A 57671-nucleotide genomic window follows, 5' to 3' on the forward strand; every position below is an offset into this window, starting at 1 on the left:
GCTCTTCCGATCTCACGGCCGGGCACGCTGTCTTTTCGGATCAATGGACGCTGAAATAGCTGTCCGGATTGGCCTGGACATCTTCCGAACTGGTGTTCACCAGCGTAACTGAATCGCCATGGCCGAGGTCGACGACGACATTTTCGCCGACCTGCGTGACGCGGGAAGCCAGATCATCCGGCGACTGAATGTCCTGGCCATTGATGCCACTGGAGATCTGGAGGATGTCCTCACCGGGCGTAAAATCGAGCACGACATCATTGCCGCCCCCTCCTGCGAAGATGAACACGTCGTCACCTGCGCCGCCAGATAGCTCGTCTGCTCCTGCGCCGCCGATCAGGACGTCGTTACCGTCGCCCCCTGACAGAACGTCCTTCCCGGCCCCGCCAAGAAGCACATCCTCACCGCCATCGCCGCTCAGGACATCGGCGCCGTGATTGCCAAGGAGAGTATCGGCACCGTTGCCACCGGTGAGGGCATCATTGCCCTTGTCGCCGAACAACAGGTCATTGCCGTCATCACCGAATATCGAGTCGTCGCCCTGACCGCCAAAAACGATATCATCCCCGCCATTGGCATGGATGAAATCGTCAAAACGCGAGCCGAACAAAACGTCGTCGTAAGCGCCGCCTTCTAGAGTAGCCATCTGCTTCTCCTTCTGTCTGCTTTCGAGTTTGTATCTGCCGGAATGATCCGGCGATCGATGCCTTGCAGCTGCGCAACGCACATAGGCAAGGCGTCCGTATGTAAGTATATAAATGTGGCATCCAGCAATAACGTTTTATTAAATCGTGTATTGTGTTGGCTAAATTTAAGGAAGTGACAGTATTATTATATGTAACTGGACATGCATTAGCGCAAATCTGTTTTGGATTTCAAAATATAATTCACATTGATGACGTATTCTACGCCAAGTCGCCGAAAGATGCTCCCGGATCAAGGGGGTGTATTCTGCGATCCCGATGCAAGGTGGTGGAAGAGGCTTTGCGCGGGAGGAGTGAGGTCTGCTTCCGAGCGAACGCAGACCGATAGCCGGCGTGTGGCCCAAGCGTCAGCGAGCCGGACTGATGCAATCTTCGCGACCCGGCCGCAGCGCCGCGCAGCCGCTTCAGGCATGATGGCAATGCCGACGCCGTCAGCGGCCATCTGGCAGATGCCCTCGAAGGCGCTCATCCGCACGCGTGACTTGAGCCGCGCACCCAGTCTCGCGACTTGAGCATCGATGTGATCCTGCAATGCGCCTGTCGAGCTGATGAAGGGCTGATCCAGAATCTCCGCAAACAGGAGATTCTTCCTTGCGGTCAATTCGTGATCACGCGCGGCGACGAGGACCAATCGGTCGATGGCAAACGGGCGCAGTTGAAGGCCGGTTGTGTCGACGGCGTCCGACAGAATTCCGATTTCCACCAGTCCGGCGGAGATCGCCCGTGCAATCTCGCCGCTCTGCCGCTCCTTCAATTCCACATCGATCTGCGGGTGGGCTGCCATCCAGGGGGAAAGCCGTCCGGGAAGCAGTTCCGTCAGGCTCGCCGTGTTCGTTGCAAGCCGGATGATCGCCCTCAACCCGCTCGCGTGCAGGCCGAGCTCGCCGCGCATCTGTGCGATCTGGCGATGGATAATGCGGGCATGATGCGCCAATGCCTCGCCGGCCGCTGTGGGCACGACGCCGCGGCGGCCACGGTCAAGCAGACTTACCTTTCCGGCAGCTTCCATGTCACGCAGGCGCTCGCTGGCAGCCGGTAGCGAGAGCCCGACAGCGGCGGCTCCTTTCGTGATGCTGCCCGCATCCACGACGGCGAGAAACAGGCGAAGATCGGTCAGGTCAAAGCGCATGGGCCCGAGCATATCCGACTTCCAGCCTTCGGACCAGCCGAAGCCTGAATGCGGATCATCCGCATTGTGCAGGTCATGGATTGCGTTACACCGAACAGCATGATTGACGATCCGATACTCCTCATCCTTGCGGGAACGGCGACATTCCTTGCCGCCGGCGCTGTCAAGGGCGTAACCGGCATGGGTCTGCCGACCGTAGCCATGGGATTGCTCGGTGCTCTGATCTCGCCGCTGGCCGCGGCGGGCCTGCTGATCGTTCCTTCGCTGGTGACCAATGTCTGGCAGCTTTTCTCAGGCAGGCAACCCGGCGCGCTCATGCGCCGGCTCTGGCCGATGATGCTGGCCGTCATCGCGGGTACGATAGCCGCCTCGCCGCTCCTCGCCAGCGGCGACACTGCGCTGACAACATGCGCGCTCGGCGCTGTCCTTATTGCCTACGGAGCCCTTACGCTCGTCGCCCGCCAGATCAACGTGCCGGCGACGCTTGAGCCGTTTCTGTCGCCGGCCATCGGCGCCGCCACTGGTCTTGTCACCGGAGCAACCGGCGTCTTCGTCATACCGGCCGTGCCGTACCTGCAGGCGCTTGGCCTGGGAAAGGACGATCTCGTTCAGGCACTCGGCCTGTCGTTCACCGTCTCAACCGTCGCGCTTGCAGCCGGTCTGGCATGGCGGGGCGCGTTTGAGGTGGACAATTTGCTCATGTCAGCCTTTGCCGTTATCCCCGCGCTCGCGGGCATGCGGGCCGGGCAGGCCATCCGCAACCGCGTCAGTGCGGAAACGTTCCGGCGCTGCTTCCTGATCTGTCTTGTGCTGCTAGGCACAGAGATGCTCGCGCGACCATTCCTTTAAGGTACGGCAACCCCAAAGCGGGCGTCCCCGCTCGGAGAATATCATCATACAACTGCAGAACGGGGGATTACCGTTGCCGCGCCGAACCCGTAGAAAGCGGCGCCTGGCTTGTCGGAAAAATTCCAAGACGTGATATGATCCCCGTCGGTTATGAGCAAATCCCGCGACAGGCCAAAATGTGATGGTGAATTCACAAAACAGTTGTCAGTCATCATACAACATGGTAATGAAACCCCAGGTGAGCTGATCCGCCAGGCGATCTGACAGGATGGCCGGTGCAGCGAGTCAGGCAGAGCATTGGGAGACGAGATCTTGAAAATCATCGATATCAGCGTGCGTCGTTTCAAGCACACGACGTACAGACACGCGGACAGCGCCGGCCATGCCCATCCCGGTCCTGCGCACAAGGTCGAACTTGCCCTGTTCACGATCACGGCCGATGACGGCAGTGAGGGCCATTGCTTTTCGCCCGTCGAGATCGTCCGACCGCATGTCGTCGACAAATTCGTCAGGAAAGTTCTGATCGGACAGGATCCGTTCGACCGGGAACGCCTGTGGCAAGACCTGGCCCATTGGCAGCGCGGCAGTGCGGCGCAATTGACCGACCGGACCCTTGCGATCGTCGACTGTGCATTGTGGGATCTGGCCGGCCGGAAGCTCGGCATTCCGGTTCACAAACTCATCGGCAGCTATCGCGACAAGGTTCCGGCCTACGGTTCCATCATGTGCGGCGATGAACTCGAAGGCGGGTTGGCGACACCGGAGGATTACGGCCGCTTCGCCGAGAAGCTGGTAAAGCGCGGTTACAAGGGCATCAAGTTGCACACATGGATGCCGCCGGTGTCATGGGCACCCGATGTGAAGATGGACATCAAGGCCTGCGCGGCAGTGCGCGAGGCGGTGGGACCGGATATCCATCTGATGCTGGATGCCTTCCACTGGTATTCCCGGACCGAAGCGCTCGAACTCGGCCGCGGACTCGAAAAGCTCGGCTTTGCCTGGATTGAGGAGGCGATGGACGAACAGAGCTCTGCTTCCTATACCTGGCTGGCCGAAAATCTCGACATTCCTGTCCTTGGTCCGGAAAGCGCCGGTGGCAAGCACTACAACCGTGCAGAATGGATCACCTCCAAGGCCTGCGACATCCTGCGAACCGGCGTTCACGATGTCGGCGGTATCTCGCCTGCACTGAAAACGATGCACCTTGCCGAGTCGTTCGGGATGAATTGCGAGGTCCACGGCAATGGCGCGCCCAACCTGATCGTCACGGCGGTGTCGAAGAATGTGCGCTGGTACGAGCGCGGCCTTCTGCACCCCTTCCTCGAATATGATGACGGCTTTGAATATCTCAATGCGCTCGTCGACCCGATGGATGAGGACGGCTTTGTGCATCTGTCGGACAAGCCAGGGCTTGGCGAAGATATCAACTTCGATTTCATCAATGACAACCTCGTCGATTGACAACGTCTGGATGGCGTTGCGAACGCTCATCCGAGAAAAGGGAACACCATGAACTATAATTCAAAGAGCCGGCTGGCATATGATCCGATGGCGCTCAAATCCGTTCTGTCGTCCGGCTTGATGTCCTTTCCCCTGACCGACTTCGATGACCAGGGCGAATTCGACGCCGTGGGCTACCGGTCACGACTGGAATGGCTGATGCCCTATGGTGCGACGGTGCTGTTTGCGGCCGGAGGAACGGGCGAAGGGTTCTCCTTGACCCTGCCCGAGCACGCACAGGTCATCCGTGAGGCGGTCAACACCTGCGGCTCGCATACACCGATCATTGCCGGCGCGGGATACAGCACGAGGCTGGCGATCGAGATGGCGCGCAATGCGCAGGCGGCGGGAGCTGCCGGGATCCTGCTTCTCCCCCATTACCTGACCGAGACCAATCAGAAGGGCCTTGCTGCCCATATCGAAGCCGTTTGCAAGTCGGTCGATATCGGCGTCATCGTCTACAATCGCAATGTCTGCCGCTTGAGCGCCGATACGCTGGAACAGCTTGCGGACCGCAATCCCAATCTGATTGGCTTCAAGGATGGTGTTGGAGAAATCGAGGCCGTCACGGAAATCCGCAGCAGACTGGGCGATCGCCTCAGCTACCTCGGCGGCCTTCCCACCGCTGAAGTCTATGCGGAAGCCTATAACGCAGCGGGCTTCCCGGTCTATTCCTCGGCCGTTTTCAATTTCATTCCGAAGACCGCGATGGAGTTCTACGCCGCAGTCCGCAGCGGCGACCGCACCGTAACCGAGCGGCTCCTGAAGGAGTTCTTCCTTCCCTACATCGCGATCCGCAATCGCGCCGGCGGCTATGCCGTAAGCATTGTCAAAGCCGGGGCACGTGTTGTCGGAAAGTCTGCTGGGCCGGTCCGGGCACCACTGACGGACTGCACGGACCAGGACCACAAGGACTTGCAGGTCCTGATCGAAAGGCTCGGCGCGCAATAGCACAATAGGGTGCAGGCAATTCAGTGTTGGTCAGACAGCTGATCTAGCCATTGGATTGCCGCTTCCTGCTGCGCGACCGGAAACTCATGACCGGAAGGCCAGATCCGGGTTTCGAGCTCGCGGCAAGCATTGGCAGCGCTCCAACTCTCGGTCAGCTCGCTGAAAGCCCCCGCTACTGCCTCGCGGGGGAAGTGGGGGTCACGATCACCCGCGAAGAAGAGCCCGGGCCTCGGGGCGATGAGGGCGGCAATATCCGGATAGTCCAGCTTCCCGGCAAGCGGCGGGTGCAGCATGTAATAGGCGGATTGGCCGCGAAGCAGATTCGCCCCGGGTTCCATCAACCCGGTCAACCGGCCCATCCAGCACACCGCGACCGAAGCAGAAATCGATTCGGTCAGTGCGGCAACCTGCCAGGCGCGGTATCCACCGAACGAGAATCCCATGCTCGCCACGTATCGATCATCGACTTCCGGCAATGCGCGCAAGAAGAGGGCTGCCTCCAGATCCTCCGCCGCCACGACGGCCGCAAGCGAGGTGCCGAATTGCATCAGGTTGGCGGCGAGTGCCTGTTGCGCCTGATATCCATTGCCTTCGCGGCTGCCCCAGCCGAGAGCATCGGCGCACAGCACAATATAGCCGCGCTTGACCAGGACCTCGCCAAGGTAACGATTGCCGTAGCAGCGGTGGATCCATTCATTTGCCGAAAGTGCCTTGGTGTCATCCCATGGCCGAACGAGCTTTTCCTTGCCAATGTCGAAACGCGAACCATGGTCGTGGAGCAGCAGGATGGCGGGGCGCCTCGCCTTGCCCGCCGGCACCAGCAGGAAAGCTTCCGTCGTCTCGCCGCTACTGAAGGTTAGTTGCAGCAGCCGTGTCTCGTGGGTTTGGTGATCTCGCTGGTCGATGATCCGCGCCTGTGCTGCGCGGCTTACCCGAATGCCGAGTGCTTCCGTAATAAAACCCCGCGTCGCCTCCTGCCAGTCACCGAACAGCAGACCTGAAGACTTGAACGCCCTGGTAAACTGGACTGTCTGGCGCAGGCGCCGCGACAGACCGGACATATTGTCCGGGTCTATCATTGCCCATCGTCGATCGACTGCTGGAGGCGGTCGCGGCTGCCGCTCAAATGCATCCGCATCGTCGCCCGTGCACCGTCCGTATCGCTCCGGCGGATGGCCACGAGAATCTGTTTGTGTTCGGAATTCACACGCGCCAGATATTCTGAAAGCGTGGATTCGTCATAGCGGTGCGTCTGCAACCGAGCGCGCGGAATCAGGACTTCACCGAGGTAGTTGAAGATCTTCAGGAAGTGGTCGTTCTGGCTGGCGCGGGCGATTGCGCGATGGAAATTCAGGTCCGCCTCGATGCTGTCTGTTCCGGTCCCGATGGCAACGGCCATCGATTCGCATGCGCTTTCGATGGCGCGAATGTCGTCATCGCTGCGGCGTTGGGCGGCGAGCGCGGCAGCTTCGGATTCAACAGCAATGCGCAGTTCGAGGCCCTTGACGACCTCCTCGATGACCGAAAGATCTTCCTCGGCGATGCGGAATGCCGGCAGTGCGGTGTTATGGACCACGAAGGCCCCGATACCCTGCTGCGTCGATACCATGCCATTGGCGCGCAGATTGGCAATGGCTTCCCGGACAACGGTTCTGCTGACGCCGAATTCGTCGATCATTTCCTTTTCGGTCGGGAGCTTGGCACCCCGAGGGAATTCACCCGACTTGATGCGGTCAGCAACTTGCCGGACCAATTGTGAGGTCAGTGTTTCTCGCCTTTTCGTATTCATGCGTTCCTCATTGGAGAACCTGCCTGAGAGCCATCGGATGCAGCAACTCCTGCGGGGACTGCATCTTCATGCGACGTGATCGTACTCGATGCTCGAGTCGATCAGCTGGCGTGCGTAGGGATGCTTGGCGCCGCCCTTGCACAGCTCCGTACGGTTCATGATCTCAACGATGCTTCCGGATTGCATGACAGCGAGACGCTCGCACATGTAATCGATGACAGCGAGGTCATGCGACACGAACAGGTAGGTCAACTTTCGCGTCTGCCTGATTTCGTTGAGAAGGTTCAGCACTTCCGCCTGGACCGACACGTCGAGAGCGGATGTCGGCTCATCCAGCAGCAACACGCTTGGCTCCAGGATCAACGCCCTCGCGATCGCCACGCGCTGACGTTGTCCGCCCGAGAGTTCGTGCGGATAGCGCGAGAGGAAGGAGGGGTTCAGGCCAACATCGACGAGGGCCCTTTCCATTCGCTCTTGCTGCCGGTCCAGCCGGTGAATGCGCAGCGGCTCCTGCAGCGCGGTCTTGATGGATTGACGCGGGTGCAGCGATCCATAGGGGTCCTGGAACACCATCTGCACCAGGCGGCAGTATTCGGCGGCGGGGATCTGGTCGATCGGCCTGCCGGCGATCGAAATCTCACCGGTCCAGAACGTCAGAAGGCGCGCAAAGCAGCGCAGGATGGTGGATTTGCCCGAACCGGATTCGCCTACGAGCCCAAAGGATTCACCGGAGGCGACTGAAAAACTTACCTCGTTGAGGATCTTCTTCTGGGCCGCACCGACGCCGAGCGAGATGGTGAGCCCCTGGATGGTTACATCGCTCATAGGCTTGTCTCCACTACTGGTTTGGCTAGGCCGGGATCACGGCCGAGGACGGGAAGCGGTCCTCTGTTGCCCCCGATATGCGGCTGGGCAGCCAACAATCCTCGCGTGTACGGATGAGAAGCATGGGTCAGGTCACGTGCAGGGCAGGATTCCACGATCTCGCCCGATCGCATGATCAGCACCCTGTCGCAGAAGTTGCGAACGAGATTGAGGTCGTGGCTGATCATGATCAGGCCCATGCCCTTGCGCGTAACAAGCTCGTTGAGAATGTTCAGCACCTGCATGCGGACCGTCACGTCCAGCGCCGATGTCGGTTCGTCGGCAATGATGAGCTGGGGCTCGGGTATCAGCATCATCGCGATCATTATGCGCTGGCCCATGCCCCCGGATACTTCGTGCGGGTAAAGGTCATAGACCCGCTCTGGATCGCGTATATGCACAGCTTCCAGCATCTCCAGCGTTTTCTGGCGTGCCTGCTGGCTGGAAGCGCGTGTATGCACGCGGTAGGCTTCCGATATCTGGCGTCCGACCCGGTGCACGGGGTTGAGCGAGAATTTGGGGTCCTGGAGGATCATGGAAATACGGCGGCCCCGGATGGTCAGCATTTCCCTTTCGCCAGCCTTGAGCAGGTCGGTATCCTGAAACTGAAGCCGGTCTGCACTGATGCGTGCGGTGGGAAGCAGCTTCAGCAGGGCCCGGCCTATCGTCGATTTGCCGGAGCCCGATTCACCCACGATGCCGAGGCGCTCGCGGCCAAGCGTGAAGGATACACCCCGCACAGCATCGGAATAGATCTTGTCCTTGCGGTAGCTGACGCGGAGGTTGGAAACGTCCAGCAGAGTGTCATGGTCATTCATGGGTCTCTCCTCAACGCTGTTTTGGATCGAGGGCATCGCGCAGACCGTCCCCGAGAAGGTTGAAAGCCAGGCTTACGAGCAGGATGGCGGCGCCCGGAAAAGCCACCAGCCACCAGCTGTCGAGCATGTAGCGGCGACCGGTCGCGATCATGGCACCCCATTCCGGCAGGGGCGGCTGCGCACCCAGGCCGAGAAAGCCCAGACCTGCTGCGGTCAGGATGACCGTCGCCATACTCAGCGTGATCCGCACCAGCACCGAGGGAAGGCACATCGGCATGATGGACTTGACGATGATGCGGAGCGATGAGGCGCCCTGCATGCGCGACGCCGAAATGTAGTCTGCGGAACGGAAGGTCAGTGTTTCGGCCCGGGCAAGGCGGGCGATCGGCGGCCATGAGGTCAATGCGATCGCGATGATCGCGTTTTCAAGTCCTGCACCCAGCGCTGCAACGAATGCCAGCGACAGGATCAGGCCCGGGAAAGACAGAAAGATATCGGTGATCCGCATCATGACCGTATCGCACCAGCCGCCGAAATATCCGGCGGTCGTGCCGACGAGAAGGCCAACCGGCCCGACCACGATCGAAACGAGGGCGATGATCGACAGTGTTATCCGGGTTCCATAGACGATGCGGCTGAAGATATCGCGGCCAAGCTCGTCCGTGCCGAACCAGTTGGCGGCATCCGGGGCACGGAGTGCGTTCGGCAGGTCCACAAGGTTGGGGTCATGCGTGGCGATCCATGGCGCTAGGATGGCGCAGAGCACGAGGATGACGACCACCACGAGGCCAAAGCACGATGACGGGTCGGCGGAAAGCCGTTTGAGAACGGCGCCCAATCCTTTCATCGGTCCGGCGAAGAATTGGGAGACACGTGCTTGCGGCATGGTTTCGGTACCGTACAGGCTCTTGATTGTCATCGCGTCCTCGGATCAAAAATCTTGTAAAGGACATCGGAAAGCAGGTTCAGGAAGATGAAAATGATTCCGACAAGGAGCACGCAGGTCATGACGGCATTCATGTCGCCGACCAGCATGTTGTTCGTCATGTACTGTCCAAATCCGGGCCAGGAGAAAACCGTCTCGATCAGCACGGCACCTTCCAGCAGGCTGCCATAGGCGAGCGCCACGATGGTCACGAGTTGGACCCGGATATTGGCGAAGGCGTGATGCCAGACCGTGCGGCTGTTAGAGAGCCCCTTGACGCGCGCCGTGACCACATATTCCTGGTTCAACTGGTCAAGCATGAAGCTGCGCGTCATGCGGGTGATATAGGCCATCGAAGAATAGCCGAGAATGCTGGCCGGCAGAACGAGGTGGTTGAGGGCGTCACGGAACACTTCCCAGTCACCCGCCATGGCGGCGTCGATGAGAAGAAAGCCGGTGGTTTCGGGAACAAGTCCGATATTGTAATCCGACATGCGCCCGCCACCGCCAACGAGGCCGAGCGCGGCATAGAAGACGATAAGGCCGATCATGCCGATCCAGAAGATGGGCATGGAATGACCAAGCAGGGTGACCACGCGGATAACATGGTCGATCACGGTGTTGCGGCGGACTGCGGCCAGGATGCCAAGCGGAATGCCAAGTCCAGCGCCGCAAATGATGGCAAATGTCGCAAGCTCGATCGTCGCCGGCATCACATGGGCAATATCGCTTATGACCGACTGTCCTGTGCGGATCGAGACGCCGAAGTTTCCGGTCAATATATCGCCGAGATAGCGCAGGAACTGTTCGTAGATCGGCCTGTCCATGCCGAGCCGTTCTGCGACCATATTGTAGGTGGCAGGATCTGCCTCCTCACCGATGATGGCGCGGACCGGATCGACCGGCATCAGCCGTCCTATGCAGAATGTGAGAACCAGAAGACCGAACAGCGTCACCAATATCGTGGCGGCTTGCCTTGCTCCTGCATATAAACGTTCGTGCGTCATTGGAACATCTCTTGCGGTTGCCTTGTTGCCGCCGCCACATCATATCCATGCGGCAGCGGCGGGTCAGGAGGTTCAGCGCGCCTTGGACACTGCACTCAGATCCGTCGACCAGGATGGATTGAGCGCCAGTCCCTTGATGTCCGCGCGGGTAGCCACGGAATCCACGACCTCGGAGAAGGGCTGGATCGATGGTACCATATCCGCATAATAGGTCTGGATCTCGCCATACTGGGTTGCCTGGCGCTTGGCATCGGACTCGACCAGGGCGTCGTCAATCATCTTGTTGAGCTTTTCATCGAAGAACGATGTTCTCCAGCCTTGGAAGTTGGTGAGCTTCGCGTCATCCGCATTGTTGGGATTGTAGGCAATGGCGCGCAGGTTGGAGTCCGGGTGAGGCAATTGCCCGCCGCCGCCACGGCCAACGATGAGTTCGAACTTCCGCTCGCGCATCGCGCCGTAGATCTGGTCACCCGAGCCGGTGATGACTTCAGCCTTGATGCCGCCCTGGGCAAGACTCGCCTGGATCGCCGTGGCAAGGTTGAGGAACGGAGCATCCGACAGGGCACGCAAGGTGGTCGAGAAACCATCCGGGTAGCCGGCTTCGGCGAGCAGTGCCTTGGCCTTCGCCACGTCCAGCTTGTAGCCGGCATCCGGCAAGGCGCCTGGCAGTCCGCTTTGGATAGGCCGGTCGTGCGGTTTGCCGAAGAATGGAAGCACGGTCCCGTTCAGGCCTTCATAGTCGATGAGATAACGCAGTGCCTCGCGCACCTTCGGCTTGTTGAATTTTTCGTCCTTCATCGACACGGCGAGGTAGTAGAAACCGCTGCCGCCGATTGTCTGGACCACAACGTCCTTGTTGGCCTGCAAGGCGGTCAAGTCGGCTGCGGACATTGAAAAGGCTATGTCGATGTCACCCTTTTCGAGCATGAGCCGCTGGCTCTGCGATTCAGGCAGGTGCCGCATGATGATGCGGCGCATGGCCGGCTCCTTGCCCCAGTGATTGTCGTTGCGGCTGAGCAGGACGCGTTCATTGGATTTCCACTCCTGCAGTACAAACGGGCCGGAGCCGGCGGAATGGGTGGTAAGCCAGGCACCGCCCATGTCGCCATTGGCTTCATTGGCCATGACGGTCTTGCTGTCGAGGATGGAGCCAGGCCCGACGATACCGAGGGTCAGGACAATGATCTGCGGATCGACGCGCTTGGGAAGGGTTACGACAACGGTCGAGGCGTCGGGAGCGGTGAAGCTGGCATCGGCATTGGCCGCGGAAAAGCCATGCGTTTTCAGGAAGGATGCCTGCGCCAGATTGAGTTTCAGGAGGCGCTTGAATGACCAGACTACGTCTTCCGAGGTCACTGGATTTCCGGAAGCGAACTTTGCGCCCGGACGCAGCTTGAACACGATCTTTGTATTATCCTCGCTGACTGTCCAGCTCTCTGCGAGCTGCGGATTGGCCTGCGAACGGTTCACCGGGTCGAGCGACACCAGGCCTTCATAGATATTGGCCAGGACCTGAACGGTCTCCTTGCCGGTGATGGCGGCCGGGTCGAGCGTCAGGATGTTCGACATCGAGAAACCGACGACAAGCTGGTTCGGCGGCGTCTCGGCAAACGATGTACTTGCAAATGGAAGGGTACTAAGCATTACGGCCGCTACGGCCTTTGCGAAAACATTCATAAGTAAGCTCCTCCTCGCGGACAATGGCTATTGGCGCGTCGTGAATGATTCAAAAGTTGCCTCCTGCAACTTGATTTCAAACATATGACATCTTACAACTTGTGTCAAACAGGTTAATGGCTTATGCTGAAATGAGAGGGCAATGGGCCGGAGCCGTCAGATATTATTCAAATGTATCAAATGCTTAATAAAAGCGTTGCGGCGGTGTCGAGTACCAGCTTATTAGTATACAAGGGTAGCAACGATCATTGCAGACGGGTTAAGAAGGTCGCATTTGTGGCCAAACATGGACGGGGTAGTATGACCTCTTGGAAAGGAAGATAGATGACTGGAACACATTTTACCTCGCGCTTTGCCATATCGCCTGCCGAGGCGGCGACATTCGGCACGAAGGATCTGCGCGCCAACTTTCTCGTGACGGGCCTGTTTGCCGCCGATCAGATCAACCTGACCTACTCGCACTATGACCGGATGATCATCGGTGGCGCCAGCCCGGTATCGGCCGAGCTGACGCTGGAGAGCATCAAGCCGACGGGGACACCGAATTTCCTCGATCGCCGCGAGCTCATCGCGGTCAATATCGGACAGGACGGCATGGTCAGCGTCGACGGCCAGCGCTTCGAACTCGGCCACCGTGACATGATCTATATCGGCATGGGGGCAAAGGATGTGCGTTTCGCATCGGCCTCGAAGCAGGAAGCGGCCAGCTTCTACCTGATCAGCGCGCCCGCGCATCAGAGCCATCCGACGAAATACATCAACATCAGTGACGCCAAGCGGATCGATCTCGGCTCGCAGGCGACCAGTAACGAGCGTTCGATTTTCCAGTTTGTGCATCCCGAAGGCGTCAAGACCTGCCAGCTTGTCGTCGGCATGACCACGCTGGCGCAGGGCTCGGTCTGGAACACCATGCCGGCCCATGTGCATGACCGCAGGTCGGAGGCATATCTTTACTTCAACCTGGCGGAAAATGCGCGCGTGGTGCATCTCATGGGTGAACCGGACGAGACCCGCCACCTTATTGTTGCCGACAGGCAGGCCGTTCTTTCGCCTGGCTGGTCGATCCATTCGGGATCGGGAACCTCGAACTACACCTTCATTTGGGCGATGGCCGGCGACAATGTCGACTATACGGATGTCGATCCCGTTGCGATCGGAGATCTGGCATGACCAACCCGTTCAGCCTCAAAGGCAAGCGCATCGTCGTGACCGGTGCCAACACCGGCATCGGCCAGGGTATCGCGGTGTCGATTGCCCGGGCGGGTGGCAGCGTCGTTGGGATCGGGCGATCGGAGATGACCGAAACAGCCCGGATCATCGAAGCGGATGGCGGTGCATTCACCGGCGTCCATGGCGATCTCGGGGATGTGCAGAAGGCTGTCGCGGTCATCGGCGACATATGGGACGGGATTGGCCCCGTTGATGGTCTCGTCAACAATGCCGGGATCATACGGCGCGCTGACGCGCTGGATTTCAGCGTTGAAGACTGGGACGAAGTCATGGATGTCAATTTGCGGTCAGTCTTTTTCATGGCCCAGGCCTTCGCCAGGAAACTGGTTGCCGAGGAAAGGCCGGGCAAGATCGTCAACATCGCATCAATGCTGAGCTTCCAGGGCGGCATTAGGGTGGCATCCTACACCGCATCGAAATCCGGCCTTGTCGGCATCACGCGCCTGCTCGCATGCGAATGGGCGCAGAAATCGATCAACGTCAATGCGATCGCGCCGGGTTATATCGTCAGCAACAATACGGAGGCCCTGCGCAACGATCCCGATCGCAACAGCGCCATCCTTTCCCGGATCCCGGCAGGACGATGGGGCGAGCCGCAGGATATCGGCGACGCGGCCGTGTTCCTGCTCGCCCCAGCCTCCAATTACATGCATGGCGCAGTCATTCCCGTCGATGGCGGCTGGCTGGCAAGATAGAAGGAAAAACCATGTCGGACGTAAAACTTTTCGCCCAGGCCGATGAAATTGCCTGGACCACTCTGGACAATGGCAATCGCCGCCGCGTCGTCGTCTATACCGATGAACTGATGCAGGTGGAGTTCGATTTCGATGAGGGTGGCGTGGGTGCGCTCCATTCGCACCCCCACGTCCAGGCGAGCTACGTTGCCGAAGGTCGCTTCGAGGTGACCATTGAAGGCAAGTCGGCCATCATCGGCAAGGGCGGCAGCTTCATCGTACCATCGGGTGCCGTGCATGGCGTCAAGGCGCTCGAGAAAGGCCGCCTGATCGACACCTTCACGCCGCATCGTGCCGATTTCGTTGCGGGGTGAGGGGCAACTAGAGCCGAACCTGCCGTCAGGCGCGCAATAGCCTCTCGACGGTGCTCGCCGTCGATTGCTCCCATGCCGGCGCCCGCCAGTTGAAAACCTCATGGAACCTTTCGCTGGACAGGCGGGAGTTCAACGGGCGCCGGGCCTTGGTCGGATATTCAGACGTCAGTATATCCTTGACCTCCGCGAAAGGCCCCTGCAGGTCCCTGCTGGCCGCGAAAATCGCGCGCGCAAACGTGCTCCAATTGGTGCTGCCCATGCCTGCCAGGTGGTAGACGCCGAAAGCATCGAACTGCGGTTCCGCCCGCAGCCGTTTCGCCGCAACAAGAATTCCGTCGGCAATATCGATGGCAGATGTCGGGTTGCCCCATTGATCGGCTACGACCGAAAGGCTGTCGCGATCTTGCGCAAGGCGAAGCATTGTCTTGACGAAATTCCTGCCGAACGGGCTGTAGACCCAGGCTGTACGAACAATCAGATGGCGGGGATTGGCAGCAGCAACGGCCAGTTCACCCTCAAGCTTGGTTCGGCCATAAACGCCATGGGGGCCCGTCGGATCGTTCTCGGTATAGGGCCTCTCGCCGTCACCCGAAAACACATAGTCCGTGGAAAGATGGATAACTGGCACGCCAATATCGGCGGCAGCCTGCGCAACCGCTCCAGCACCCGTGGCATTGATGCTGCGCGCAATGTCCGGCTCGTCCTCGGCCTGATCAACGGCGGTATATGCTGCGGCCGAAACCACGAGGTCGGGCCGCGCAGCGCTTATGGCTTCGTGAACGGTTTCCGGTTGTGCGAGGTCGAGTTCCGGGCGTCCGAGAGGCAATATCTCTACGGATGGATCAAGCCGCGCCCTTTCGACCAGGCTGCTGACAACCTGTCCTTCCCGTCCGGTAACGGCGATCCTCATGCCGATGTCCCGCCTGCCGGCGCAGCACCGAGCCGTTCGCCCGCATAGCGCTCGCCGCGGATCGGCTGCCACCACCATTTATTGTCGAGATACCACTGCACGGTCCGCTCCAGACCGGTCTCGAACGTCTCGGCTGGCGTCCAGCCAAGCTCACGTTCGATCTTGGTTGCGTCGATCGCATAGCGGCGGTCATGGCCCGGCCGATCAGTGACAAAGGTGATCAGGTCACGGTAGCGTGCGCCCCCCGACCTCGGCACCTTCCTGTCGAGAATATCACAGATTGTCTCGACAACATTGAGATTGGTGCGCTCGGCACGGCCGCCGATATTGTAGCTTTGGCCTGGCTTGCCCCTCGTGACGACGAGCTCGAGCGCCCGGGCATGATCTTCAACGAAGAGCCAATCCCGGACGTTCGCGCCCGCGCCATAGACTGGCAAAGGCTGTCCATCAAGGGCGTTGAGGATGACCAGCGGAATGAGCTTTTCAGGGAAATGGAATGGGCCGTAATTGTTGGAGCAGTTCGACAGGACCACGGGCAAACCATAGGTTTCGTGCCAGGCCCTTACCAGATGGTCGGATGAGGCCTTTGAAGCAGAATATGGCGAGGATGGCGCATAAGGCGTTTCTTCGGTGAAGATACCACTGTCGAAGGGCAGGTCGCCAAATACTTCATCCGTCGAAATGTGGTGAAAACGGAATGCCGATCTGGCAGGCTCGGGCAGTTCGCGCCAATAGGCGAGTGCCGCATTCAGCATGCGGAACGTACCGACAATGTTTGTTTCAATGAAAGCGGCCGGACCGTCGATGGAGCGATCAACATGGCTCTCGGCGGCAAGATGCATGATTGCGTCAATGTTCTCACTGCGAAGAATTGCCAGAATGGCCGCATCGTCACAAATGTCTGCCTGAACAAAGCTGTAATTGGGATGATTCTCGATCTGTCGCAGCGACGCGAGATTACCCGCATAGGTGAGCTTGTCGACATTGACGACGCGATTTTGCGGATTGGCGGCGAGGTGGCGGCAGACTGCAGAACCGATAAACCCGGCACCACCCGTTACGAGAATGTTCATCGGATAGCCGCTCCTTCAGGGGAAAATGTCTGCACCGTCGAGCAATGGTGCTTTTTGGTCTTTATCCGACAGCTGTATCGCCGAGGCATCGAACGGCCATTCGATATCGATCGACGGATCGTCGAAACGCAGCGAGCGGTCATGCTCGGGGGAATAGTAATCGGTGACCTTGTAAACGACTTCGGTGTTGTCTTCCAAAGTCACAAAGCCATGGGCAAAGCCTTTGGGCACCAGTATCTGGTTCCATTTCTTTGCCGAAACCTCGAGTGATATCCATTTCCGGAATGTGGGGGAGCTCTTCCGGATATCAACGACTACGTCCAATATGGAGCCCTTTACGACACGCACGAGCTTGTCCTGGGCACGCGGCGGCAACTGATAGTGCAACCCGCGCAAGACGCCCCTGGATGCCGATAGCGAATGATTGTCCTGGACAAATTGCAGCGAAATGCCGGCCGCGGCGAAGCTCTCCGCATTATAGGTTTCGGAGAAGAAGCCGCGATCATCGCCAAACTTGCGCGGGAAAATTTCGAGCACGCCCTCCAGCGCGAGAGGTCTGACTTCAATCATTTTCCACCTCTTCAGCACGACGAAGCAAGTAAGCTCCGTATTCGGTCTTGCCCATTTTTGACGCTCTTTCACGAACCTGTTCGGAACTCAACCAACCCCACTCCAGACCGATTTCTTCAGGGCACGCGATTTTGATCCCTTGCCGATGTTCTATCGTACGCACGAACGAAGACGCCTCATGCAGGCTGTCGTGGGTGCCCGTATCGAGCCATGCGTAACCGCGCCCCATTCGTTGGACGCGCAGATCGCCTCGCTCGAGATAAATATTGTTAACACTGGTGATTTCGAGTTCACCGCGAGCGGAGGGCTTGATGGTGCTGGCGATGTCAACGACGTCGTTGTCGTAGAAATACAGCCCGGTAACGGCCCAATTGGACTTGGGTTTTTCGGGCTTTTCCTCAATGGACCGGGCCCGGCCGGTGACCTTGTCAAAATCAACAACACCGTACCGCTGTGGATCGTCGACATGATAGGCGAAAACCGTACCGCCTTTCTCGCCCGACGAAGCGCTCTGGCAGAGCTTGGAGAGCCCGTCGCCAAAATAGATGTTGTCGCCAAGGATCATCGCAACGCTGTCATTACCGATGAAATCGCGCCCGATGATAAATGCTTCGGCCAGGCCGTTGGGCTGCGCCTGCTCGGCGTAGGAGAAATTGATGCCGAATTCGCTGCCATCGCCCAGTAGCTTCTGGAACAGCGGCAGATCGTGGGGCGTGGAGATTACCAGAATGTCGCGTATGCCGGCGAGCATGAGAACGCTCAACGGATAATAGATCATCGGCTTGTCATAGATGGGCAGAATCTGTTTCGACACCGCAATCGTCAATGGATAGAGACGCGTACCGCTTCCACCCGCCAGTATTATCCCCTTCATTTCGATTGTGTCCCTATGCAAACAATATGGGCAAACCAATTATTTAATGTATTAGACAACCGGAATTGCGTTCAACCAAAGTGCCAGCCGCACTTCACCCAGCATTGTGGCAGACATTTGGCGTCAACTGAAACACAAGTCAACCACTGAAGGCCAACGCACCACCCGGCTGCCCTCGCATGCTAGAGAATTCCACAGCACCATCTTCTCTGATAGCTACGGCGGACGATGCCACTAATATACGGATTTTTGAAATGCAGATTGAGAGCCAGTCGGAAGTCAGTGGAATTAGTGTCACCTACAATCCCGACCTGGCTAGCCGCAAGCGTCCGCTTGTGGCGGTAGGCAGGCAAATCGATCATGTCGTGATTGTGGACTATCCTATCGCCTCCTCTAGCCTGTGCCAGCGGGCTGTGCTCGACTTCGTTGGCGGTATGCAGGAGGAAGTGTTCCCAGGCTGCGTCGATATTGAGTGGGGTTTGCATGCCCGACACGCAAAGATGATGTCGCTCGGCGTTTTTGACGGACTCGTTGGCTGGATCGGGAAGAAGGCCGGCAATGATTGAACCGAACGGCATTGCAAGGGAAGCAGAGTGCGAAATTTCGATCTGCATCGTCATCTTCAAACCCGACAGGGTGGTGCTCGAGAGAACCCTTGTCAGTCTCCGGAATGCGCTCGCTCGTCTGTCGCCGCGACTGGCCAGGCTTTATATCGTCGACAACTCGGCGGAGCTTTCCGATCATGACTGGCTACGCGAAATGTTGCGGGGTTTGACATATGAGATAATAGCGGGGCACGGCAATGTCGGTTTCGGCTCGGCGAACAACATGGTTCTGGACCGTATTGGCAAATTCCATCTTGTGCTCAATCCGGATGTCGAAATGGAGCCAGAAGCACTGGAGCATGGACTGGCATTCATGCTGGACAATCCGGACTGCGGACTTTCTACGCCCGAGGCGTTCAACCCGGATGGCAGCAAGCAATACCTTTGCAAACGATATCCTGCGGTCTTCGACCTGCTCTTGCGCGGATTCGCCCCGAGCTGGGTCAGGGACTACTTTTGTGATCGCCTGCAAAGGTATGAGATGCGTGACCAGGCTGCCGACATTGTCGGTTGGGATCCGCCAATCGTCAGCGGATGTTTCATGCTGTTTCGCGGCGATGTGTTTCGAAAGTTGAACGGCTTTGATCCGCGCTATTTCCTCTATTTCGAAGATTTCGACGTTTCGCTTCGCACGGGCAAAGTATCACGCATCGCCTATGTGCCTGCGATCAGGATCGTCCATGGAGGCGGAAATGCGGCGCGCAAAGGCCCTTGGCACATCTGGCAATTTGCCCGGTCGGCGGCGATCTTCTATTCAACCTATCCGTTGAAATTCTTTTGATATGTGCCTGCGTTGTTGCCGCGGTCCTCAGACCGCGTTGATTTTTATGCGTTCGCGCCAATAGTCGAGCAAGTCAGCAAGCACTTCCTGTATCGAATAGTGCGGCTGCCAACCTGTCAAACCAATGAGTTTGGCATTCGCTCCACTTGCCATCGCAATATCTGACGGCCGGAGCCTGTCGCGCGCCACATGAATTTCAAATAAGGCCGTCGACAGGCGTTGCAGCTCGTCCAGCAGGTCGGACAGGCGATAGCTTTGCCCAGATGAAATATTCACGATCACCCGTTCACCCAGCCCGCTGCCAGCCTCTATTAATGACAGATAGGCAGAAACGACATCTCGAACGTGTAGAAAGTCGCGTCGCGCCGACAGGTCGCCAACGTCAATACGGGGCTGCTGGATACCGGCCTCAATGCGGGCAATCTGCGCCGCGAATGAGGGGAGGACAAAGCGCTCGTCCTGCCTTGGCCCCGTATGGTTGAATGGCCGTGCGATGATCAATTTGGAGGTGGCTGGCAAAATCTGTTCGAATGCCTGCTCTGCATCGCACTTGGACCGGCCGTAGGCACTTAGCGGCTCCAGGGCCGAGTCTTCATCCACGGTGCCGCTCTTGAAGCTGGCCCCGTAAACTTCTGAGCTGCTGGTAAACAAGACTGTGGCCCCAGGTACATGCCGCGAAAGGCTTCGTGCCAGATTTGCACTACCGTCAGCATTGACCCGAGTCGTCAGATCCTGATCACTGATGCTTGCGGCGACAGAAGCCTGAGCGGCCAGATGAACGACGAGGTCGGGTTGGCAAAGATCAACTGCCCTTTCAACTGCTTCCGTGTCCTGCAAATCTGCCTGCACGACATCCCAACCTACAGCGTTATGCTCACCTGAATTTTGTACCAGCAGCGCACGCTTGGCCTCCGGATAAGCTTTCGCCAATGCGGGAGCAAGATAACTCCCGACGAATCCGGTGCCACCCGTCAGAAGTATACGCTGGTATTCAGTCATGATTGGTCCGCAAGCTAATGTCTGGATCTTGAGGCAAAATTACTGACTCAGGCGGGCTAGGTCGGCGTCGACCATCTCCTTGATCATGTCTTCCAGGTTGGTTTCGGGCTCCCAGCCGAGTTTGGTCCTCGCCTTCCCGGGATTCCCCAACAGGACCTCTACTTCGGCCGGTCGATAGAACGCAGGATCTATAACAAGATGTTTCTCAATATCCAGCGCAACATGTTGAAATGCGATCCGGCACATGTCGCGGACCGTCGTTGTCACACCTGTGGCGACAACATAGTCGTCGGCGGTATCCTGTTGCAACATCAACCACATGGCACGAACGTAATCGCGCGCATGGCCCCAATCGCGCTTCGCGTCGATGTTTCCAAGACGTAGTTCATTCGCTAGGCCAAGCTTGATCCGGGCAACACCGTCCGTAACCTTGCGCGTCACGAATTCGACCCCGCGCAGCGGGCTCTCATGGTTGAAGAGGATGCCCGACGATGCGTGCATTCCGAAACTCTCGCGATAGTTGATCGTGATCCAGTGACCGTACAGCTTGGCGACGGCATAGGGAGAGCGGGGATGAAACGGCGTCGTCTCGCTCTGCTTTTCTTCCTGGATCTTGCCATACATTTCCGATGACGATGCTTGATAAAACCGTGCGTCGGTATCCGTCAGACGCATCGCTTCGAGCACATTGGTGACGCCAAGAGCGGTAATGTTTCCGGTGAGAATCGGTTGTTGCCAGGATGACGCGACAAAAGACTGGGCAGCGAGATTGTAGACTTCACCAGGTTTGACGTCTCGCATGATACGGACAAGGCTGGAAAGATCCGAGAGATTGCCGTCAATCAGCTGGACCTGGTCGGCAATGCCCAGCCAGCGCAGGCGATGGTCGGCGACGCCGAGATGGGAGGATCGCCGTACGACGCCATAAACCTCGTACCCCTCGTCGAGCAACAACTGCGAGAGATAGGCCCCGTCCTGGCCAGTGATTCCGGTAATCAGAGCGCGTTTTGTCATTTCAACTTCCCTACTCATCCTATGGTGACATTCGTTGCCCACACCGTTGGTCAACGACAATTTCACGGTGAGTACTGCCGTATGGCTTAGTGATGCAATCTAGTTAACTACAACAGCCCTTCATTTAATCAAGAGCGCTGATGCTACTTGTCGTCGATGCCCGGAATAACGCGGACAGGACGCGGCTCATCCCGCGGCGCGCGTTCAGATTGTCGATGAATCCTCCTTGCCACAGTGGCCAACATGAGTTAGCGGGCACAATCGGGGTTTTCACCGACCCCTGAAATCGAACTGAGCGGCGTGCAAATGTCATCATCCTTACCCGCACGACATATTGGCCTCGACCACATCAGGGCTCTTGCGGCGCTGATGGTCTTCAGCTGGCATTTCACACACTATGCGACCGGTTACCCGGTGCCCTTCGAGGGCGCACCATCGATCTTCTTCCTGTCTGTTTTTGACGAGGGTCACACTGGGGTCGCCCTGTTCATGACACTCAGCGGATACCTGTTTGCGAAAATATTGGCGGGCCAGCAAATCAACTATGGCGCATTCCTTCTGCGGCGATTTCTTCGCTTGATGCCGCTGTTGCTGGTGATGCTGTTGCTCGTGGGCGTTCAGCAATACCTGGCGGGCAATAGTGTAATGGATTATGGTCGCTCTCTTCCAATTGGATTGATAACGCCGACCTTGCCGAATGGTGGATGGTCGTTGACGGTGGAGTTCCATTTCTATCTGATATTGCCGTTGCTGCTGCTTCTATGCCGCAAATCGCCCTTTCTGCTGCTTGCAGTTCTTTTGGCTGCAGTGGTTTTCCGGGTCTATCTATATGGCCGGAACGGCACGATATTCTGGCCCGCCTATTGGACTATCGTTGGGCGAATAGACCAGTTTCTACTCGGTATTCTAGCTTATCATTATCGGAAAAAGTTCATCGGCAGGCACGTACTGGCCGGCGCGGCAATCGCCGGTTTTTGTCTGTTCTACTGGTATTTCGACCGGATTGGCGGATTTTACAGGATCGATGGATATCCGTCGCCAACACCGCTCTGGATCATCATTCCGACTATCGAGGGCGCTTTTTTTGGCTTGCTGATCGCCTATTACGATTATTCGTTCGACCATTCGGCGGGCTTATTCTCACGCTTTATCGCAAGGATCGGCGAATACTCCTACTCCATGTACTTGTTACATTTTTTTGTAGTGTTCGCGATGGCGGATTACGTCCACCGACACATTATGGATATTTCGTATTTTTACACTGGGCAGGTATGGGCAGTCATCTGTTTCCTCCTATTGGTTCCCTTCACCTATCTAAGCTACGTCTGGTTTGAAAGGCCGTTCATGAGGATACGCGTTCCATACACGCGGGCACGGGCTACAGCGCGGGAGGAGTACCAGATAGCTCCCTGTGGAGCCGGGGAACCGGCCTTGGAAAGTCCCGGGCTGCGGCAATAAGAGCCACTGGTTCTGGAGGCATCACGCCACAGATGTGACTGTTTTGTTGTATCTCCAGTTTAACTTGCTTATAGGCATAAGCTGGAAGGTCGTTAGAGGAGCCCACATGAAAGCGGTAATTTTGGCCGGTGGTTTGGGAACGCGGATCAGCGAAGAGACGAGTTCTCGCCCGAAGCCCATGATCGAAGTCGGGAATCGGCCTATTCTTTGGCATATCATGAAGATTTACTCTCACCATGGCATCAATGATTTCATCGTGTGCTGCGGCTATAAGGGCTATGTAATCAAGGAATATTTCGCCAATTACTTCCTTCACATGTCGGATGTCACATTCGACATGCAAAACAACAAGATGGAGGTTCTGCAAAACTCCGCCGAGCCTTGGCGCGTCAGCCTGGTTGATACAGGCGAAGCGACCATGACCGGCGGAAGGCTCAGGCGGGTCCGTGACTATCTTGGTGATGAGGACTTCTGCTTCACTTATGGTGATGGAGTAGGTGACATCGATATCACTGCCCTCGTTGCCTTTCACAGGGAACAGGGACGTCTGGCAACGCTCACTGCGACGCAGCCCCCCGGGCGGTTTGGCTCACTCGCGCTGGATGGCCATAAAATCCAAAGCTTCCAGGAAAAGCCGCAAGGCGACGGCGGATGGATCAATGGTGGTTTCTTTGTTCTGTCTCCCAAGGTGATTGACTACATCGATGGGGATACCAGCATATGGGAGCGTGAACCGCTGGAGACGCTGGCGAAGGAGCAACAGCTCAACGCCTGGTTCCATCATGGATTCTGGCAGCCGATGGATACGCTGCGGGACAAAAACCATCTCGAAGAACTATGGGCGTCTGGTCAGGCACCCTGGAAGAGCTGGTAGAGAGCATGTTCAATAATATCTATCGCGGCCGCCGGGTCCTTATAACCGGACATACCGGCTTCAAGGGAAGCTGGTTGACACTTTGGTTGCAGCAGCTGGGCGCCAACGTTACCGGCGTCGCGCTGGCTCCCGAGGCGGAGCCCAATCACTGGGCCTTGTTGAACCTCGAACACCAATCGCATTTCATCGACATTCGTGATGAGAACGCCCTGCGTCAGGTAGTGGTGCAGGCCAATCCGGAGATCGTGTTCCATCTCGCGGCGCAACCGCTTGTCCGCAGGTCCTATGCTCAACCGGTGGAAACGTTCGCAACGAACATCATGGGAACGGCCAATCTGCTGAACATATGCCGATCCCTCAACGATCTTGCTGCAATAGTCGTTGTTACTACCGACAAGTGCTACGAGAACAAGGAATGGGTCTGGGGTTACCGGGAGATTGATCCTCTGGGTGGCCACGATCCCTACAGCGCATCGAAAGCAGGCACGGAGATTGTTGCTGCGAGCTTCCGGCGCTCATTCTTCAATACGCCAGGTGGAACCTTACTGGCAACGGCGCGAGCGGGTAACGTGATAGGTGGAGGCGACTGGTCAGACGACCGGCTCATTCCCGACCTTGTGCGTGCCATTGCCGGGCAGCAAGCGCTCGAAATCAGATCACCGAAGTCGACGCGGCCGTGGCAACATGTTCTGGAATGTCTTTCAGGGTATCTTATGCTCGGTCAAACGCTTGTGGAGCGAGACGGTTCTGCCGCAGACGCATGGAATTTCGGCCCCGATCGGGAAGGCAACAGAACAGTCGAGGCTTTGTTGACTGCGCTTGCGCGAGATTGGCCCAACGTCAAATGGCGCCTGAGCGAGGACGTCCATCCTCACGAGGCACAGTTGTTGCAGCTGGATAGCAGCAAATCTCGCCAATTGCTCAAATGGCAGCCGGTGTGGACCTTTGAAGAGGGGGTGAACGTAACCGCTGAATGGTACCGGTCATGGCTGGAAGACCGCACGGTCGCGAGTGAGACCCAACTCAATGCCTACCAGGCCCTGGCAAAACAGCGGGAGCTGGCTTGGGCATAGCTGATTTCTATCCGCTTATAGTTTAAATCGAATTCTCTTGGATTGTTTAGGAAGAGCCATATGAGATGTCGTCACTGCGAAACTGAACTCGAACACGTATTTCTGGACTTGGGATTTGCACCACCATCCAATGCATATTTGACCGCAGCCAAACTGCGTGCACCCGAAACAACATATCCGCTCAAACTGTTTGTTTGTGATGAGTGCTGGCTTGTGCAGACGGAAGACTATGCCGAAGCCGGTGACCTTTTCTCAAGCGACTATGCCTATTTCTCATCGACATCGAAGAGCTGGCTGGATCATTCGGCGCGCTACGCGGACATGATTACTGAGCGTCTTGGTTTGACGAAGGGCAGTTTCGTTATCGAAATTGCTTCGAATGATGGATATCTGCTCAAGAATTTTGTCGCCAAGGAAATTCCTTGTCTTGGCATTGAGCCGACCCACAGCACCGCAGATGCCGCAGAGAAACTTGGCGTTCCGGTCCTGCGCGAATTTTTCGGCGTGACGACGGCTACTTCGCTTGTGAATCGGGGTCAGACCGCAGATCTCATTTGCGGCAACAATGTCTATGCCCATGTCCCTGATATCAACGATTTCACGCGAGGCCTGAAAACAGCGCTTAAAAAGGACGGGACGATAACACTCGAATTTCCGCATCTCATGCGACTCATCGAGCAAAACCAGTTTGACACCGTATACCATGAGCATTTCTCTTATCTGTCCCTTATGGCCGTCCAGCGCATATTCGAAGCTTCCGGGTTGCGCATTTGGGATGTGGAAGAGCTGCCGACGCACGGCGGCAGCCTTCGGATATATGGCTGCCACGCGGAAGATGAACGCCCGACCAATGCGCATGTCGGCGAAATTCTTGATCAGGAGGCTACCGCAGGACTTGGGAACCTTGCAATTTACAAGGACTTCCAGGCCAAGGCCGACAAGGTCAAGGACGATTTCGTCGCCTTTCTCATTGAGCAAAAACGCGCCGGGAAGACCGTGGCCGCCTACGGCGCTGCAGCAAAAGGTAATACCCTGCTCAACTATGGCGGTGTAAAGCACGATCTCATCGCATTCGTATGCGATGCTGCACCTTCCAAGCAGGACAAGTTCATGCCTGGAAGCCATCTCCCGATAATGACGCCGTCTGCATTGTCGGAGCAAAAACCTGATTATGTGGTGATTCTGCCGTGGAATATCGCGGCTGAAGTAAGACAGCAGCAAAAGCAGATCGCAGATTGGGGCGGTCAGTTTGTAACGGCCGTACCTCAGCTAACGGTTATATGACCTTAAGCGCGCTTCGCTGGTGATCGCAAAGTTTAGGTCACCAGCGAAGTACCGAGCAATCAGTTCGATTCTTCGGTAGCCGCGGATTGTAATAAGGGTCGGCTTTGACCTGGGCACGCCAACGCGACAGGAAGTGTTGTCTATCCAATTCATCTACTTCCCTCCTCGCCAACGACGATCCTTCGAAATGATAGAGCGAGGCAAATGGAGTATAGACGACGCGATAACCTGCAGCACCAAGTCTCAAACAGAAATCTATATCGTTGTAGTCTACCCTCAGATTTCGGTCGAACATTCCGACTTCCCGCACAAGACTCATACGTGTGGCCAGGACTGCACCCGTAACGGCTGAATAGTTCCGGATAAGATGGGTAAAGCCGCAATATCCGACCTCAGCTGCTGGCTGATTATGAAAAATGTGCGTCGTTAAACCGTTTACACCCATGACCACCCCGGCATGCTGCAACCTGTTGTTCGGATAGAGAAGCTGAGCTCCTACAGCGCCGACGTCAGGACGACGCGAGAACGAGAGTAGCGCCTCGATCCAGTCGGGTGAAATCACTTCAATATCGTCATTGAGAATGATGACGTCTTCTGTCGTCACGAGCCCGAAGCCATGGTTCATTTTGTCGGGAAAATTGAACGTCCCTTGTGAAGCGTACTGAGCGACGGTCACTCCCGCTTTGACAAAGCGCTCTCGGACATCGGCCGGCAGGCGACCATTGTCCAGAACGATGATCCGGAAGTTTCTGAATGTTGAACGTTCGAGGATGCTCGTTATTGAATGTTCGACAAGCAGGATGTCGCCATGCCCTTCAACTTCCCGCGCACGACTGTCCGTCAGCATCAACAGCGTAACCGGTCGTGACGGATCAACAGGCCATTTGACGCGATAGCTCCCCGGGAACAGACCATCGACAACTTCGGCGTGGGGCTCCTGGCTCTGTACAAAATCCGCAACAGCGCGCTTTGCATTGATCAACGCGGTGGGTTTTGCATCAACAACGGCTGCGGCCGAACCCGGAATCTTTCGCCAATGGTAAAGCACCTGTGGAATGTGGACAACACGCCTTGCCTTCGATGTGGCACGCAAGGCCAGATCATAGTCCTGAGCACCGGTGTACGCGTCCCGCAGACCGCCCAACTTCAGGAAGAGGGACTTTCTGATCACCATGAAGTGCAACACATACATGACCGACAGAAGATGTTCCGGTGACCAGTCAGGCTTCAGATATGGCTCGCTGCGGCTGCCATCAGTCTCGATCTTGTCTTCATCGGTATAGAGAACATCGACGTCCGGGTTGTCCTCAATTGCCTGCACGACGAATTGAAGCGCATTGGGGTCCAATGTGTCGTCATGGTCAAGGAAGGCTACAAAATTGCCTGTCGCGAATTCCGCCGCAAGATTGGTAGCGCCAGCGATATGGAGGTTCTTCGGTGACCGGACAATTTTGATGCGTGGGTCTATGCCGCGATATTTTTCGAGAACCTCCGCTGTCTCGCCCGCGTCTGAACAATCATCGCAAAGGCACAGCTCCCAGTTGGGATAGGTCTGGTCAAGGACCGAATTGATCGCCTCCTCCAACACCTGTGGTGGCGTGTTGTAGACTGGCACGAGAACACTGATGCGAATGTCGCTTGAGGTCAAAGCGCGCAGATATTTGGAGGGTGAATCAATGGGGCTTTCCGGGCGTGATAGGAGTCCGGTAACGACATTTTTAGCCTGTTGAATTGCCGTTCGCAGGCCCATTGTACGAGCAACCGCGAGAAATCTGCGTGCAAGATGGAGAATCCGTCTCATGAGTTTCTTTCAAGTTTATGGGTGGAGACCGTCTCAAACTGCACTTCGCAGACTGAAAGCAGCTTGGCCATCGTCCTCGAGACTGCCGGCCCGCATTATACGATCCAACTCCCAGCGGATTGTTTTCGTGGTTGCTTCGGCCGAAAAGAGATCATGCGCGTAAGCCCGTCCTTTCCGGCCCAACTCATCTGCCAGTTTCCGGTCAGCGAATAGAGAGCGCATCGCCTGCCGCAAAGAGTCCCGCGCTGGATCTGCCCACAAGTATTGAGCTGGATATGGCGCGTTACCTTCTCCGACTTCAACAAGCTTGTAATCCAGCGGCCATGCCGATTCGGAAGACACGAAATCTGCCGATCCTCCGTACGGTGTCGCGATTACCGGTTTTCCGGCGCCCATGGCCTCCAATATCGTCAGTCCTAGCCCTTCGGAACGATGCGGGGATACATAGCAATCAATCAGTTGGAAGAGATCGTGCATTTCAGAATCTTCCAGCAGGCGGTCCATGAATATGATATCCGGTCGCTGTTCGGCGATGGAGAGTATGTCTCGAATCTCTGGGCTATCGACATTGGAATAATGAATCTTCACCAGGCAGCAGGCGCCATCACCGGGTTCAAATTCTTCGACATACGCGTCAATGAGTGCCTTAGGATTCTTGCGTCCCAATATGCTTCCAGCATCGGCAGCATAGAAAAATACAAATCGATCGTCCGCGAGTCCAAAATCATCCCGTGTCCTGGTCGAAGCGACGGTTTGCCGTTCGAGCATTGGACGGACTACCCGAACCGGCCGCTTTGTTACAGCGGTAAGGGATCTGGCCATGAATGTGCTCGCGCACCAGATTTCATCGAATCTGTGGAGGGTTTCGTGCCATTCAGGTAAGAGCGAGGACAACTCCCAGTAGGGAATAAGAATGTTATACCTATCGGGTCCGACAATTTCTTCGAGCGGAGCCTTGTCGAGAAATCGTGCGCTTGCAAGCAGATCAAGATTGAGGTGAACGAGATTGATTTGTTGACTGTCAGTTGCAGGATATAGAGCCGGCGTCGGGCGAAGACGCTCAAATCCCTGGCTCCAGGGGATCACGTTGAGGGGAATCCCGGCCCTCATAGCGCAGGAAGCGTAGCCTCGAGCACTGATGCTCACACCATTGATAAAGCCAACGGGACCGATCAGGTTTACTCCAGCTTCCTGTCCCGCGGGTGCAGCCCATCGGCGCAGAGGCGTGGGCGGGACGATGGACAGAGCTGCGTGCTGTTCCAGTGCATGCTTTCGCAACAGGGCAGTCAAGCTGTGTTGCAGCGGCTTGCCTGGTGCCACCTCAATATTGACCTTTGCTCCCCATGGGCCGGTCCCATGGAGTTCAGTCAATCCAACGTGGCCATTCTCCATTGTCGCAACGAGACCAAAAAAGCGCTCGATCGCATGGGCAATTTGACCGTCGTTCGTCCCGTCCTCCGCTTCAAAATCAAGGCCCTCGAGGAACATCTGGAGAGGCTTTTCCAATGCCCGGGGGCTTATCCAGAACATCGTACCCGCAAAAAAGCCCCACTCCGATGGAAGTCTCCGCCCCGGATATAGCCGCTCAATCAGTCCGTCGATCTTGGATTGATTATCCATCATGTGTGTCGGCCCGGAGACATACAGGTCGTTCGGACCTACCAGAAGCAAATCCGGATTGCTTTGAAAGCTGCAGAGGATTCGGGTGACCAGGAACTCGTTCCCCAACAAACCTTGGAGCATAAGCCTCCGCCATGTCGCAGGCTCTGTCTGCCCTTTCTTTGTATGAACCTTACAGATCGCGGTATAGTTTTTGTCGATCAGTAGCGGTAGGACAGAAAGAAATGGGCCAATGTCTCGGCCGGCATTATCCACTTCCAGAACTATTGCATCAGGAAATGTGTCAAGTATCAGCTCTCGTAACGCGGCCGCCGCTTGTTTGGGCACGGTTACATAGAGGTCGAACGCTGTCGGTATATTGCTAAAATAGGATATGACCTCATCCCAGAGGTCCTCATAAAAAAGATGGGCAACGACCGCGACCTTTATGCCCGACGTGAGCACATTGGAATCGAAGGTTGATTTTCGTGCATCCTTGAGTTCGAAATAGTGTTCCAGCGGGTTCTTGCCATTGGCGTCGGGGTTTTGCCTGCGATACCAGCCAGTGTCGAACAGGAGATTGGGATCCCGTTCACCGCCCGAAGAGCGCTCTGTGTAGTCGAGAAGCGGGTTGATTCCGTTTCTCGAAAGCTCTGGATACTTCATGGAGTACCAGTTGGTATCAAATACCGGATTAGGATCCCGTCCCTCCGCAGCACCTTGTTTCAGGTAATGAACCAGCGGATTTGCTCCAGTGCGCTTAACCTCGGGATACCGCGTGAGATACCATTTGGTATGGAAGAGAGGGCTTGGATCGCGTCCCTCATCGGCACCATGGGCCACATAATGGAAAATCGGATCCATCCCTGTAGAACGTACGTCTTCATATCGATCGAAGTACCAGGCCGAATCGAAGAGTCCACTGGTGGCCAAGACCTTGCTGTTCCGTCGATTCGTCCATTTCTTGAGTAGCGGACAAACGATCTTGCGGCCAATTTGGGTTAGTTGGGAGAACATTAATCTTTCAAACCTGCTAAATTCGTACACCGGAGCGTACGATGCTGATCATCCACCGCCAAACACGACTTATTGATGTTGCCGCCACCAGTCGATAGCATCCTGCAGGCCTTGTTCCAACGAAATGCGTGGCGTAAACCCGACTTCCTGGCGCAACCGCGTGGTATCAGCAACGAGCCGAGGCGGTTCATTGGGCCGCATCGGGAGAGCGCCCAGATTCAGGAGTTCCGAACGTCCGGTAAGCTTTCCGAGCCTTTCAATGACGTTCCGCAACGCGATTGGCTCGCCAGAGGCGATGTTCACACTGCCTTCAACCGTACAGTCGACAAGAGCGGAAAACGCGCCAGCAACCTCGCGGCTGTCCAGGAAGTCTCGCAATTGTGTTCCGGCGGTAGTTTCCGCCGCACGTCCTGCAAGCAGGTTGCGGATGATTGAAGGGACGAGCCGCTCGGGCCTTTCATGGGGTCCGAACGACAAGAACAGGACGCCCCAGGCGAAGGAAAGACCGGTCTGGTGGGAATAACTTTCGATCAGTCGGCGAGCATTTTCCTTCGCCGCCCCGTAGAACGTTGCCGGTTCGCGTATCGCATCCTCGCGCACATAATCCGGCAGATTGGTCCAGTCATATTCGGCGCATGTCCCTGCAGCAACGAATCTCTCGCCACCCGAGAGATGGAAGGCGCGCATCAGGGAGAGCGTGGAAGCAACCCAGGAAATATTGTCGGGTGCAGACCAGAAGCCGGCGCCCACGTCCCAGGCCAGATGAAGCAGATGGGTCGGTCGCACCGTCTGCACCAATTCAGTACCCGCACCGGGCTGCATGAGATCAACGCCGTGCCATTGCGTCTCCGGCATATCGAGAACATGGCGCGCGCACGCATGGACCTCATACCCGCGCTGAACCAACTCGTGCAGACAATGCCGCCCGAAGAAACCCGATGCGCCGGTAACGAGAACGCGCTTCACCGCTTATAATCCGGATAGGTGGCATCCCGCTCCGACAGGCGTTGCGGCGGCAGGGGCCAATCAATTGCAAACACCGGATCATTCCAGCGAACGCCGCGGGCAAAGTCCGCCTTGTAGGATTCGCCCATGTGATAGAACACCTCGCAATCTTCAACCAGCGTCTGGAAGCCATGGGCGCATCCCGCGGGAATATAGAGAGCGTTGCGCCGATCGGCGTCCAACTCGACACTGATCCATTGCAAATAGGTCGGTGATTCTACACGCAGGTCGATAGCCACATCCAGAATACGTCCTCTGGTGCAGCGTACAAGTTTGACTTCCGGATAAGGCTCGGCCTGAAAATGCATTCCACGCAACGTTCCCTGATGTGGATTCCAGGAAACATTGCACTGAGGGAATTGGTCAATCAAACCGTTTTTTCTGAAAGTGTCGGCGCAGAAAGTTCTGGCAAACAAGCCCCGCTCGTCGACAATTGCGTCGACCTCAACGATCATGACGCCGGGGAGTTTTGTTGGTGTGATTTTCAAGCTCAGGGGCCTTCCAGATAGCGTTTTTGTCGAAGCTGCGGGTTATCGCGTGTGCACGACAGTCAAGAACTACATCACCCTTGTGGTCAATGGCCGAAATACGCGGCGGTAACTGTTGCCGCATCACCATCCATGCGGATACTTCCATGCTCCAACCAGATGATCCTGTTGCAATTGCTGAGGAGGAGCTCACGCGAATGACTGGCTATGATGAGTATCTTTGTTTGGTTGACAAGTTCGTGCAGGCGCTGATTGGCCTTGTCCTTGAACCCTTCGTCGCCCGTCGCCAGCCATTCGTCCATGATGAGGATTTCCGGCTGAATGACGGTGGAAATGGCAAATGCCAGTCGCAGTTGCATACCTGACGAATAAGTGCGCACCGGCATATCGAGGAAGCCGCCCAATTCGGAGAAGTCTTCGATCTCCTCGCGACGGGTCTCCATTTCGCGCTTTGTAAAGCCCAAAAGCGCGCCTCGTATGGCGATATTCTGCCGACCGGTGGCTTCGGGGTCGATCCCCAAGGAAATGTTGATCAGAGACGTACAATTGCCATCGATTGCTACGTTGCCGCCTGTAGGATGGTATACACCACTCATTACGCGAAGAAGTGTGGTCTTGCCGGATCCATTGTGACCGATCAATCCCAGCCTGTCACCTTCTTTGAGCATGATGTTGATGGCATCAAGTCCACGTATGACAACATGGCCGTCAGAGTCAGAGCCGATCGTTCCGCCCGTAGCCAAGCTTATTACCTGGTTTTTGAGGGACCGGCTTCTCGCATTGTATATGGGAAAATCAACCGAGACATTTTCAAGAGTAATTGAAGTCATTCTGCCTGCTCATAAAAGAGTTAAAATCAGCGTCTTCTCAAAGCCAATAAGCAATCCGCGATCGATAGCGACCAAGGAACCACAAAGCAACGCCCCAACCTATCACGGCCATTCCGATCGAAAAAAGCCAGTTGATACCGGTCCCATGGCCACCCAGAAGCGGCTCCCTTACGATGCTGACGAGGTGATAGAAGGGGTTGAAGTCCAGCATGAAACGTGAGGCGCGTTCCGGTAGCTGGCTGGGCATCCACATTATCGGCGTCACATACAAACCGACTTGCATGATATTTTGGACAATTTGCGTCAGATCGCGATACCGAGTGCAGAGGATCGCCAGAACAATCGAAATCCACATCAGATTTATTGTTGCAATCACGAACCCTGGTATCGCCAGAAGTGCATAGAAATTGACGAATTTGCCGAATACCAATAATATTAGGGGGAATATAATCAAATTATGACAAAATATAATTGTGTTTCTCCAGCACATCCTCATAATGTATACGAAGAATGGTATTGGCAGCTGCAATATAGTGTCAGCATTTGCGATAAAGGTTACGCAACTCTCGTTTATTACTTGAGAGTAGTAGCCCCAAAGAATCAAGCCCACACAAATGAACGGCAGGAATTCTGACATTGGCGTGTTGAATATAGTGCCGAACACGAGGCCAAGGGCACCGATCAAAACACCCATGTTGATCGTGAGCCAGAAAGCTCCGATGCTGGACCGGCGATAGCGCTGTGCAATATCCTGCCACCCAAGAAGTGCCGCTAATCGGAACTTGGAAAGTGCCTCTGACACATCCTCCTGTGCAGTCAGATTGCGCGACTTAACTTTGCTCATGGAAACTCGATCTCTCGTCTGGGCGAATTATGGATGCTCGAGTTAGCACAACAAATCCAGTCGGGACAGTGACCAGTAGTCACATCCGCTAGCGAACCGGGTTAAAGTTGAGCGGTTCCCAGGTTAGCAGAGCGCCTTGTTGAGCGCATATGCGTGAGTGCAAGGTTACTTCCGGTGGCGAGGCCGGCTTTACAATTTGCGTGGCGACGCATCGTTGGATTTTTCTGCGGAGTACTTGCGGGAAGATTCAGATTCGATCCCAGGTGCCATTGGCAATGGTATCCTGGGCCCCGTTCCGGGAACTCCACCTGTGTCGTATCCCGATCTTTACTGGCTACGCTTGGCGTAGGTGTACGGCGCGACCGGCGGCAACGGTTCTCCCATGATCTCGGCGCCAGTGGCTCCACGGAAACCGGTACTGCGTGCGGTGAGGGTAATAACCCGTTCCACCGCATGAGCGAGCGTACCATCGACCTGGCCACTTTCCGCGGCGAAGTCTGCATTCGAAAGCGGCGCATCGAGCAGGGGGGCCAAGGCGCCTAACCGGCACCAGAACATGCTGCCGGCGACGAATGTATCGGTGGATACGTCAGGCTGGGCGATACCTATCAGCGAACACAGGTATTCAACGTTGGCCTCGTTCGCGCCCCAATAGAAGCCCAGCGGCTGAACATGCCCTTCCGGTGCGACAACGCCCAAGCCTGGGTCAGCCGAGAACGCATCGACAATGGCCCGCGCCCGCGCCGGCGCGGCGAGCCGGTTGACCAGTTCCGAGCGCCATGTCGCGCCATCGTCGCGGTGGGTAGAGCGCTTGGTGTGGAGCTTGAGCACCACATCCTCGCCCTCGTCGAACAGGCGCCCGGCGAGGCGTAGGAAGGGCAGTATGTCGCGACCGCGGTTCGGTACGATGACCAGTTCGGCATCCAGGTTCAGGCGTTCGACTTCGCTGCGCACGGCGTGTTCCCGCTCGACAGGGACGGTGAGGATGGTACGGAATGGCAGGCCCGTCGCGCGCAGTGCATCGACAAGTTCACCGAGCAGGTCGGGATACCACACATGAATTACTACGCATGGACGCTTGCGAGGCGCGGGCGGTGAACGGAACGCACGGCGAATTGCCTCAAGCCAGGCATAGCCGTGGCGAGCGTCGGGCTCGAGCACGGCGCCTTCCGCCCATTCGTTCCAGGCGTTGACGAACACCAGAGGTGCACCTGGCGCACGTCGGCGCGCGCTGTCGATCGCATGGCGTGTCCATGCCTCGAATGCACGTGGTGTCGCGTGCACGTAAGTTCGGCCGCGCCCGCTGCGGCGAGCCTCGTTGTCCCAGCCAGGGTTAATTCCCGGGTACAGCAGGTAGCCCGGATCAGTCGCAGCCATCGACTGTGTTGCCAAGTCGCGCCAATCAAGGATCTCCCCGGTGTATTCAGGGTTGATCAGCCGGTGCGCGGACGTGACCGGAGCAAGGCTTGTGTTGTTTGGCGGGAATGCCGCGGCTGCATCAAAGCCGATCGTTGCAGGGTCGACATTATCGAAACTCTGTACGTAGACGAGGTGGAGATCGCCGACACCATTGGCCTGGCACCATGCCCTCCACCGCTTGGCCGTCGCGCGCGCATCCGGCAAAAGTCCAGGCCGGTAGACCATCAGCACCGGCTTGCCGTCCACCCTTAGATAACGGGGATCTTTCAGATATGGCGCTACGTACGCGATAAATGCCAGGTCGTCCGTGGGGCTGTGCGCCTGGCCGATCAGTACATCGTTCGCCCGGCCATCCCAACGGCGCGACCAGTTTTCGTTGGCCCAGCACAAGGCGATCGGGAAATCGATCGTGCTGTCGTCCAGCCATTGCCGTAGCGGAGCCTCAAGCAGCGTCTTACCGGCGAACCAGTAGAAGTATGTCGCGAACGCGCTTATACCGTACGTGCGCGCAAGAAGCGCCTGTTCCCGCATCGTTTCCGGCAGGCGCAGATCGTAGAAACCGAGATCTCCCGGGAGGCGCGGCTGGGCATGACCTTCGAACTGAGGCAGGGCGCGCGTGACGTTGCGCCATTCCGTGAATCCCTTGCCCCACCACGCATCGTTTTCCGGCGTCGGATGAAACTGGGGCAGGTAGAAAGCGACCATCGTCGCGGGCAAGGGCGAAGGAAGTTTCGCCTCGCTACGTTCGGTGTAACCGAGCAGACGGTGGCCAGCATGGTCAAGGGCGCGGTGGACCGATGGCCCTGCGGCCTTGCCCGCGGGGCCAGTAGGCACCAGGTCGGCGAAACGTGCCAGGAAGTGCTGGCGCAGGCGGTCGCGAGTGCGCACGGGCATCGGCGTCAGCCGGAAGCCGAGACGGAGCAGGCGGAAAACGAGCTGGCGAAAATCAGGTGACGACATGTTCAGTTAATGGCCTGGCGAAGCGCGTCACGCGCGGCAGTCGCCGAAAAGTGGTTTCGAACGTTTTCAAGAGCATGCTCGGACAAGGAGGCCCACAAGTGCTCGTCGCCGGCCAGACGTTGGTAAGCCGAGGCGAAATCATCGGGGGTATTCGCAACGAGCACGTCGACACCATCGGCGAGTTGCATGCCTTCGGTAGCGACGCCGGTGCCGATCACTGGCAAGCCATGGCTCATGGACATGTTGACCTTGCCCTTCACGCCCGCGCCAAAACGCAGCGGTGCAATCGATGCTAGGCAATGTGCTGTCAGCGGTTGCAGGTCGTCCACGCGGCCAAGCATGTCCAGGCCAGCCTGCGCCAGCTCGGAGCGCTGTTCCACGGGCACGTCGCCTGCCACGAAAATCCGGACTGCGGGATCCAGCCGCCGCAACGCCGGGAGGATGTCGCTGGCCATCCAGCGCATGGCATCGGCGTTGGGTGGGTGGCCATAACCGCCCACGAATAGCAGGTCACGGCGTCCCGCGAAGCCAGCAGTGCGACCATGCACCTCGTGGATGTTGGACAAGAGCAACACGCGTGCCTCCGGGAGCAACCGTGCAAGCAGCGAGCGCTCGAACTCGCTCACTACGAACGTCGCATCCGCTGATGCGATCACGTCCAGCTCCTGCCGACGCGTGGCCTGCGCCTGGCGCGAAAGGCTCGCGCTGCCTGCCTGCACGGCCGCACGTTCCTCGCGAAGGAAATGCAGGTCTACCGTGTCGAAAATGACGCGCGCAAGCGGTGCGTGGCGACGGACAAAACGCTCATACTGGGTTGCGACGGAATGCCTGCAAAGTATTGCAGAATGGAGGTCGGCACCATGAGCGGCAATCCATGCAGGGATGCTGGCATGCCATGGTCGTGCAACGACTTCCACGCCGAGCCCGCCCAGCATGGTGATGTCGCGCTCGGAGACGTGGCCGTCATCGGGCGCGAACACGACATGCAAGCCTTCGGCGACCAGTAGCCGCATCATGGCGATCAACCGGACGGATCCAGAGTCGCGGGACGCATCCGGCGTACTGGTGTCGACCACCAGTATGCTGCCGCGCCGCCGTTGTCTGTCGATAGTGGTAAGTGGGGTTCCGGGCGCTGGCTGCCTGGTCAGCTCTTCTTGCCACTTCTCGGCAAGCTTGTGCAGGTTGATCGCCTGGAAACGCTTCATGCCCGAATCGGGTGCCGCGGCCGAACTTATGCCCTCGGCATGGATGACGACGCTATCGGGCACGTAGCGCACCGTGAAGCCGCGATCCCGCACAGCGAACGCAAGGTCAGTATCTTCGTAGTATCCGGGAGCGAAGCGTGGATCGAACCCGCCAAGATCGGCGAAAAGTTTTGCCGGGATGGCGAGCGACGCGCCGGACACGTAATCGACTTCGCGGGCATAGCGATAGGCCGGATCGCGCCTTGACTCAAAACGCCCGATGTTCCAGGCCGATGCGTCGGAAAACACCCACGCCCCCGCTTCCTGCAATCGGCCATCCGGGTAGACGAGCTGGCTGCCTGCCACACCGGTGCCGGGAAACGCATCGAAGGCACGCACCAGTGCATCGGCCCAACCCTGGGTAACTTGCGTGTCGTTGTTCAGGAAAATGAGCACCGCGCCCTTTGCTACGGCGGCGCCTGCGTTGCATGAGCCGATGAAGCCGAGATTCGTCTTGTTCTGCAGCAGACGTATGCCGCCCACGTTGCTCAAGACGGCGACTGTGTCATCTGGCGATGCGTCATCGATCACGATCACCTCGAACGGCATGCCGGGCGGGCGCGCCGCGATCGAATGCAGGCAGGCGAGGGAGTACTCAATTTTCCCATAGACCGGGATGACGATGGATACCTCGGGTACCTTGGACGTCGGCAGAGCGAGTTCGCCAAGGGCCGTGCCCACGGGGAGCATGTCGAGGCTGTCGTCTTCGGCCGGTCGGCGGACCAGCTCCTGCGAAATGCGGGCAAGCGTCCCCCGCCAGCCGCGCAGGGCAATACTGATGCGCATTCGCTGGGTCAGCGAGCGGAGGCGCCTGTAACGCCAGGAAAGGTGGTTCGACACAGCTGGCCTACTTCAGGGACTGATCCGTGATTTCGCGATTGTGCTTACCGCACTGGCAACGTTTGAACAAGGCACCGAAACGGCGCTTAATATCTATATATCTGCGGGCATGAGCCCCGACCAGGCGAAGGTGCGCACCGGAGCATGTAGGCCACTGTACCAATCAAAACGAGTGCGCGGCTGTAAGGAATGCGGGCTAGTCACGTGCAGCCAATTCACGCTTCGCGTGCGCCAGCCCCCATTCAAGCAACTGTTCGGCCCGCTCGTCACTGGCTGCCTCCGCATAGCAACGCAGTTCTGGGGCATTTCCGGAAGCGCGATAGTGGACGACTTCGCCAATGGAGAGGACGACCCTGACGCCGTCGATGGCGTCACTGTCCTTGATTGTGCCTAAAGCAGCGAAGAAACCGGCACGCGTGGCGTCATCGTCACGCAGGATTTGCAGGAAGGGGCTGCTTTGTTCCGCCGAGACATGTTCGATACGGCCGCTGCGCGTGAATCGTGAAGGCAACCCGTCCATGAGTTTGGACAGCACAACACCATCCCTTGCCGCCATGCCGAGCACGCTGAGGATCGGCAGCATGGCATCACGCGTCGGCAGCGCTTCGAGCTGGCCGCTGTCCATGGAGACCGACGAACCAAGCAGTACGCCGCCATTGGCCTCGAAGCCGACGACACGGCGATTGCCGTCCTTGACAGCCTGTTCCATGCCTTCGATGACATAGGGCGATCCGACGCGCGTGCGATACACCTTGGCGAAGAGCCCACTGAGCTCGATGGCGGTATTGGAGGTAACTGGCGTGACCACCGCGTCGGCATTCAGAAAACGTGCGGTCAAAAGCCCTAGGCTGTCGCCGCGCAGAAACACGCCGGTTTCGTCGGCAACAAGCGGCCGGTCCGCATCGCCGTCGGTCGAGACCAGCGCATCGAGCTTGTATTTCCTGGCTGCGGCATCGGCGAACGCGACATCTTCGGGGCGCAGGGCTTCCGTATCGACGGGAACGAACACATCCGAGCGGCCAAGCGTGACCACATCTGCGCCGAGTTCCTGCAATATGCTTACAATGAGGTCGCGCGCGACCGAACTGTGCTGGTAGACGCCAATGCGTTTGCCGGCCAAGGCCCGGGCGCCCAGCAACGCAATGCATCTTTCACTATAGTAATTCAACGCATCGGGAACGATCGCGACCGGTTCGGTCGCAGCGGATGATACGAACCCATCCAGCTCAAGGACAGCAAGAATGCCAGCTTCGTCGGCCTTGTCGATCTCGCCATCGGGGCGATAGAATTTCAAACCGTTGCGGTCAGCTGGAATATGGCTGCCCGTCACCATGATGGCCGGCACCTTAAGGGTCATGGCCCGCAATGCCAGCGCCGGGGTCGGAACCGGTCCGCAATTTTCGACGTTCATGCCGAGTTCCTGGGCCGCGGACACGCATGCCGCCGCCATCTGCGGACTGCTGGAGCGCAGGTCATAGCCGACGAGCAGCGTCCCATCCGTGGGAACCGAATGTGAGTTTTGCATGTGTTTCAGAAACGCAAGCGTATATGCCCGGCAAACCGCATCGGGCAATTCCGTGACCAGACCACGAAGGCCGCTCGTTCCAAATTTCAAACTGTTCATTTGTATGCCAGCGTTCCGGAAAACATCGCAGCGTGAATCAGCGGCGGTGAAGGATGGGTCGAGTGAGCACTATAACGAGCGCAAGGACTTTTTGATACTGAAACCGAATACCAATTTAGCAGTGAGCTCGCATGCTGAATAATGTGTCTGCGGGAGCACCCAACATACCTGAGTTGAATTCCGGATTGCAACTTATCGTCGAGATGTATAGGGGAAACGCATCAAGAAAAAAGGCAAAAACTTTCATGGCGCTCCCCACTCTTCGAAAGATATTCGACGAACATAAGCGTTTCGGCTCTGACAAGTGGACATCCTACTTTGAAACCTATGACAATCATTTCAATAGGTATCGGGATAAAGCCATCACTTTGCTAGAGATCGGTATACAGAACGGCGGTTCTCTCGAAATCTGGGGCAAGTACTTTCCCAAGGCGACCCGTATATTGGGATGTGATATCGAAGAGAAGTGCCGAGACCTCACGTTCGAAGATCCACGGATTGAAGTTTTTGTCGGCGATGCGAACTCACCTTCAATTTATGATAGCCTGATCAAGGACACGCCGAGTTTCGATATTATCGTTGATGACGGATCTCACATCGTCGAAGACATCATCCGTTCATTCGCCATGTACTTCCCCAAGCTGAAGCCGGGCGGCGTGTATGTGATCGAGGATCTCCACACCTCCTATTGGCCGCAGTGGGGCGGCGGTACGGACTTGACGCTCAGTTCAATGGGATTTCTGAAGTTGCTGGCCGATGTGCCTAACAAGGAGTTCTGGCGCGACGGTCGTCCGGATTTTAATCTGCTTGAACCGTTCGCCAAACGATACAACGTCGATATCGATGATGCCGATCTGAACATCGATGAGATTTCCTTCAGCAATTCAGTCTGCGTTATCCGGAAGGGCGAGGACGGCTTCGAAAACCGGCGCCATATCACGGGTACCGAATTCCGTGTCCAGGATTGCAACTGGCTACTCCCCTTGTCGGGCACACGTGAGCTGGTGGAGCAGTTGAATGTTAGTGGCCGACGGCCTGAATCAACCGATATGCAGCGTGAGTTTGTTACCGTGCTGCCAGAGGTTCTGAAAAACAGGGCCGAGCTTGCGAACCTGCGGGAACAGCTAGCGGCGTCTCAGCATCATGCTGAAAATCTCCAGCAAGCGCTCGAGCGCAAAGAACAGGCGCTGGCCAACGTAGAGTCTCGATTGTCAGCGGTTTACGCCAGCACGTCTTGGCGGATGACCAAGCCAATCCGTGCCGGCGTCGCATTGTTGAGAGGTGGAAAGCGCTGATCTATCGGAACAAAGTCACGAGTTTACGGAGGGGTTCGGTCATCCGCCATGATGTGCTTTGAAGCACCGATGCGAGCATTTCCTTGCTGTTGTCCTGACGGAAGCTGAACACCTCTTCCACGTAACCGGCCCTCAACCAGTATAGGTGGCGTGACCGAGCACTATCTGGATACGACTTGTCGATTACTTGCTTGACGGTGAAATGATTGGCTTCATGGTTGATGGACAGGAATGTCCCGGCGTTCTTGCTGATCCATTCTACATAACCGGAGGCCGTCTTTTCACCCATTTCCGTTAGTGAATCGACGTTGAGCACAACGTCCACAGGACCGATCGCGTGAAGTTCAGATGGAGGAAGCAGAGCGACGCGGTTACCGCGAGGTTCGGAATCCCCGATCATCCAAATGGCATCTTCGCCGAGCGTTGCTGAAAGGAAAAGCGCTTGTCCGACAATGGTCATCGGGAGGTCGATAATGCTGTATCGTATTCCCAGCTGATGAGCGTAATACGCTGTTCGACCCATGCCCCCGCCTATTTCAAGGCAGGTGTTTCCTGAGTGGCGACGGATCAGCAGCGCCTGATAGATGGCTTGGACTGCACGTTCAGTCACTATTCCCTTTGATGTCACCAGTCCGAATTCTCCTGCAAAGGGGTTAGGAAAATTCAGCTGCGTTCCCATTTCCTGCTGGATAAAGTCAAAGCATTTATCGACCGGGTCTGACGACGGTTTGGTCTTGTACGGATAATTGGCACCGCCTTCCGGATTGAAAAGTATCCTGCCGCCAAGCGAGACGACTAGATCCTCGAGCATCGAATGCAGTCGTTCCCCGTTCTTCCAACGGTCCTCTATCCAGGTGTCATTGTCCATCATGGCCATAATGCCCTTGGCCAAAATGTCGACGCCATAATAAAGGTCGGTCTTCTGAGGATCAGACAGCAGATCCATGAGCGCGCCGCCATCCGACATAAGAGCCTCGTGGACGTCCAATTGCTTCGAACCGATCATAGACCAGAGAAATGAATCCTCCGGTGTTGGCGCTCGTTGCAGTGCAACGCGATAGGAGGCCTTGATCCGATTGATAAGAAACGGAGATGGCACGAAACCTGTTGTTACACGCTCTACCGGAAACGTTGCGTTGTAGTTCATTGCTTTCCCCCAATTGATGCTGTTCTTAGCATTGTCGAGATGCACTACAACAGTAATTATTTCATCCGTGTGAACTGTGGCGTCAAAGTCTTCATTCAGTTTGGGGAGTCATCACGCCCTTTTACTCTTTTCAACGCATCGACTGTCACGGAAGTGGGTGACATCAAAACTGAGATCGCCACGATTACCACTCAGGTTAGAGATAACAAAAAAATTACAGAACAAGTGAAACAGTGGAAGCATATGGGATAGGTGCTCTTGGAGTTGTCGGTCTTGGTGGTGCTGCGCTGGGCGTGACACCTGCCAATTAGTTCGAATGGGTCGCTAAACTGTATCAGAGATAAGATATGCAATTCCCAGCGCTGTTAGGAGAAATGATGATAACCTCCTAGTCTTGGGGGACTTAATGGACCAATTGAGAGGGATCACGGCTTCGACCGTTCGGCCGGCGCTCGTGAAATATAACAACGTTCAGGTTTTGAGGGCGGTGGCTGCTGGTTTTGTCGCCATCTATCATTCGCAGGTCTATCTGAATATGTTCGTGGGTCCGAGCGCCTATGCGAGCCTGTTTTCCTCCAAACAATTGGGGTTTCACGGTGTCATCATATTTTTCGCGATATCCGGTTTTCTCATGGCGGACTTTGTGCAAAGGACGGATCCATGGTCGTTCATTCTGCACCGGATCGTAAGAATATATCCGCCCTATTACATTTGCCGCGGCCGCCTCGATAGCACTCTTGTTTTTTATGCCATGGAGGCCACAAATTGACGTACTTGGACTGTCTCTTGTGCCGGTTTATGCGCCAGGAGTTCTCGGAATAGAATGGACACTTGTTTTCAAAACCGCCTTCTAGTTGGTTCTGTTTCTCATATCCGTGGCGGGGCTGGCAAAATGGATTGATTGGTTCGCCGCTGGATGGCTGGTAGCTATTCTGTTGACGGCAATGTTTGCACCCGACATGCAGGTTTCAATAAACCCACCACTCGCCACATTACTCCTATCATCCATGAATGTGGCCTTTGCTGCTGGACTTTTGTTGCCTCGGCTGATGAGGGTAATCACCTTTTGGCCGCTCGCGCTGATGATCGGTGTCCCTTTGATTGCAATAGGGACGCCTGATGATAGGGCAACACTGAAATGGACCGGAGGTCTTTCCTGCGTCCTTTTCGTAGGCGCAGCGGCGCAATTGCCTCAAATCAAGAACGAAAATTGGTTCTCTAGATTGGCTGTGAGGTTTGGCGAATGGAGCTATGTCACCTATCTGGTTCACTGCACGGTATTTTGGCTGCTGTTTCAAGCGTTTGCGGGATATTAACACCCGACAAGAGTATGGCTTTTGGGTCTAACGTTTGTTGCGGGTGTCACAATGCTACTGGGCCCGGAGACGTTGCTCGTTATCGGTCGCTACGTAGCGTTGTAAACAAGCTGTCGGTGGCAGGTAAGCACATGCCAGCCATGGGGCCTACCTCTCGGCGTTTGTTTTCTTTTGCACTATCGCAATAGTGTTGTCCGGATAGTCCCCGTTTCCAGATGCATTAGGGGACATTTTGTTTCGGGCCTAGCTTGCCTTCTTTAGTTCGCGACTGGACGACGTTTCTTCGACTACCAGTTCGACCGGCATTGTCTTTCGCCCGCGGGTGGTCGATGCCTTTTTCTTTGCCGGCTTTTTCTCGGCATCCGCTCTCTCAATGGGTTGTGAGAACGGACCATTCTCAAGATCTTTGAATACATCCATCAAAGTCACATGGTCGCCCGCACGTAGGAAAACCTGCTTGGCGTTGTACAGATAAGCGCTGGATTCCCGATCGATCCTGCCCACCATGGGCCCAAAATAGCGGGGCAGGAGCAGCGACAGCTTGTGAAGGATATTCACCTTGAGCATCCAAAGCTTTTCATCGGTCGACAATTGGCTCCAAATTTCCTTGCCCCGCTGGTCTCTCCGCAACCAGTTGAACATCGAATGGTGAGATTTGACGTATTGCCAGATCTGAACCTTACGGTAGTGCTTGAAATCCGGTTGGCGCGACTTGTCACCCAGGGCGCTCGCCAGATAAGCCATCGTGACGATGTATTCAGAATTGTACCGGTTGCCGGGCAGAATGTGTTTTGCGACCTCACCATAGATGCGGTCGTTGGCGACGTCATGGTTTAGAACCTTGAAGCCGTCGTCGATCTTCGCATTGATCATCGTAAAGCCGAATGAAACCTTCGAAACGCCTTGGAAAGCGAGGGGTTTCGGTTCCGCCACGACCTTTATCGCGGATTCAAGCACCAGGTTGGCAAAGTAATAGTCCGGGAACGGTGAGTGCAGAACCTCGCCATCAACGCGAATTCGGTCGAGAAGAGCACGGCTGCAGCAGAACGCTGGCATATTGAACATGAAGGAACGGCGCATTTTCAGCGAGTTGTCGACAGACGTTCTCACGACTTTCGGATCGACTACGAATGGGGCATCTCGGCCGACGAGGAAGTCCGCCATCTGCAGGTCGGCGACGTAGCCTGGTCGATGGCCGGGAACAACGCCCGGATGCATGAACTGATATAGATTGGTGAATATCAATTCCGGATTGTCAAAGTGATCTATTAGGTAGTTCATGCGCTCAAAATAGCCCGGTGCGATGCCATCGTCATCGCCAACCATCGTGATGAAATCGCCGCGTGCCATATTAATGGCGCGGTTCCAGCTACCTGTCACCGGCAGGAATTCGTCTGACCGCTCGCAGCGAATGCGCGGATCCCCAATGGCCCGGATCGCCTCGCCGACCGGCTCCTTGGAGCAGTTGTCAAATACGACAATTTCCCAGTTGCTGTAATTCTGGTTGGTAACGGTCTTGATGGCATCGAGGACGAGATCGAGACGATTGTGGGTCGGTATCGCGATGGAGAACAAGCGTTCCTTCTTGGCCTTTGGCATGTCGCGGAAATGTTCGATCCGTTCAGTGATCGAAAACTCGCGATGGAAAGGAGTTCGGAAAATTTCCGCATTGTCATCAATATCAGGATCGTACCCACCCCAAGACATAATTCGGTGGGCAAGCTTTTCTTCCGCCGAGTAGCCGTTGTAGCTGTCGGTCTGATTGTCTGACGCCAACAGATTTGATTGGTTGCCTGACCTGAATGCTCCACACGTCGGCCATTGCTCCATGGAATAGCCAACACCATCGGCGCCCACAACGAGCAGTTCGAGACCTTGTCGCATCATTGAAATCGATAGGCCTTCCGTGCCGCTCTCGAATTTGCAGCATGCGATCTTGCCTTTGTCTTCCAGTGTAACGGCAAGCAGGTCCTTCCGGCGGACCAAAAAGGCCGTGCTACGGATGTGCGGATTCGGAAACCGGGGAAAGTCTCTAAAATTGCTGCAAAACCCGCCGTTCTGGCTGAGAGTCTGTGCCCATACACCGGAATACTCTTCCTGAAGTGACTCATTCGATGGCCTGTTACGCAGTGTGTCGCTCAGGAAACGGCGGATGCGAAGTTGTTTCGACTTCGCAGCCCGCAACATGTGCGGCGCGCATTGGTTGATCAACCATGCATAGTTGCGTACAAAAGCTCGATCGTAGCGGGCCGGAACCGCTGTACTCCATGAAACGAAGTTGACGACCTTCCAGCTATTGTAAAGGCTTTCGAATGAGCCCGTGGCGCCGACCAATCCTACACCGGGCTTTGACATGTTTGCCCAGAGCTTGGCAAGCCAATTGTCTGTTCGCAGGCTCGTAAAGGTGTTTAAGCAGCAAATATACTCATTATCGATCTTGCGTGCCGCTTCCTGGTAAGCGTGGATGTCCAGACCGATGTCGTCTTTGACGTGTATGATCTTGTGTTTGATGCCTGTAAAAACTGCGCCGATCGCAGCATACTCGCCTGGCTTCTCGAATCCCTTGCAAACGATGTATAGATCATGATCCTCACCGGCAGGATGCCGCCGGTAGGTTTCGGCAAAGGCCTCGAAAGAATGAAAACCCTCGTGAAGCCTGGCCAAATAGACCACTGCAATTCGTGACGACATAAGCGAATTAATCCTTTTGGTCGCGGGGACTAACCCTTGGCATACTGTTTTTTGGGGCAGAGGCCAAGCTTTAACGGTCAATGATCAGTAACTTATCAATATGAAGAAATGATAATGCAATGCTCGGCGCCGCGGCCTACGGCTGGTTGGGCCAGGCAGAGTAGTTGCTGATCTGATTGGCAGAGCGTCAGTGCTTTTTCAGGATTGCAACTGTTTGGCCAAGTGCATGCCCGTTCCAGCGCTTGGATGGTCCGTCAATAATCTCCGTGACTTTGAAGCCCGCGTGTTTGGCCCAGATTTTGATTTGGGAGCGTTCAATGAACATGTTGAGATGCGGAGCCTGAAGGGCGCGCTGCGTGTCTACTGTGTTTTGGAAAATGCCCCAATGTGCTCCTTCAGACAACTCCAGGAATGAGAAAACAAACGTTCCACGCGGTTTGAGGACGCGGGCGATGTCTTGCAGGTAAATGTAGCACTCGGCCTGCAGCAAATGCGTAAAGACGCTGAAGGCATAGGTTATATCGAACGATTCGTCTGGGGCAGGTACGCTCAGCGCCTGGTGTTTCACAAACCGGTAATGATCAGGCGTCTTCGTCTTGGCATAGTCGAGAAGCGGCTGGACGATGTCAGTTCCAAGGAATGACTTCAGATCAACCTTCTTTGCTAGTGCATGGGCGACGCGGCCGGAGCCACAGCCGAAGTCGAAGACATCCATACCGCTTTTAGCGCCGGCATAAACAACGATCTGGCTGGCAATGTCACCAATCAACTCATACCCGCCACCTACTGCCAGGCTCATAGCCTCATCGAGCGGATGCTGGGAAACGAGCTCGTTCACGTGCCTCTCGTAATCCTCGACAAAGTGAAACTGCGCCATGAATGCTATCGCGCTCGTGAAAGAATGCGCTTTGCCTTCACTCGTCGTTCTCGGAATAACATGAACAAGAAAATTGCTATTCCCCCAGCTAAACCGGGACCAAATAGCGCACAGACAGTTGATACGTTGCTCATCCTCTTAGTCCTCCCGAATTGATTGTTGAGCAACCCCAAGAACTGATCAAATCACAATCTGGCCCATACGAATCTTCGCCGCAGAGCGTTGCTTTTTTGCCACCACGTCGGGCGATGGCTGCCTTGCGCCTTTGTTCCACCTCTTCGCCGCGCGCATTTACCGTAAGGAAGCGCGATCCCTCATGATTGGTTTTGAATCAACAAGCGGGTAGCGCGAATTGTATGATTCCAGGGCCTGTTCATCCCAGAGTGGCAACCCGGTCGATTCAGCCACCTCCGGATCGGCCGTGTATAGGGGATAGCCTTTGGTCTGCAGGTCAACCAATATTTCCCGATCCAACTTGGCGTGCAACCTGACAAGGTTGGCGTCGTTGTAAACATGCCCACTTGAATCGGGGTTTATGCCGGAAATGATAATTGCCGTGGCTTGGTTATGTATTGCAAAAAGCACAGCGATAATTCCGTTTGAAACTTTCGTCTCGGCGTCCAATTCATTCGCACATGATCCAATCAGATTTCTTGTGAGCGCAAGGCGCTCATACCGGTTTACGATACGGACACGGTCGCATTGGTAATCGAAGCCTTGTAACCTCTCATTCAGCTTGGAAAGACCTTCCCGCCAAAGCAGGGCATAGAGCATCCGTGTTCGCTCTCCCTTGAGCACACGACGGACCTCAAGCGCATTCATATTCATTCCATCGAATTGCCGCGATTGGATAAACGTAACGTCCGGAACAGCGATGCCCCATTTCTTTGTCACAACCTGTGAACCGTTGATTGTAATGACGCTGAAGCGATCATCAAATCCCACTGGCTTGTGCGCTATCGGAGCAGATCCGACAATCAATACGGGTCGAAGAAGAGGTGCCGGTAGGGTGGGGGGACTTTTGCGATAAATATTGTACTTCAGATTGCGAAACGCGAGCTTCAATCCGCCGAGCCGCTTGTGTTGCGCCATGGTCATCCTCCTATCCGGTGAATTAACGCAGTTTGGCAATAATTACCGGTTTCAGTGAGCTTGAAAAGAAGGTTGAAAAAATCAGCAGGATACTCTCCAAGATCATATCGCTAATCCTGGGCTCGTCATGGCGTTCGTCAATGGGGGTTTGCGCGTTTCCTGAATGGATCGCTTTCTTGCTTGGAAAGATCACGCCAGCCTGGCGTGGTCCCAAAAGTGCGCATACCGTAGATATTTCGCCCATCGCTCCCAACTCCCTTGCATCGATAGTGTATCAATATCGATAGTGTATCAATGGAGGCAGCTGATCAAATCCGTCGTACCGGTTATAAGTTTTTCGGTAGCGCCGGTTGCCTTTATATCACCGGCTCTAGTTCCCCGTAGATTTGGTGGCGCTTCCTTTACGCTTAAAAGGCTGGCGTATGCTATTGGACATCGCTGCAGCGCCGCCCCTATTGGCAAAATCTTCTCGTTTCACGCCATGGCCTAACCTATGGGCGGTGGCAATTCCGTAGCTGAGCTCGAGCGCGATGGGCGAAACAATTGTCATTTGAGACATTCGGGGGAAAGTAAGATACGGTATGTTGCAAACACAATTTCAGTTTCGTCTGTTCAAAATAAGAGCGCGTTTAAGGCAGCTGCCTCCAATTGGAAAGATTGATTTTGCCACATGCTCCCGAGGCTCCAAGTCGACGCTTCCAGCTGGTCCTGATCAAGCCCTCGCACTATGATGACAACGGATACGTGATCCGTTGGTGGCGGGCAATGATACCGTCAAATTCGCTGGCAGCGCTGTACGGCATCGCCGAAGACTGTGCGGATCGACAGGTGCTCGGTCCCCATACTGCCATCGACATCTCCGTGATTGACGAGACAAATACGCGAGTCGATTTCTCGTCACTCCTCGCGAGATTTCGGCGGAACGGAAACCTCGGATTGATCGCTTTGGTTGGCGTGCAGACGAACCAATATCCTCGCGCGCTCGACATTGCCCGGCCTTTCCGCGAGGCAGGACTACCGGTCGCCATCGGTGGCTTTCACGTATCCGGCTGCCTCGCCATGCTTGATGGACATGCGGTCGGGCTCGATGCATGTCGGGAGATGGGGGTTTCCATATTTGCCGGCGAGGCCGAGGGCCGGCTTGAGACCGTACTTCGCGATGCGGCGGCCGACCAGTTGCGACCGCTTTATAACTTCATGAACGATCTACCGAGCATCGAAAGCGCACCTGTACCATTCCTGCCGAAACGTCATGTCGAGCATACGCTCGGATTGAGTGCGAGCTTCGACGCCGGGCGCGGCTGTCCGTATCAATGTTCATTTTGCACGATCATCAACGTGCAGGGGCGCAAATCACGTTTCCGCTCCGCCGATGACGTAGAGGAGCTGGTGCGCCTGAACTGGGCGCATGGTATCCACAAGTTCTTCATTACCGACGACAATTTCGCTCGCAACAAAAATTGGGAAGTTATCTTCGATCGGCTGATTATGTTGAAGGAGCGTGATGGAATCCCGCTTGGCTTCATGATCCAGGTCGATACGCTTTGCCATAAGATCGAGAACTTCGTCGAGAAGGCCAAGCGCGCTGGAGTCACCCGCGTTTTCATCGGGTTGGAAAACGTCAATCCGGACAATCTCGTTGCGGCCAAGAAGGGTCAAAACAAGATCACCGAGTATCGCAAGATGCTGCTCGCGTGGAAGGCCCAAGGCATTATGACGTTGGCCGGCTACATCCTAGGCTTTCCGTCGGATACACCCGAAACCATCCGGCGCGACATCGCCATTATCCAGGATGAACTGCCGCTCGATATCATCGAGTTCTTCTGCCTGACACCTTTGCCCGGCTCTGAAGATCATCAGTCCCTGTGGAAAAACGGCGTTGAAATGGCTAGTGATCTGAATATCTACGACGTCGAGCACGTCTGCACGGGCCATGCGAGGATGAGCAAGCAAGAGTGGGAAGACATCTACCGGGAAGCATGGTCCCTTTATTACACGCCGAAACACATGAAGACGTTGTTGCGTCGAGCGGTTGCGACAGGCGTCCCGCTTGGCAGCCTCGTCAAGGTGCTGGTAACTTTCGCGACGATGGTACACGTCGAAAACGTGCATCCATTGCAGAGCGGTCTCTTGCGCTTGAAACGTCCATCAGAACGTCGTCCTTCTATGCCCCGGGAGAATCCGCTTGTCTTTTGGCCTCGAAACGTCTGGGAAACGATGTCAAAGCACGTCGTCGTTGCTGGCGCGGTCATGCGGCTGGTTGCGACTGCCCTCGTGATTGCACGAGATCCAAGGTCGGGTGAGTACACCGACCAGGCCCTCAAGCCCGTTGGCGCTGACGGAGATGAGACACTCGACCTTTTCACCAAGACGACGGGTGGTGGTGCGGCAATCACCCACGCGAAAAGGATTGCACGACTCACTCACCCCGACCGAATAATTTAACGGGCTCGAATCAATGCTCTTGCCGAATACATTCGGGCGACCGACCATTGAATGGCATCCGCCCTTTCCCGGCCGAGCACCTCAACCATTTCGCGATGAATTGGCCCGAACACCTGAGCCTGTATGCGCCGCCTGAAAAGAACCGGCATATCGGAGCGGCTCACGCTCCAGCCATATTTCCTACGTCGTTAGCCCACCACGCGGCCATCTTAACGCGTTCGTCTCAATGCAGTGCGCGGTGATAGGGCCCGCCTGACTTGGTCCGGGTTCCAAAGTCCCGCGCTTGGCGCGTACCATCGTTGGCGTTGGACGCAGATTGGACGCCAGAAAACAAAAAAGCCCGGAAAACCGGGCCTTTTGCATAATTTCTGGACCGTCTCGACGGTCTGAAACTTGGGAATGGTGCCCAGAAGAGGACTCGAACCTCCACGCCTTGCGGCACACGGACCTGAACCGTGCGCGTCTACCAATTCCGCCATCTGGGCAGCGGGGTCTCATGTAAGGGGCCCACTTGAGTCTGTCAATCGATTTGTCGGGGAATAACAAGGGAATGACAGACCAAGCGACGCAGGGTGGTTCGTCCGCCCGAATAGGCAGCTTGCCATAGGCGGGGCCGAACCACGCAGCGACCCCGTTCAGCCCTCCAGCACTTCCTTCGAAGCGACGGTCGAATCCGCGTTGAGCCTGTAGATGATCGGCACGCCTGTCGCCAGTTCCTGCGCGACGATCTCCTCGCCGGTCAGTCCCTCCAGCGCCATGATCAGCGCACGCAGCGAGTTGCCATGGGCAGCGACCAGTACCGTTTCGCCGCGCAGCACATGGGGCTGTACCTCGTGCAGGTAATAGGGCCAGACGCGTGCGCCGGTGTCGCGCAGGCTCTCGCCGCCGGGCGGAGGGACATCATAGGAACGGCGCCAGACATGCACCTGTTCCTCGCCCCACTTGGCGCGTGCATCGTCCTTGTTGAGGCCGGACAGATCGCCGTAATCGCGCTCGTTCAGTGCCTGGTCACGGATCGTCTCGAGATCTGTCTGCCCGACTTCTTCGAGAATGTGGTCAAGCGTCGCCTGTGCACGGGAAAGGACAGACGTATAGGCGATATCGAACTTGAGGCCCTTCGCCTTCAGCCGCTTGCCCGCGTCAACGGCTTCCTCATGGCCGAGCTCCGTCAATCCCGGATCACGCCAGCCAGTGAAAAGGTTCTTCAAATTCCATTCGCTTTGGCCATGGCGGACAAGGACGAGGGTTCCGGACATTGCAATACTCCTGGTTCAAGGGTTAGGTGTGGTCGGCAAGACCAAGGACATCGAGCATGGAATAGAGGCCGGGCTTGGCGCGCCGGCCCCATAGCGCGGCCTTGACCGCGCCGCGGGCGAAGATAGTGCGATCCTCCGCCTGGTGCGATAGGGTGATGCGCTCGCCTTGGCCGGCGAGGATGACGGAATGGTCGCCAACGACGGAGCCGCCCCGCAGGGTAGCGAAGCCGATCGTTCCGTCCTCGCGTGGCCCCGTATGGCCGTCGCGCACCCGCACGCTGTGTTGCCCGAGCGCGATGTCGCGCCCCGCGGCGGCGGCCTGGCCGAGCAGCAACGCCGTGCCCGACGGCGCGTCGACCTTGTGCTTGTGATGCATTTCGACGATCTCGATATCGAAATCATCGGCGCCGAGGGCCTTCGCCGCCTGCTTGACCAGCACGCCGAGCAGGTTGACGCCGAGGCTCATATTGCCGGACTTGATGATGACAGCATGACGGGCCGCTGCGCGGATCGTGGTCTCGTCCTCAGCTGAGCAACCGGTGGTGCCGATGACATGAACAATGCGCGCCTGTGCGGCCAGTTCGGCGAAGGTGACGGTTGCGGCAGGGGCGGTGAAGTCGAGGACGCCTTCAACCTGCACGAAGACCGAGAGTGCATCATCGGTGATCGGAACGCCGATCGGGCCGATGCCGGCGACTTCACCGGCATCACGGCCGATCTGCGGCGAGCCGGGACGCTCGACCGCGCCAGCAAGGATTGCACCCGGAGTGGCATGGATGGCGCGGATCAGGGTCTGGCCCATTCGGCCGGCCGCGCCCACAACGGCAAGCTTCATCGCCGGTTTTGCACCGGATTGCTCAGTCACTGCGCTCATTCGGCCAATCCTGCTGCTGCAACGATTTCACTGTCGTCGATGATGGGCGACTCGTCCCTGCCTTGCAACTGGTAGAACCGGGCATAGACGCCGTTGGGGCGGATCAGCAGGGTTTCGTGCACGCCCTCCTCAACCACGCGGCCGGCCTCCATGACGACGATGTGGTCGGCATTGACAATGGTCGAGAGGCGATGGGCGATGACGATGGTCGTGCGTCCCTGCATCACATGCTCGAGCGCCTGCTGCACACGCTTCTCCGATTCATTGTCGAGGGCAGAGGTCGCCTCGTCGAGCAGGAGGATGGAAGCGTTGCGAACGATGGCGCGGGCGATGGACAGGCGCTGGCGCTGGCCGCCGGAAAGGTTGGCACCATTTTCGCCGATCTCGGTACCGTAGCCCTGCGGCTGCTGTCGAATGAACTCATCCGCATTGGCCAGCCTTGCAGCCTCGATGATTTCTTCATCGGTGGCGTCGAGGCGCCCGTAGCGGATATTGTCGGCGATGGTGCCCTCGAAGAGATAGGGCTGCTGCGAAACATAGGCAATCGACTGGCGCAGCGAACGCTTGCTGACATAGGCGATGTCCTGGCCATCGATGAGAATGCGCCCTGCGTCGATATCGTAAAAGCGCTGGACGAGACCGATCAGCGTGGATTTGCCAGCGCCCGATGCACCGACAATGGCCGTTGTCTTGCCTGCCTTGGCGATGAAACTCACACCATGCAGGACGGGAAAGCCGCTGGAGTAGCTGAAGCGGACCTTGTCGAACTCGACCTCGCCTGTGGGCACGGTTATCGGCACCGACCCGATACTGTCCGCCTGGCGCGGCTCGATGTCGAGGATCTCGAAGAACATGCGCGCATTGACCAGCGAGCGCTCAAGGCCAACCTGAACGCGCGCCAGCCTGCGCACGGGATCATAGGCAAGCAGTACCGCGGTCATGAAACCGAACATGGCGCCCGGCGGCTCCAGATTGTAGACGGCGCGATAGCCCGTGTAGATGATCATCGAGGCAATGGCGACGCCGGCGATCAGTTCCGTGATGGGCGTGGTCCGTTCCGAAACACGTGCGATCTTGTTGGCGCGCTCCTCGGCGCGCTTGATCAACTGGCTTATCTTCACGCGCAACTGGTCTTCCATGGTGAAGGCCTTGACGATCGCGATCCCTTGCGTCGCTTCCTGCATGGCGCCCAACAGGTGCGAATTCAGCGTTACCGACTCGCGGTGAATGCTGCGCAGGCGCTTTGCCAGATAGCGTACGGTAAGGATGACCGGGGGGCCGACAAGCAGGGCGAAGAGAGATAGAATGGGGTCGAGGAGCACCATGGTCACGATCAGTGCAACGAGTGTAGGAATATCCTTGCCAATCGTCGTTACGGTGATGTCCATCAGTTCGCGGACGCCGCTCACGTTCTGGTTGACCCGCGCCGCGAGCTGGGCCGACCGCGTATCGGTGTAGAAATCCAGGCCAAGCTTCATCAGGTGGTCGAACATGCGACGCTGGTAGCGGGCGATGATATTGTTGCCGATCTTCGCCATCACGACCGACTGCACATAGGTGGAAACGCCGCGAATGATGAACGCGACAAGAATGCCGAGGCTGATCGGCACGATCAGGTCCTCGCGCCGTTCGTAATAGATCTTGTTGATGACGTCCTTGAAGATATAGGCGACGAAGGCCGTCGTGCAGGCTACGCCGAGCATGGCGACTATAGCGATCGCATAGGACGACCGGTGCTCGCGAAGGTTTTCACCCAGCACCCGGCCGATGACGCGCTTCGCCTCCGTCGGATCGATCTTTTTCTTCTTCGTCTGACCACTCATGACAGGCGGCAACTCGCTGGTACCAGGACATCCGGGCAAGAAATCTTGCCGATCGAATTGTCCCTATAACCTTATTGATCCGCCTTGCCTATCGGTTTTGGCCGCAGGCAGGAATGCAGCGCTCAAGTGTTGCAGCAATGCTCTATCATGCGCTGCTCTAATCCCGGCGCCAGCGTCGGCCTTCGGTAGAAACACCAAAGCGGGTTGGTGTGCGCGAGAAGGCGGAGAGGCCGCTGAGAGCCGCCAGCGGATGGGTGATGATATAGACCGGTGTTTCGCGCAGGATTTCCCCGTGCGGGGCCTTGTCCTCGAAGGCCTGGCGGAAGGATGAATCCTTGAGGGGGGCAACAATCTTCTGGACGATGCCGCCAGCGAGATAGACGCCGCCGCGTGCCATGAACGTCAAGGCAAAATCGCCGGCCAGCCGGCCTAGATAGATGACGAACAGGGCAAGGGTTTCCTTCGCTTCGGCAGATTCTCCGGAAAGACCGGCGGCAGTGATTTCGGCGGGCGTCTGCAGGCTGGCCGGCGTACCGTTCACCTTGCAGATGGCGCGATAAATGTTCTGCAGGCCACGACCACAAAGCAGCTGTTCACCGGATATGCGGCCCTCAATGTGCTCGATATGCGGGAACAGTTCGAGATCGCGCGCCGTACGCGGACCCATATCGACATGTCCGCCTTCTCCGGGCACCGGAACCCAGCTGTTGCGTGAACGCACCATGCCGGCAACGCCGAGGCCGGTGCCGGGTCCGAGCACGGCGCGGCTGCCATGCGGATCGCCGGGTCCGCCGCCCAGCTTCTCGAGATGTTTGGGTTCGAGCGAAACGACGGCGAGCGCCTGTGCCTCGAAATCGTTGAGTACGGTAATGTCGGAAAGGCCGAGCGTTTCCATCATCTGGCGCGGCTTGACCACCCAGGGGCAATTGGTCAGGTCGATCTCGTCGCCTTCGACCGGTCCGGCAATGGCCAGGACCGCCGAGCGTGGCTGGATCGAGGTATGATCGAGGATGGCGTTCTGGATCGCCTCATCGATCGTAGGATAATCGGCAGTCTGGATGATCGGAAATTCCTTCGGCTCCGCGTAGGCGTCCACCAGAATGGCGAAACGCGCATTGGTGCCGCCAATGTCACCGACCAGGATCGGAAATTTCATGATGTGGTCGGTATCTGCCTGAGTCACCATTATCGCTTCCCCAATGTATTTTCCGCCGCGTCATCGCGCAGCAAACCTCGCTTTTGCACCAGAACCTCGGCCGTTGCCCGGTTCAGTGCCATCGGAATATCGTAAACGCTCGCCAGCCGCATCAGTGCCTTGACATCGACATCATGGGGCATCGGCGACAGCGGGTCGACAAAGAAAATCAGGCCGTCGATCCTGCCTTCGGCAATCAGCGCGCCAATTTGCTGGTCGCCGCCAAGCGGGCCACTTTTGACGCGGGCGATCTTGAGCGAGGGACATGCCGTCTGGACAAGGCCGCCTGTCGTTCCCGTCGCTACGATGTCGCAAGGCGCCAGCAGCCTCTCGTAATTGCGCGCAAACTCGACCATATCGTCCTTTTTCTGGTCGTGGGCAATCAATGCGAGGCGAAAAGGCTGTGTCATAAAATCTCTGTCGTGGGTCGCGGGACCTAAATCGATTGAAACCCTATACTCAATTCATGACAGCATGAAAAGGCCACTGGCAAAAAAGACCGTGACCAATTGGCGCGCAAGGGCAGGCGGGATGCTCAAGGCTTCTGGCCGGGCACCGGCACGTCCTCGGGCAGATCATCGCCCTCAGGCGCATAGGCGGACGCCGGAACATCGGCTGCCGCCGGTTGAGCGACCTTGGCTCTGGCCCCAAAGGTCACATCAGCGACTGATTTGGGACCTGGCGCATTGAGGATCTGTGCGCAGACCTTCGGCAGATCAGAGAGCATCATGACCTTGGGTTTGACCGGTTTGGCGGGTTCGGTCGCTTTTCTCCATGGCTCGTCCGTAAACCACCAGGCGAGCGACTTGCCGCAACCATCATCGGCCCCGATCGGCTGCTGCGGTTTGCAGTTGGGCGAGCCCGGCTGGCATTTTATCCGGACATGGAAATGATAGTAGTGTCCCCAATAGGGACGGACCTTCGCCATCCAGCTGCGGTCGCCCTGCACGCTATCGCACAATTTCTTCTTGATGCCGGGGTGGACGAAGATGCGCTCGACCTCGGGGTAGCTCGCCGCACGCTTCAGCAGTGCCGTGCGGGCAGGCGTCCATTTTTCCGGATCGACATAAAGCGTATCACCCTTAAGCATCGATGCGGCGGAGACTTTCTCGCGCTCCTCGTCGGTAAAACGGTGTTTCGGCATCGGGGTCAGCCAGATGTCCGCGTCGAGACCGACCTGGTGCGAGGCGTGGCCGGTCAGCATCGGGCCGCCGCGCGGCTGCGAGATGTCGCCGACCAGGAGGCCCGGCCAGCCATCCTTGGCTGCCGCTTCGGTGGACAGTTTCTCCAGCAGCGCGATCATGCGCGGGTGTCCCCAGCGCCGGTTGCGCGAAAGTCGCATGACCTGCCAGGCCGGTCCATCCACGGGCAACGCAACGCCGCCTGCCAGGCAGCCCTTGGAGTAGAATCCCGCCGATTGAGCCTTGCTGACAGTCGGCAAAACCTGTGCCCCGAACAATTGCTTGGCGGGTCCATCTTCGGCGATGGCGTTGACCGTGCCGGTGAGCGCAATGAATGCGCTGAGCGCGAAACGCAACAGGGTTCTTGGTTTCATGATCGCTGTCCCACAAGTGATCGCGGTAATGTGCATCGCCGATCCGGGCTTTATGATGGCCAGATTCGGCGGAAAGTCGCAATATGGAATGAACGACAAACCTGATTCGAACGGATTTCCTCATCATGAAAGCAGTCATTTTCGAACAATTCGGCCAGCCGCCGCGCATTGCAACGGTCGCAGATCCTGTTCCGGCAATGACGGGTGTTGTCATCAAGGTCGAGGCGACCGGGCTTTGCCGCAGCGATTGGCACGGCTGGATGGGACACGATCCTGATATCGTCCTGCCGCACGTCCCGGGGCACGAACTGGCCGGAACCATCCAGGCAATCGGAAACCATGTCACCCAGTGGAAGATCGGCCAGCGCGTGACCGTGCCCTTTGTCGGCGGCTGCGGCCGTTGTTTCGAGTGCAACTCCGGCAATCAT

The 57671-nt window shown here is 56.8% G+C and carries 52 protein-coding genes, 1 tRNA gene and 1 pseudogene (1 of these 54 running past the window's edge); 18 read left to right on the top strand and 36 right to left on the bottom strand.

The features are described from left to right. Positions 1-40: 40 nt before the first annotated feature. Both K9U38_RS14930 and K9U38_RS14935 read right to left on the bottom strand, forming a co-directional pair. Positions 41-646 (bottom strand): calcium-binding protein, encoded by a 606-nt coding sequence (locus K9U38_RS14930; RefSeq protein WP_224495143.1) that lies wholly within the window; start codon positions 644-646, stop codon positions 41-43. Positions 647-936: 290 nt separating this feature from the next. After that, complete coding sequence (locus tag K9U38_RS14935) at positions 937-1833, bottom strand: LysR family transcriptional regulator (protein WP_224495272.1); 897 nt, start codon at positions 1831-1833, stop codon at positions 937-939. 99 nt (positions 1834-1932) lie between these two features. Between K9U38_RS14935 and K9U38_RS14940 the strand changes: the two genes are divergently transcribed. The 3 genes from K9U38_RS14940 (at position 1933) to kdgD (ending at position 5133) form a co-directional block, all read left to right on the top strand. Continuing rightward, entirely contained in the window at positions 1933-2682 is a 750-nt protein-coding gene (locus K9U38_RS14940) for a sulfite exporter TauE/SafE family protein (protein WP_224495273.1), read from the top strand. A 312-nt stretch (positions 2683-2994) separates the two neighbouring features. Next, positions 2995-4143 (top strand): mandelate racemase family protein, encoded by a 1149-nt coding sequence (locus K9U38_RS14945; protein ID WP_224495144.1) that lies wholly within the window; start codon positions 2995-2997, stop codon positions 4141-4143. Between the two features lie 48 nt (positions 4144-4191). Then, positions 4192-5133 (top strand): 5-dehydro-4-deoxyglucarate dehydratase, encoded by a 942-nt coding sequence (gene kdgD, locus K9U38_RS14950; RefSeq protein ID WP_224495145.1) that lies wholly within the window; start codon positions 4192-4194, stop codon positions 5131-5133. 20 nt (positions 5134-5153) lie between these two features. Here the strand turns inward: kdgD and K9U38_RS14955 are convergent, their stop codons facing one another. From K9U38_RS14955 to K9U38_RS14985, 7 genes are all read right to left on the bottom strand, one after another. Then, positions 5154-6212: a dienelactone hydrolase family protein gene (locus tag K9U38_RS14955; protein ID WP_224495146.1), complete on the bottom strand. Its 1059-nt coding sequence runs from the start codon at positions 6210-6212 to the stop codon at positions 5154-5156. Then, positions 6209-6922 carry a FadR/GntR family transcriptional regulator gene (locus K9U38_RS14960; protein WP_224495147.1) on the bottom strand — a complete coding sequence of 238 codons (714 nt, stop codon included), beginning with the start codon at positions 6920-6922 and terminating at the stop codon, positions 6209-6211. The genes K9U38_RS14955 and K9U38_RS14960 overlap by 4 nt, the downstream gene beginning before the upstream one ends. Before the next feature lie 66 nt (positions 6923-6988). Next, a complete protein-coding gene (locus K9U38_RS14965) occupies positions 6989-7747 on the bottom strand; it encodes an ABC transporter ATP-binding protein (protein WP_224495148.1) in 759 nt (252 codons plus the stop codon). Beyond that, complete coding sequence (locus K9U38_RS14970; protein WP_224495149.1) at positions 7744-8604, bottom strand: ABC transporter ATP-binding protein; 861 nt, start codon at positions 8602-8604, stop codon at positions 7744-7746. The genes K9U38_RS14965 and K9U38_RS14970 overlap by 4 nt, the downstream gene beginning before the upstream one ends. A 10-nt stretch (positions 8605-8614) precedes the next feature. Further along, positions 8615-9451, bottom strand: a complete 837-nt coding sequence (locus K9U38_RS14975; RefSeq protein ID WP_224495274.1) for an ABC transporter permease — start codon at positions 9449-9451, stop codon at positions 8615-8617. A 68-nt stretch (positions 9452-9519) separates the two neighbouring features. Beyond that, complete coding sequence (locus tag K9U38_RS14980; RefSeq protein WP_224495150.1) at positions 9520-10536, bottom strand: ABC transporter permease; 1017 nt, start codon at positions 10534-10536, stop codon at positions 9520-9522. 72 nt (positions 10537-10608) lie between these two features. Beyond that, positions 10609-12213 (bottom strand): ABC transporter substrate-binding protein, encoded by a 1605-nt coding sequence (locus tag K9U38_RS14985; RefSeq protein WP_224495151.1) that lies wholly within the window; start codon positions 12211-12213, stop codon positions 10609-10611. A gap of 324 nt (positions 12214-12537) precedes the next feature. Between K9U38_RS14985 and kduI the strand changes: the two genes are divergently transcribed. The 3 genes from kduI to K9U38_RS15000 are packed head-to-tail and all read left to right on the top strand — an operon-like array spanning position 12538 to position 14491. After that, positions 12538-13383, top strand: coding sequence for a 5-dehydro-4-deoxy-D-glucuronate isomerase (gene kduI, locus K9U38_RS14990; protein WP_224495152.1), 846 nt, complete (start codon positions 12538-12540; stop codon positions 13381-13383). Continuing rightward, positions 13380-14138, top strand: a complete 759-nt coding sequence (gene kduD, locus K9U38_RS14995; RefSeq protein WP_224495153.1) for a 2-dehydro-3-deoxy-D-gluconate 5-dehydrogenase KduD — start codon at positions 13380-13382, stop codon at positions 14136-14138. The genes kduI and kduD overlap by 4 nt, the downstream gene beginning before the upstream one ends. An 11-nt stretch (positions 14139-14149) precedes the next feature. Further along, positions 14150-14491 (top strand): cupin domain-containing protein, encoded by a 342-nt coding sequence (locus tag K9U38_RS15000; protein WP_224495154.1) that lies wholly within the window; start codon positions 14150-14152, stop codon positions 14489-14491. 25 nt (positions 14492-14516) lie between these two features. Here the strand turns inward: K9U38_RS15000 and rfbD are convergent, their stop codons facing one another. From rfbD to rfbA, 4 genes are read right to left on the bottom strand one after another with little or no spacing between them, the layout of a single operon-like run. Next, positions 14517-15401: a dTDP-4-dehydrorhamnose reductase gene (gene rfbD, locus K9U38_RS15005; protein WP_224495155.1), complete on the bottom strand. Its 885-nt coding sequence runs from the start codon at positions 15399-15401 to the stop codon at positions 14517-14519. Further along, a complete protein-coding gene (gene rfbB, locus K9U38_RS15010; RefSeq protein ID WP_224495156.1) occupies positions 15398-16474 on the bottom strand; it encodes a dTDP-glucose 4,6-dehydratase in 1077 nt (358 codons plus the stop codon). Before rfbB ends, rfbD begins: the two co-directional genes overlap by 4 nt. Positions 16475-16489: 15 nt before the next feature. After that, positions 16490-17044 carry a dTDP-4-dehydrorhamnose 3,5-epimerase gene (rfbC, locus tag K9U38_RS15015; protein ID WP_224495157.1) on the bottom strand — a complete coding sequence of 185 codons (555 nt, stop codon included), beginning with the start codon at positions 17042-17044 and terminating at the stop codon, positions 16490-16492. Further along, on the bottom strand, positions 17037-17918 hold the full coding sequence (rfbA, locus tag K9U38_RS15020) for a glucose-1-phosphate thymidylyltransferase RfbA (RefSeq protein WP_224495158.1): 882 nt from the start codon (positions 17916-17918) through the stop codon (positions 17037-17039). Before rfbA ends, rfbC (K9U38_RS15015) begins: the two co-directional genes overlap by 8 nt. Positions 17919-18172: 254 nt before the next feature. Here rfbA and K9U38_RS15025 point away from each other — a divergent pair, with 254 nt between their 5' ends. Next, on the top strand, positions 18173-18484 hold the full coding sequence (locus K9U38_RS15025) for a glycosyltransferase family protein (RefSeq protein ID WP_224495159.1): 312 nt from the start codon (positions 18173-18175) through the stop codon (positions 18482-18484). Continuing rightward, a complete protein-coding gene (locus K9U38_RS15030; protein WP_224495160.1) occupies positions 18477-19304 on the top strand; it encodes a glycosyltransferase in 828 nt (275 codons plus the stop codon). Before K9U38_RS15025 ends, K9U38_RS15030 begins: the two co-directional genes overlap by 8 nt. Before the next feature lie 27 nt (positions 19305-19331). Here K9U38_RS15030 and K9U38_RS15035 read toward each other — a convergent pair whose 3' ends face one another. Together K9U38_RS15035 and gmd are read right to left on the bottom strand one after the other, a co-directional pair. Further along, a complete protein-coding gene (locus K9U38_RS15035; protein ID WP_224495161.1) occupies positions 19332-20303 on the bottom strand; it encodes a GDP-mannose 4,6-dehydratase in 972 nt (323 codons plus the stop codon). 39 nt (positions 20304-20342) lie between these two features. Then, on the bottom strand, positions 20343-21317 hold the full coding sequence (gene gmd, locus K9U38_RS15040; RefSeq protein ID WP_224495162.1) for a GDP-mannose 4,6-dehydratase: 975 nt from the start codon (positions 21315-21317) through the stop codon (positions 20343-20345). Positions 21318-21623: 306 nt separating this feature from the next. On the opposite strand from gmd, the gene K9U38_RS15045 reads away from it, so the two are divergent. From K9U38_RS15045 to K9U38_RS15060, 4 genes are all read left to right on the top strand, one after another. Next, a complete protein-coding gene (locus K9U38_RS15045; RefSeq protein ID WP_224495163.1) occupies positions 21624-22775 on the top strand; it encodes an acyltransferase family protein in 1152 nt (383 codons plus the stop codon). 106 nt (positions 22776-22881) lie between these two features. Next, entirely contained in the window at positions 22882-23649 is a 768-nt protein-coding gene (rfbF, locus tag K9U38_RS15050) for a glucose-1-phosphate cytidylyltransferase (protein WP_224495275.1), read from the top strand. Positions 23650-23654: 5 nt separating this feature from the next. Beyond that, a complete protein-coding gene (rfbG, locus tag K9U38_RS15055) occupies positions 23655-24722 on the top strand; it encodes a CDP-glucose 4,6-dehydratase (RefSeq protein WP_224495164.1) in 1068 nt (355 codons plus the stop codon). Positions 24723-24782: 60 nt separating this feature from the next. Continuing rightward, positions 24783-26006, top strand: coding sequence for a class I SAM-dependent methyltransferase (locus K9U38_RS15060; RefSeq protein WP_224495165.1), 1224 nt, complete (start codon positions 24783-24785; stop codon positions 26004-26006). A gap of 37 nt (positions 26007-26043) precedes the next feature. Here K9U38_RS15060 and K9U38_RS15065 read toward each other — a convergent pair whose 3' ends face one another. From K9U38_RS15065 to K9U38_RS15105, 9 genes are all read right to left on the bottom strand, one after another. Beyond that, a complete protein-coding gene (locus tag K9U38_RS15065) occupies positions 26044-27807 on the bottom strand; it encodes a glycosyltransferase family 2 protein (protein WP_224495166.1) in 1764 nt (587 codons plus the stop codon). 33 nt (positions 27808-27840) lie between these two features. Then, on the bottom strand, positions 27841-30423 hold the full coding sequence (locus K9U38_RS15070; protein ID WP_224495167.1) for a rhamnan synthesis F family protein: 2583 nt from the start codon (positions 30421-30423) through the stop codon (positions 27841-27843). Positions 30424-30492: 69 nt separating this feature from the next. After that, positions 30493-31389, bottom strand: a complete 897-nt coding sequence (locus tag K9U38_RS15075) for an NAD-dependent epimerase/dehydratase family protein (RefSeq protein ID WP_224495168.1) — start codon at positions 31387-31389, stop codon at positions 30493-30495. Next, positions 31386-31916 (bottom strand): dTDP-4-dehydrorhamnose 3,5-epimerase, encoded by a 531-nt coding sequence (gene rfbC, locus K9U38_RS15080; RefSeq protein ID WP_224495169.1) that lies wholly within the window; start codon positions 31914-31916, stop codon positions 31386-31388. The genes K9U38_RS15075 and rfbC (K9U38_RS15080) overlap by 4 nt, the downstream gene beginning before the upstream one ends. An 86-nt stretch (positions 31917-32002) precedes the next feature. Continuing rightward, the gene (locus K9U38_RS15085; RefSeq protein ID WP_224495170.1) at positions 32003-32746 is read right to left on the bottom strand and encodes an ABC transporter ATP-binding protein; all 744 of its coding nucleotides are present in this window, start codon (positions 32744-32746) and stop codon (positions 32003-32005) included. Positions 32747-32783: 37 nt separating this feature from the next. Next, on the bottom strand, positions 32784-33590 hold the full coding sequence (locus K9U38_RS15090; RefSeq protein WP_224495171.1) for an ABC transporter permease: 807 nt from the start codon (positions 33588-33590) through the stop codon (positions 32784-32786). 327 nt (positions 33591-33917) lie between these two features. Then, positions 33918-35969 carry a glycoside hydrolase family 99-like domain-containing protein gene (locus tag K9U38_RS15095; RefSeq protein WP_224495172.1) on the bottom strand — a complete coding sequence of 684 codons (2052 nt, stop codon included), beginning with the start codon at positions 35967-35969 and terminating at the stop codon, positions 33918-33920. A gap of 2 nt (positions 35970-35971) precedes the next feature. Beyond that, a complete protein-coding gene (locus K9U38_RS15100) occupies positions 35972-37999 on the bottom strand; it encodes a glycosyltransferase (protein WP_224495173.1) in 2028 nt (675 codons plus the stop codon). A gap of 250 nt (positions 38000-38249) precedes the next feature. Continuing rightward, on the bottom strand, positions 38250-39677 hold the full coding sequence (locus tag K9U38_RS15105) for a phosphomannomutase (protein WP_224495174.1): 1428 nt from the start codon (positions 39675-39677) through the stop codon (positions 38250-38252). A gap of 131 nt (positions 39678-39808) precedes the next feature. Here K9U38_RS15105 and K9U38_RS15110 point away from each other — a divergent pair, with 131 nt between their 5' ends. Next, entirely contained in the window at positions 39809-40972 is a 1164-nt protein-coding gene (locus tag K9U38_RS15110; RefSeq protein ID WP_224495175.1) for a class I SAM-dependent methyltransferase, read from the top strand. Between the two features lies 1 nt (position 40973). Here the strand turns inward: K9U38_RS15110 and K9U38_RS15115 are convergent, their stop codons facing one another. After that, complete coding sequence (locus tag K9U38_RS15115; RefSeq protein ID WP_224495176.1) at positions 40974-42119, bottom strand: putative sugar O-methyltransferase; 1146 nt, start codon at positions 42117-42119, stop codon at positions 40974-40976. Between the two features lie 207 nt (positions 42120-42326). Between K9U38_RS15115 and K9U38_RS22140 the strand changes: the two are divergent. From K9U38_RS22140 to K9U38_RS15130, 3 genes and pseudogenes are all read left to right on the top strand, one after another. After that, positions 42327-42430, top strand: a pseudogene (locus K9U38_RS22140) (DUF1515 family protein); the annotation flags it as partial. A gap of 95 nt (positions 42431-42525) precedes the next feature. After that, positions 42526-42888: an acyltransferase family protein gene (locus K9U38_RS22145; protein ID WP_224495177.1), complete on the top strand. Its 363-nt coding sequence runs from the start codon at positions 42526-42528 to the stop codon at positions 42886-42888. An 85-nt stretch (positions 42889-42973) separates the two neighbouring features. Next, positions 42974-43435 (top strand): hypothetical protein, encoded by a 462-nt coding sequence (locus tag K9U38_RS15130; RefSeq protein WP_224495178.1) that lies wholly within the window; start codon positions 42974-42976, stop codon positions 43433-43435. 243 nt (positions 43436-43678) lie between these two features. Here K9U38_RS15130 and K9U38_RS15135 read toward each other — a convergent pair whose 3' ends face one another. The 4 genes from K9U38_RS15135 to K9U38_RS15150 all read right to left on the bottom strand — a co-directional run bounded on the left by K9U38_RS15135 (position 43679) and on the right by K9U38_RS15150 (position 48339). Next, a complete protein-coding gene (locus tag K9U38_RS15135) occupies positions 43679-46126 on the bottom strand; it encodes a glycosyltransferase family 2 protein (protein WP_224495179.1) in 2448 nt (815 codons plus the stop codon). A gap of 187 nt (positions 46127-46313) precedes the next feature. Next, positions 46314-47003 (bottom strand): class I SAM-dependent methyltransferase, encoded by a 690-nt coding sequence (locus tag K9U38_RS15140; RefSeq protein WP_224495180.1) that lies wholly within the window; start codon positions 47001-47003, stop codon positions 46314-46316. 291 nt (positions 47004-47294) lie between these two features. Beyond that, complete coding sequence (locus tag K9U38_RS15145) at positions 47295-47948, bottom strand: membrane-anchored protein (RefSeq protein WP_370631952.1); 654 nt, start codon at positions 47946-47948, stop codon at positions 47295-47297. A 169-nt stretch (positions 47949-48117) separates the two neighbouring features. Next, entirely contained in the window at positions 48118-48339 is a 222-nt protein-coding gene (locus K9U38_RS15150) for a hypothetical protein (protein WP_224495182.1), read from the bottom strand. A 419-nt stretch (positions 48340-48758) separates the two neighbouring features. On the opposite strand from K9U38_RS15150, the gene K9U38_RS15155 reads away from it, so the two are divergent. Further along, positions 48759-50540: a B12-binding domain-containing radical SAM protein gene (locus K9U38_RS15155; protein ID WP_224495183.1), complete on the top strand. Its 1782-nt coding sequence runs from the start codon at positions 48759-48761 to the stop codon at positions 50538-50540. A 400-nt stretch (positions 50541-50940) separates the two neighbouring features. Here K9U38_RS15155 and K9U38_RS15160 read toward each other — a convergent pair. From K9U38_RS15160 to mepA, 7 genes are all read right to left on the bottom strand, one after another. After that, positions 50941-51025, bottom strand: a tRNA-Leu gene (locus tag K9U38_RS15160). A gap of 150 nt (positions 51026-51175) precedes the next feature. Then, entirely contained in the window at positions 51176-51796 is a 621-nt protein-coding gene (locus K9U38_RS15165) for a 2,3-bisphosphoglycerate-dependent phosphoglycerate mutase (RefSeq protein ID WP_224495184.1), read from the bottom strand. A 22-nt stretch (positions 51797-51818) separates the two neighbouring features. Further along, positions 51819-52631: a 4-hydroxy-tetrahydrodipicolinate reductase gene (dapB, locus tag K9U38_RS15170; protein ID WP_224495277.1), complete on the bottom strand. Its 813-nt coding sequence runs from the start codon at positions 52629-52631 to the stop codon at positions 51819-51821. Positions 52632-52666: 35 nt separating this feature from the next. Beyond that, positions 52667-54493 (bottom strand): ABC transporter ATP-binding protein, encoded by a 1827-nt coding sequence (locus K9U38_RS15175; protein WP_224495185.1) that lies wholly within the window; start codon positions 54491-54493, stop codon positions 52667-52669. A 157-nt stretch (positions 54494-54650) separates the two neighbouring features. Then, entirely contained in the window at positions 54651-55679 is a 1029-nt protein-coding gene (locus K9U38_RS15180) for a glucokinase (protein WP_224495186.1), read from the bottom strand. After that, a complete protein-coding gene (locus K9U38_RS15185; RefSeq protein ID WP_224495187.1) occupies positions 55679-56098 on the bottom strand; it encodes a methylglyoxal synthase in 420 nt (139 codons plus the stop codon). The genes K9U38_RS15180 and K9U38_RS15185 overlap by 1 nt, the downstream gene beginning before the upstream one ends. A 125-nt stretch (positions 56099-56223) precedes the next feature. Beyond that, a complete protein-coding gene (mepA, locus tag K9U38_RS15190) occupies positions 56224-57243 on the bottom strand; it encodes a penicillin-insensitive murein endopeptidase (RefSeq protein ID WP_224495188.1) in 1020 nt (339 codons plus the stop codon). A 125-nt stretch (positions 57244-57368) separates the two neighbouring features. Here mepA and K9U38_RS15195 point away from each other — a divergent pair, with 125 nt between their 5' ends. After that, on the top strand, positions 57369-57671 hold the 5' end (the start) of the coding sequence (locus tag K9U38_RS15195; protein ID WP_224495189.1) for a zinc-dependent alcohol dehydrogenase family protein. It continues 738 nt past the right edge of the window; the window shows 303 of its 1041 coding nt (coding positions 1-303); it begins with the start codon at positions 57369-57371; its stop codon lies beyond the right edge, outside the window.

It is taken from the genome of Phyllobacterium lublinensis, from assembly GCF_020164435.1.
Classification (GTDB): domain Bacteria; phylum Pseudomonadota; class Alphaproteobacteria; order Rhizobiales; family Rhizobiaceae; genus Phyllobacterium; species Phyllobacterium lublinensis.

Bases quoted from the DNA above. Each gene is read 5' to 3' on its own strand.
- K9U38_RS14930 (WP_224495143.1), bottom strand. From the start codon at position 646: ATGGCTACTCTAGAAGGCGGCGCTTACGACGACGTTTTGTTCGGCTCG.
- K9U38_RS14935 (WP_224495272.1), bottom strand. From the start codon at position 1,833: ATGCGCTTTGACCTGACCGATCTTCGCCTGTTTCTCGCCGTCGTGGAT.
- K9U38_RS14940 (WP_224495273.1), top strand. From the start codon at position 1,933: ATGATTGACGATCCGATACTCCTCATCCTTGCGGGAACGGCGACATTC.
- kdgD (WP_224495145.1), top strand. From the start codon at position 4,192: ATGAACTATAATTCAAAGAGCCGGCTGGCATATGATCCGATGGCGCTC.
- K9U38_RS14955 (WP_224495146.1), bottom strand. From the start codon at position 6,212: ATGATAGACCCGGACAATATGTCCGGTCTGTCGCGGCGCCTGCGCCAG.
- K9U38_RS14960 (WP_224495147.1), bottom strand. From the start codon at position 6,922: ATGAATACGAAAAGGCGAGAAACACTGACCTCACAATTGGTCCGGCAA.
- K9U38_RS14965 (WP_224495148.1), bottom strand. From the start codon at position 7,747: ATGAGCGATGTAACCATCCAGGGGCTCACCATCTCGCTCGGCGTCGGT.
- K9U38_RS14970 (WP_224495149.1), bottom strand. From the start codon at position 8,604: ATGAATGACCATGACACTCTGCTGGACGTTTCCAACCTCCGCGTCAGC.
- K9U38_RS14975 (WP_224495274.1), bottom strand. From the start codon at position 9,451: ATGAAAGGATTGGGCGCCGTTCTCAAACGGCTTTCCGCCGACCCGTCA.
- K9U38_RS14980 (WP_224495150.1), bottom strand. From the start codon at position 10,536: ATGACGCACGAACGTTTATATGCAGGAGCAAGGCAAGCCGCCACGATA.
- K9U38_RS14985 (WP_224495151.1), bottom strand. From the start codon at position 12,213: ATGAATGTTTTCGCAAAGGCCGTAGCGGCCGTAATGCTTAGTACCCTT.
- kduI (WP_224495152.1), top strand. From the start codon at position 12,538: ATGACTGGAACACATTTTACCTCGCGCTTTGCCATATCGCCTGCCGAG.
- kduD (WP_224495153.1), top strand. From the start codon at position 13,380: ATGACCAACCCGTTCAGCCTCAAAGGCAAGCGCATCGTCGTGACCGGT.
- K9U38_RS15000 (WP_224495154.1), top strand. From the start codon at position 14,150: ATGTCGGACGTAAAACTTTTCGCCCAGGCCGATGAAATTGCCTGGACC.
- rfbD (WP_224495155.1), bottom strand. From the start codon at position 15,401: ATGAGGATCGCCGTTACCGGACGGGAAGGACAGGTTGTCAGCAGCCTG.
- rfbB (WP_224495156.1), bottom strand. From the start codon at position 16,474: ATGAACATTCTCGTAACGGGTGGTGCCGGGTTTATCGGTTCTGCAGTC.
- rfbC (WP_224495157.1), bottom strand. From the start codon at position 17,044: ATGATTGAAGTCAGACCTCTCGCGCTGGAGGGCGTGCTCGAAATTTTC.
- rfbA (WP_224495158.1), bottom strand. From the start codon at position 17,918: ATGAAGGGGATAATACTGGCGGGTGGAAGCGGTACGCGTCTCTATCCA.
- K9U38_RS15025 (WP_224495159.1), top strand. From the start codon at position 18,173: ATGCAGATTGAGAGCCAGTCGGAAGTCAGTGGAATTAGTGTCACCTAC.
- K9U38_RS15030 (WP_224495160.1), top strand. From the start codon at position 18,477: ATGATTGAACCGAACGGCATTGCAAGGGAAGCAGAGTGCGAAATTTCG.
- K9U38_RS15035 (WP_224495161.1), bottom strand. From the start codon at position 20,303: ATGACTGAATACCAGCGTATACTTCTGACGGGTGGCACCGGATTCGTC.
- gmd (WP_224495162.1), bottom strand. From the start codon at position 21,317: ATGACAAAACGCGCTCTGATTACCGGAATCACTGGCCAGGACGGGGCC.
- K9U38_RS15045 (WP_224495163.1), top strand. From the start codon at position 21,624: ATGTCATCATCCTTACCCGCACGACATATTGGCCTCGACCACATCAGG.
- rfbF (WP_224495275.1), top strand. From the start codon at position 22,882: ATGAAAGCGGTAATTTTGGCCGGTGGTTTGGGAACGCGGATCAGCGAA.
- rfbG (WP_224495164.1), top strand. From the start codon at position 23,655: ATGTTCAATAATATCTATCGCGGCCGCCGGGTCCTTATAACCGGACAT.
- K9U38_RS15060 (WP_224495165.1), top strand. From the start codon at position 24,783: ATGAGATGTCGTCACTGCGAAACTGAACTCGAACACGTATTTCTGGAC.
- K9U38_RS15065 (WP_224495166.1), bottom strand. From the start codon at position 27,807: ATGAGACGGATTCTCCATCTTGCACGCAGATTTCTCGCGGTTGCTCGT.
- K9U38_RS15070 (WP_224495167.1), bottom strand. From the start codon at position 30,423: ATGTTCTCCCAACTAACCCAAATTGGCCGCAAGATCGTTTGTCCGCTA.
- K9U38_RS15085 (WP_224495170.1), bottom strand. From the start codon at position 32,746: ATGACTTCAATTACTCTTGAAAATGTCTCGGTTGATTTTCCCATATAC.
- K9U38_RS15090 (WP_224495171.1), bottom strand. From the start codon at position 33,590: ATGAGCAAAGTTAAGTCGCGCAATCTGACTGCACAGGAGGATGTGTCA.
- K9U38_RS15095 (WP_224495172.1), bottom strand. From the start codon at position 35,969: ATGTCGTCACCTGATTTTCGCCAGCTCGTTTTCCGCCTGCTCCGTCTC.
- K9U38_RS15100 (WP_224495173.1), bottom strand. From the start codon at position 37,999: ATGCGCATCAGTATTGCCCTGCGCGGCTGGCGGGGGACGCTTGCCCGC.
- K9U38_RS15105 (WP_224495174.1), bottom strand. From the start codon at position 39,677: ATGAACAGTTTGAAATTTGGAACGAGCGGCCTTCGTGGTCTGGTCACG.
- K9U38_RS15110 (WP_224495175.1), top strand. From the start codon at position 39,809: ATGCTGAATAATGTGTCTGCGGGAGCACCCAACATACCTGAGTTGAAT.
- K9U38_RS15115 (WP_224495176.1), bottom strand. From the start codon at position 42,119: ATGAACTACAACGCAACGTTTCCGGTAGAGCGTGTAACAACAGGTTTC.
- K9U38_RS22145 (WP_224495177.1), top strand. From the start codon at position 42,526: ATGGACCAATTGAGAGGGATCACGGCTTCGACCGTTCGGCCGGCGCTC.
- K9U38_RS15135 (WP_224495179.1), bottom strand. From the start codon at position 46,126: ATGTCGTCACGAATTGCAGTGGTCTATTTGGCCAGGCTTCACGAGGGT.
- K9U38_RS15140 (WP_224495180.1), bottom strand. From the start codon at position 47,003: ATGGCGCAGTTTCACTTTGTCGAGGATTACGAGAGGCACGTGAACGAG.
- K9U38_RS15150 (WP_224495182.1), bottom strand. From the start codon at position 48,339: ATGGGCGAAATATCTACGGTATGCGCACTTTTGGGACCACGCCAGGCT.
- K9U38_RS15165 (WP_224495184.1), bottom strand. From the start codon at position 51,796: ATGTCCGGAACCCTCGTCCTTGTCCGCCATGGCCAAAGCGAATGGAAT.
- dapB (WP_224495277.1), bottom strand. From the start codon at position 52,631: ATGAAGCTTGCCGTTGTGGGCGCGGCCGGCCGAATGGGCCAGACCCTG.
- K9U38_RS15175 (WP_224495185.1), bottom strand. From the start codon at position 54,493: ATGAGTGGTCAGACGAAGAAGAAAAAGATCGATCCGACGGAGGCGAAG.
- K9U38_RS15180 (WP_224495186.1), bottom strand. From the start codon at position 55,679: ATGGTGACTCAGGCAGATACCGACCACATCATGAAATTTCCGATCCTG.
- K9U38_RS15185 (WP_224495187.1), bottom strand. From the start codon at position 56,098: ATGACACAGCCTTTTCGCCTCGCATTGATTGCCCACGACCAGAAAAAG.
- mepA (WP_224495188.1), bottom strand. From the start codon at position 57,243: ATGAAACCAAGAACCCTGTTGCGTTTCGCGCTCAGCGCATTCATTGCG.